This is a genomic window from Micromonospora profundi (genome assembly GCF_011927785.1).
GTDB lineage: Bacteria > Actinomycetota > Actinomycetes > Mycobacteriales > Micromonosporaceae > Micromonospora > Micromonospora profundi.
In genome coordinates this window covers 3,217,227-3,274,897 of record NZ_JAATJK010000001.1, presented here as the reverse complement: position 1 = coordinate 3,274,897, position 57,671 = coordinate 3,217,227, and the positions used below count along the sequence as shown (strand labels likewise).

At 67.6% G+C, this 57,671-nt stretch carries 49 protein-coding genes and 4 pseudogenes (2 of these 53 cut by a window edge); 32 read left to right on the top strand and 21 right to left on the bottom strand.

What is annotated here, in order from left to right:
* From F4558_RS14395 to F4558_RS14380, 4 genes are all read right to left on the bottom strand, one after another.
* Positions 1-565, bottom strand: partial view of a PrgI family protein gene (locus tag F4558_RS14395; protein WP_167944632.1) — the 5' portion only. It extends 323 nt beyond the left edge of the window; 565 of the gene's 888 nt are visible here — the first part of the coding sequence; its start codon is at positions 563-565; its stop codon lies beyond the left edge, outside the window.
* Positions 562-1,479: a TrbL/VirB6 family protein gene (locus tag F4558_RS14390; RefSeq protein ID WP_167944630.1), complete on the bottom strand. Its 918-nt coding sequence runs from the start codon at positions 1,477-1,479 to the stop codon at positions 562-564. Before F4558_RS14390 ends, F4558_RS14395 begins: the two co-directional genes overlap by 4 nt.
* 11 nt (positions 1,480-1,490) lie before the next feature.
* The gene (locus tag F4558_RS14385; RefSeq protein WP_167944628.1) at positions 1,491-1,787 is read right to left on the bottom strand and encodes a pilin; all 297 of its coding nucleotides are present in this window, start codon (positions 1,785-1,787) and stop codon (positions 1,491-1,493) included.
* 478 nt (positions 1,788-2,265) lie between these two features.
* On the bottom strand, positions 2,266-4,017 hold the full coding sequence (locus tag F4558_RS14380; protein WP_167944626.1) for a hypothetical protein: 1,752 nt from the start codon (positions 4,015-4,017) through the stop codon (positions 2,266-2,268).
* 658 nt (positions 4,018-4,675) lie between these two features.
* Between F4558_RS14380 and F4558_RS14375 the strand changes: the two genes are divergently transcribed.
* Positions 4,676-5,872, top strand: coding sequence for a hypothetical protein (locus tag F4558_RS14375; protein ID WP_167944624.1), 1,197 nt, complete (start codon positions 4,676-4,678; stop codon positions 5,870-5,872).
* A 110-nt stretch (positions 5,873-5,982) separates the two neighbouring features.
* Here F4558_RS14375 and F4558_RS14370 read toward each other — a convergent pair whose 3' ends face one another.
* Complete coding sequence (locus F4558_RS14370; protein WP_209273298.1) at positions 5,983-7,029, bottom strand: IS110 family RNA-guided transposase; 1,047 nt, start codon at positions 7,027-7,029, stop codon at positions 5,983-5,985.
* Between the two features lie 343 nt (positions 7,030-7,372).
* Here F4558_RS14370 and F4558_RS14365 point away from each other — a divergent pair, with 343 nt between their 5' ends.
* Positions 7,373-8,824 (top strand): IS110 family RNA-guided transposase, encoded by a 1,452-nt coding sequence (locus F4558_RS14365; RefSeq protein WP_167944622.1) that lies wholly within the window; start codon positions 7,373-7,375, stop codon positions 8,822-8,824.
* 396 nt (positions 8,825-9,220) lie between these two features.
* On the top strand, positions 9,221-9,484 hold the full coding sequence (locus tag F4558_RS14360; RefSeq protein ID WP_167944620.1) for a DUF1883 domain-containing protein: 264 nt from the start codon (positions 9,221-9,223) through the stop codon (positions 9,482-9,484).
* Between the two features lie 322 nt (positions 9,485-9,806).
* Here F4558_RS14360 and F4558_RS14355 read toward each other — a convergent pair whose 3' ends face one another.
* Positions 9,807-11,069 carry an SAVED domain-containing protein gene (locus F4558_RS14355; RefSeq protein WP_167944618.1) on the bottom strand — a complete coding sequence of 421 codons (1,263 nt, stop codon included), beginning with the start codon at positions 11,067-11,069 and terminating at the stop codon, positions 9,807-9,809.
* 33 nt (positions 11,070-11,102) lie between these two features.
* On the opposite strand from F4558_RS14355, the gene F4558_RS14350 reads away from it, so the two are divergent.
* From F4558_RS14350 to F4558_RS14320, 7 genes and pseudogenes are all read left to right on the top strand, one after another.
* Positions 11,103-12,203, top strand: coding sequence for a nucleotidyltransferase domain-containing protein (locus F4558_RS14350; protein ID WP_167944616.1), 1,101 nt, complete (start codon positions 11,103-11,105; stop codon positions 12,201-12,203).
* Complete coding sequence (locus tag F4558_RS14345; RefSeq protein ID WP_167944614.1) at positions 12,200-13,795, top strand: ThiF family adenylyltransferase; 1,596 nt, start codon at positions 12,200-12,202, stop codon at positions 13,793-13,795. Before F4558_RS14350 ends, F4558_RS14345 begins: the two co-directional genes overlap by 4 nt.
* Before the next feature lie 137 nt (positions 13,796-13,932).
* Complete coding sequence (locus F4558_RS14340) at positions 13,933-14,274, top strand: hypothetical protein (RefSeq protein WP_167944612.1); 342 nt, start codon at positions 13,933-13,935, stop codon at positions 14,272-14,274.
* Between the two features lie 622 nt (positions 14,275-14,896).
* A pseudogene (locus F4558_RS14335) lies at positions 14,897-15,611 on the top strand (IS5 family transposase).
* 306 nt (positions 15,612-15,917) lie between these two features.
* On the top strand, positions 15,918-18,206 hold the full coding sequence (locus F4558_RS14330) for an McrB family protein (RefSeq protein WP_167944610.1): 2,289 nt from the start codon (positions 15,918-15,920) through the stop codon (positions 18,204-18,206).
* The gene (locus F4558_RS14325) at positions 18,203-19,408 is read left to right on the top strand and encodes an McrC family protein (protein WP_312877335.1); all 1,206 of its coding nucleotides are present in this window, start codon (positions 18,203-18,205) and stop codon (positions 19,406-19,408) included. The genes F4558_RS14330 and F4558_RS14325 overlap by 4 nt, the downstream gene beginning before the upstream one ends.
* Before the next feature lie 26 nt (positions 19,409-19,434).
* Positions 19,435-19,584: an immunity 21 family protein gene (locus tag F4558_RS14320; RefSeq protein WP_245241879.1), complete on the top strand. Its 150-nt coding sequence runs from the start codon at positions 19,435-19,437 to the stop codon at positions 19,582-19,584.
* A 222-nt stretch (positions 19,585-19,806) separates the two neighbouring features.
* On the opposite strand, the gene F4558_RS14315 is transcribed toward F4558_RS14320, so the two are convergent.
* Complete coding sequence (locus F4558_RS14315; protein ID WP_167944608.1) at positions 19,807-20,583, bottom strand: hypothetical protein; 777 nt, start codon at positions 20,581-20,583, stop codon at positions 19,807-19,809.
* Between the two features lie 396 nt (positions 20,584-20,979).
* Between F4558_RS14315 and F4558_RS14310 the strand changes: the two genes are divergently transcribed.
* Both F4558_RS14310 and F4558_RS14305 read left to right on the top strand, forming a co-directional pair.
* Positions 20,980-21,438: a hypothetical protein gene (locus tag F4558_RS14310; RefSeq protein WP_245241327.1), complete on the top strand. Its 459-nt coding sequence runs from the start codon at positions 20,980-20,982 to the stop codon at positions 21,436-21,438.
* Positions 21,431-22,273: a TRM11 family SAM-dependent methyltransferase gene (locus F4558_RS14305; protein WP_167944607.1), complete on the top strand. Its 843-nt coding sequence runs from the start codon at positions 21,431-21,433 to the stop codon at positions 22,271-22,273. Before F4558_RS14310 ends, F4558_RS14305 begins: the two co-directional genes overlap by 8 nt.
* Positions 22,274-22,734: 461 nt before the next feature.
* Here F4558_RS14305 and F4558_RS14300 read toward each other — a convergent pair whose 3' ends face one another.
* A complete protein-coding gene (locus F4558_RS14300; RefSeq protein WP_167944605.1) occupies positions 22,735-22,923 on the bottom strand; it encodes a hypothetical protein in 189 nt (62 codons plus the stop codon).
* A 41-nt stretch (positions 22,924-22,964) separates the two neighbouring features.
* Between F4558_RS14300 and F4558_RS14295 the strand changes: the two genes are divergently transcribed.
* From F4558_RS14295 to F4558_RS14275, 5 genes are all read left to right on the top strand, one after another.
* On the top strand, positions 22,965-23,999 hold the full coding sequence (locus F4558_RS14295) for a DUF4192 domain-containing protein (RefSeq protein ID WP_167944603.1): 1,035 nt from the start codon (positions 22,965-22,967) through the stop codon (positions 23,997-23,999).
* Between the two features lie 5 nt (positions 24,000-24,004).
* On the top strand, positions 24,005-24,457 hold the full coding sequence (locus F4558_RS14290) for a hypothetical protein (RefSeq protein ID WP_167944601.1): 453 nt from the start codon (positions 24,005-24,007) through the stop codon (positions 24,455-24,457).
* Positions 24,458-24,711: 254 nt separating this feature from the next.
* Positions 24,712-24,990 (top strand): hypothetical protein, encoded by a 279-nt coding sequence (locus tag F4558_RS14285; RefSeq protein ID WP_167944599.1) that lies wholly within the window; start codon positions 24,712-24,714, stop codon positions 24,988-24,990.
* 258 nt (positions 24,991-25,248) lie between these two features.
* Complete coding sequence (locus F4558_RS14280; protein ID WP_167944597.1) at positions 25,249-25,947, top strand: GGDEF domain-containing protein; 699 nt, start codon at positions 25,249-25,251, stop codon at positions 25,945-25,947.
* Positions 25,944-27,233, top strand: coding sequence for a hypothetical protein (locus F4558_RS14275; protein WP_167944595.1), 1,290 nt, complete (start codon positions 25,944-25,946; stop codon positions 27,231-27,233). The genes F4558_RS14280 and F4558_RS14275 overlap by 4 nt, the downstream gene beginning before the upstream one ends.
* A 182-nt stretch (positions 27,234-27,415) precedes the next feature.
* Here the strand turns inward: F4558_RS14275 and F4558_RS14270 are convergent, their stop codons facing one another.
* Both F4558_RS14270 and F4558_RS14265 read right to left on the bottom strand, forming a co-directional pair.
* Positions 27,416-27,946 (bottom strand): GNAT family N-acetyltransferase, encoded by a 531-nt coding sequence (locus tag F4558_RS14270; protein ID WP_167944593.1) that lies wholly within the window; start codon positions 27,944-27,946, stop codon positions 27,416-27,418.
* A 61-nt stretch (positions 27,947-28,007) separates the two neighbouring features.
* Complete coding sequence (locus F4558_RS14265; protein ID WP_167944591.1) at positions 28,008-29,207, bottom strand: helix-turn-helix domain-containing protein; 1,200 nt, start codon at positions 29,205-29,207, stop codon at positions 28,008-28,010.
* 556 nt (positions 29,208-29,763) lie between these two features.
* Here F4558_RS14265 and F4558_RS14260 point away from each other — a divergent pair.
* The 7 genes from F4558_RS14260 to F4558_RS14230 all read left to right on the top strand — a co-directional run bounded on the left by F4558_RS14260 (position 29,764) and on the right by F4558_RS14230 (position 36,975).
* A complete protein-coding gene (locus tag F4558_RS14260; protein ID WP_167944589.1) occupies positions 29,764-30,972 on the top strand; it encodes an FAD-binding oxidoreductase in 1,209 nt (402 codons plus the stop codon).
* Positions 30,969-31,661: an N-acetyltransferase gene (locus F4558_RS14255; protein WP_167944587.1), complete on the top strand. Its 693-nt coding sequence runs from the start codon at positions 30,969-30,971 to the stop codon at positions 31,659-31,661. The genes F4558_RS14260 and F4558_RS14255 overlap by 4 nt, the downstream gene beginning before the upstream one ends.
* A gap of 95 nt (positions 31,662-31,756) precedes the next feature.
* Complete coding sequence (locus tag F4558_RS14250) at positions 31,757-32,131, top strand: hypothetical protein (RefSeq protein ID WP_167944585.1); 375 nt, start codon at positions 31,757-31,759, stop codon at positions 32,129-32,131.
* A gap of 11 nt (positions 32,132-32,142) precedes the next feature.
* On the top strand, positions 32,143-33,588 hold the full coding sequence (locus F4558_RS14245) for an APC family permease (RefSeq protein ID WP_167947464.1): 1,446 nt from the start codon (positions 32,143-32,145) through the stop codon (positions 33,586-33,588).
* A 269-nt stretch (positions 33,589-33,857) separates the two neighbouring features.
* Entirely contained in the window at positions 33,858-34,592 is a 735-nt protein-coding gene (locus F4558_RS14240) for a hypothetical protein (RefSeq protein ID WP_312877334.1), read from the top strand.
* Positions 34,589-35,794 carry a histidine decarboxylase gene (locus F4558_RS14235; protein ID WP_167944583.1) on the top strand — a complete coding sequence of 402 codons (1,206 nt, stop codon included), beginning with the start codon at positions 34,589-34,591 and terminating at the stop codon, positions 35,792-35,794. Before F4558_RS14240 ends, F4558_RS14235 begins: the two co-directional genes overlap by 4 nt.
* 44 nt (positions 35,795-35,838) lie before the next feature.
* Positions 35,839-36,975 carry a histone deacetylase-like amidohydrolase gene (locus tag F4558_RS14230; RefSeq protein WP_167944581.1) on the top strand — a complete coding sequence of 379 codons (1,137 nt, stop codon included), beginning with the start codon at positions 35,839-35,841 and terminating at the stop codon, positions 36,973-36,975.
* A 427-nt stretch (positions 36,976-37,402) separates the two neighbouring features.
* Here the strand turns inward: F4558_RS14230 and F4558_RS14225 are convergent.
* From F4558_RS14225 to F4558_RS14185, 9 genes and pseudogenes are all read right to left on the bottom strand, one after another.
* A pseudogene (locus tag F4558_RS14225) lies at positions 37,403-38,526 on the bottom strand (IS630 family transposase).
* A 409-nt stretch (positions 38,527-38,935) separates the two neighbouring features.
* Positions 38,936-39,442 carry a hypothetical protein gene (locus tag F4558_RS14220; RefSeq protein ID WP_167944579.1) on the bottom strand — a complete coding sequence of 169 codons (507 nt, stop codon included), beginning with the start codon at positions 39,440-39,442 and terminating at the stop codon, positions 38,936-38,938.
* Complete coding sequence (locus F4558_RS14215) at positions 39,439-39,777, bottom strand: PadR family transcriptional regulator (protein WP_167944577.1); 339 nt, start codon at positions 39,775-39,777, stop codon at positions 39,439-39,441. Before F4558_RS14215 ends, F4558_RS14220 begins: the two co-directional genes overlap by 4 nt.
* Positions 39,778-40,041: 264 nt before the next feature.
* A pseudogene (locus F4558_RS32175) lies at positions 40,042-40,319 on the bottom strand (DUF4158 domain-containing protein); the annotation flags it as partial.
* Positions 40,320-40,587: 268 nt separating this feature from the next.
* Positions 40,588-41,397, bottom strand: coding sequence for a hypothetical protein (locus F4558_RS14205; RefSeq protein WP_167944575.1), 810 nt, complete (start codon positions 41,395-41,397; stop codon positions 40,588-40,590).
* Between the two features lie 14 nt (positions 41,398-41,411).
* On the bottom strand, positions 41,412-42,005 hold the full coding sequence (locus F4558_RS14200) for an RNA polymerase sigma factor (RefSeq protein ID WP_167944573.1): 594 nt from the start codon (positions 42,003-42,005) through the stop codon (positions 41,412-41,414).
* On the bottom strand, positions 41,998-42,237 hold the full coding sequence (locus F4558_RS14195) for a hypothetical protein (RefSeq protein WP_167944571.1): 240 nt from the start codon (positions 42,235-42,237) through the stop codon (positions 41,998-42,000). Before F4558_RS14195 ends, F4558_RS14200 begins: the two co-directional genes overlap by 8 nt.
* Positions 42,238-43,053: 816 nt before the next feature.
* Complete coding sequence (locus F4558_RS14190) at positions 43,054-43,764, bottom strand: hypothetical protein (RefSeq protein ID WP_167944569.1); 711 nt, start codon at positions 43,762-43,764, stop codon at positions 43,054-43,056.
* A gap of 86 nt (positions 43,765-43,850) precedes the next feature.
* On the bottom strand, positions 43,851-44,570 hold the full coding sequence (locus F4558_RS14185) for a DUF6308 family protein (protein WP_167944567.1): 720 nt from the start codon (positions 44,568-44,570) through the stop codon (positions 43,851-43,853).
* Positions 44,571-44,823: 253 nt separating this feature from the next.
* Here F4558_RS14185 and F4558_RS32170 point away from each other — a divergent pair, with 253 nt between their 5' ends.
* Positions 44,824-46,176 carry an HNH endonuclease gene (locus F4558_RS32170; protein WP_209273294.1) on the top strand — a complete coding sequence of 451 codons (1,353 nt, stop codon included), beginning with the start codon at positions 44,824-44,826 and terminating at the stop codon, positions 46,174-46,176.
* 308 nt (positions 46,177-46,484) lie between these two features.
* On the opposite strand, the gene F4558_RS14175 is transcribed toward F4558_RS32170, so the two are convergent.
* Positions 46,485-47,653 (bottom strand): IS3 family transposase gene (locus F4558_RS14175; protein WP_167944566.1). Its coding sequence is split into 2 segments (ribosomal slippage): positions 46,485-47,366 and positions 47,369-47,653, totalling 1,167 coding nucleotides; the frame shifts between segments, so codons are not numbered across the junction.
* Between the two features lie 1,172 nt (positions 47,654-48,825).
* Positions 48,826-49,980, bottom strand: a complete 1,155-nt coding sequence (locus F4558_RS14170) for a tyrosine-type recombinase/integrase (protein ID WP_376767519.1) — start codon at positions 49,978-49,980, stop codon at positions 48,826-48,828.
* A 142-nt stretch (positions 49,981-50,122) separates the two neighbouring features.
* Between F4558_RS14170 and F4558_RS14165 the strand changes: the two genes are divergently transcribed.
* From F4558_RS14165 to F4558_RS14140, 7 genes and pseudogenes are all read left to right on the top strand, one after another.
* Positions 50,123-51,157: an HIRAN domain-containing protein gene (locus F4558_RS14165; RefSeq protein WP_167942853.1), complete on the top strand. Its 1,035-nt coding sequence runs from the start codon at positions 50,123-50,125 to the stop codon at positions 51,155-51,157.
* Between the two features lie 132 nt (positions 51,158-51,289).
* A pseudogene (locus tag F4558_RS32165) lies at positions 51,290-51,616 on the top strand (NAD(P)-dependent alcohol dehydrogenase); the annotation flags it as partial.
* 194 nt (positions 51,617-51,810) lie between these two features.
* On the top strand, positions 51,811-52,596 hold the full coding sequence (locus F4558_RS14160) for a hypothetical protein (RefSeq protein WP_167944564.1): 786 nt from the start codon (positions 51,811-51,813) through the stop codon (positions 52,594-52,596).
* A gap of 39 nt (positions 52,597-52,635) precedes the next feature.
* Positions 52,636-53,742, top strand: coding sequence for a hypothetical protein (locus tag F4558_RS14155; protein ID WP_167944562.1), 1,107 nt, complete (start codon positions 52,636-52,638; stop codon positions 53,740-53,742).
* The gene (locus tag F4558_RS14150; protein ID WP_167944560.1) at positions 53,739-55,223 is read left to right on the top strand and encodes a hypothetical protein; all 1,485 of its coding nucleotides are present in this window, start codon (positions 53,739-53,741) and stop codon (positions 55,221-55,223) included. The genes F4558_RS14155 and F4558_RS14150 overlap by 4 nt, the downstream gene beginning before the upstream one ends.
* A complete protein-coding gene (locus tag F4558_RS14145) occupies positions 55,220-56,530 on the top strand; it encodes an AAA domain-containing protein (RefSeq protein WP_209273291.1) in 1,311 nt (436 codons plus the stop codon). Before F4558_RS14150 ends, F4558_RS14145 begins: the two co-directional genes overlap by 4 nt.
* Before the next feature lie 22 nt (positions 56,531-56,552).
* Positions 56,553-57,671, top strand: partial view of an exonuclease SbcCD subunit D gene (locus F4558_RS14140; protein ID WP_167944556.1) — the 5' portion only. Its footprint extends 36 nt past the window's final position; the window shows 1,119 of its 1,155 coding nt (coding positions 1-1,119); it begins with the start codon at positions 56,553-56,555; the stop codon falls past the right edge of the window.

The window sequence follows — 57,671 nt, the reverse complement described above, 5'->3', positions numbered from 1 at the left end:
TCAGGTCGTGCCGCTGCGCAGCCACGACGATCTGCGCCGGCCCGGTCAAGCTGTTGAGGAACCGCCCGAACCCCTCCAACAGCGCCCCCTGCTCACTCCCGGTGCGCAGGTGGATGTTCATCGTGCCGCAGGCGATCAGGACCTTGCCGCCGCCCTCACTGGTCAGCACTCCGGTCGGGCTGATCGCCGTAGCCGGAGAACGCAGCGGCGCCGGAAGGCTCGGCTGGCCGGCCACGACCGCGACCGCGCTGACCCGAGCTGAACCCGGGGCGAGCGTGTGCGGCCTGCTGCTCAGCGCGAACCCGTGCCGCAGCCACACGTCCAGCGGCAGGCCGTCACGGCGGCCGAGCGCCACCACGACCGCCACGGCGAACACGAGCGCCCCGGCAACGATCCACACCGCCTGTGGCAGTAGATGCCCGAACGTGTCGTAGACCCCGAGGCCGACAAGGCCGGCACCGCCGATGATGCCCAGTTGCCGGAACGTCAGCCCGAACGCGATGCGGTCAGGCTCGTTGACGTTGGCCGGGACGACGGCACGCGGGACGTGGTCCTCGATCGTCATCGCCCACCTCGCAAGGCGGTACGCCCGAGCCCGCCGCCCGGGAGACGGCGGGTGATGCCCTGGATGACCACTGCCCGCAGCATGATCCCGCCGACGTTCGGCGACCCCTTGCCCGCCGCGTAGCGGCCCATCATCGCGGGGATCCTGACCGTCATCCACAACACCACCGCGACCAGCAACAGGTTCAACACGTCCGAGCCCGGCAGGCCGATCAGGACCGGAATGCTCGCCTCCGGGTCGGTGAGCAGGTGGATGCCGGTGGAGAACGCGATGGCCTGCAGCACGGCCGTGCCGAGGCAGCCCAGCATGCTGCGCCACCACAGGTCGGCGGTTGGTTGCGTCCAGGGCAGGCAATAGCAGGCCAGCGCGAGCGGGGCGAGCCCGGCCAGGATGACCAGCACGGCAACGCGTACGACCCAACCGGTGACCAGGGCGAACATCAGCCCGACGATCAGCAACCCGATAACCAGCGCGATAAGGGCGTTGGCCGGGTCGGTGAGAGCGGCAGCCACGTGGGTACGGGCCATCGTGACCGCCTGCGTGGTCGGCGCCGCAGTGCCGACCATGGCCACCGTCAACGCGTTGGCGACATCGATGAGAACGGCACAGAGTGGAACCGCAACGTTCGACAGGATGAACCCGACAACGAGGCGTGGCACGAGTTCCTTGACGCCGTACCGCATCTCGACCGAACTACTGGTCATCGTCACGACGCCGGCGGTCACCAGCGCGAGGATGTAGCAGGCGTTGACAACCAGCGCGCTCTTCGCGGCGATGGTCTGCACCTGCGGCAACACGGTGACGTCCGGCGACAAGAACATCGACGACGTCAGATAGGCCAAGAGCCCGCCGAGGAGATCTTGCAACCGCTCGGCGAGCCATTCCACCAGGCCGTTCATCATCCAGTCGACCATGACCGGTGTCCTCAGCCGCCGATGATGCCCTGCAGCACCTGCAGGATCACGGGGGAGAGAACCGCCAACGCGTAGCCGACCAAAGCGGACTTGAAGTTGCCCTTCGCCTGCTCGACCTGGGCCGGGTCACCGCCGGCGGCCATGTAGCGCAGGCCACCGATGACCAGGAACATCGTCGCGGCCAGCGCGATGATGCCCATGATCCACGCGGTGATCGAGGAGATGACCTCGTTGATCGATTTCGGAGCCGCCAGTGGCTGCGGCGCGGCGGCAGCGAGATCGGACAGGACTGACAGAGTTGTGTGCATTGCGACGCTCCACAAGAATCCTGCGGGCCGCCGCGGTGGGGACCAAGGCGAAGCTTCGACTGGGCCGGTGGGGGCGCTCCTCCCTTGCTTCGGCGAGGGTTGCGGTGTCAGTACGCCGCGCCAGCCGTGCCGGACCATTGGCCTCGCCGGATGAGGGTCCCCACCGGGCGGGCATGCCGTGGATGACATGCACCGCCCAGATCTCGGCTGTCAGGCCGATCGAACTCGCCCGGCACCCGTCACGACCTGACAGGACCAGTCAGCGACTCACGGAGTCCCCTGGGACCGCGAACCAGAAAGGCCGGTGCGGACCGAAACGCAAGAGAGTACTCGGAGTGAACTGGGACAGCAGGTAGGACTTCCTTCAGAAGGCAGCTACTTGACGACTGCGGGATTTATCGCTCAGCACGGGTGGAGTGCGACCCTTATGTGCTGCTGGTGATTGATACACCTACGCGACGTTGCGCGAGCCGCTGGCCTACTCCTCGGTGGCAGTCGTGCCGGCTTGCTGAGACGGCGACGACTGGCCGAGGATCAACGCCTTCAGGTCGGGGTCGTCCAACTGGCCGACGACGACCCGTCGCTCGAGTTCCATGAAGTCCTCGTTGCCCGGCGAACACTTCACCGCCCTGTCGATCGCTGCAAGGGCCAACGTGGGTGCGCCGTCACTCAGCAGGCGGTGCGCGACGAGGGCCCAGAGCGCCGAGTCCACTCGTGGCGGCAGCTCGACGTGTTGGCGCCGATTGAGTTCCTCATATCGCTGTTCGGCGAGTTCGCACAGATCGTCGAGTGACCAGGGCGGAGTGTGGCCGAGCAGCGCCCCGACGGTGAACGAGCACATGCTCGGCACTTTAAGCTCCGTGAGCGCCGCCTTCATCACAGCGTCGGGCGCGGGGCGGTGTAGCTCGGTCGCCATCACTCGGTGCCAGAGCAGATAGATGGCCAGCATCGGTTCGCGGATCGCAGGACTACGGTGCGTGGCCAGCATGTCCTCGATTCGTTCGAGCACCGGACGCATATCGACTCGCATGTGCTTGTCCCGTCCGGCTAGGACTTCGGTGACGTAGCCAAAGAATTCGCCGGCTCTGAACGCCGCGGTGGACTTCGTCATCGACTCGGGATTGCCGAGGTAGAACTCCGGTGCCAGCCGGACCTGGATGACGTTGGGCAAATTCTCACGCCACCGAAACGTTCTGTCGAGATCGGTCGGACCGCGGTAGACGAAGGTCCTGATCACGTGCCGGGCCAGCCGGTTGAGGCCTTCATGGGTGAGCATCGGCCCGGCCTTCGGCACGTCGATGGTGTGGGCGCCACCGGCGTGCAGCCAGGCTTCCCTGCGGAGTTCCCGCAGCTCGTGAATGCTCTTGGATCGGGTGGTGTAAGACTGGGTCACGAGTAGTTGCAGGGCAGGCTCGGTCACGGGCCCGACCACTCCGGCTGCTTCCTGGCGGAAGAAGCTAGGACGGACATGGCTGAGCATGAACGCCCTGTACCGGGCGGCAATGCCGGCCTTGTCCGCCGCGAGGATCGCCGACCGCACCTGATCGGCTTGTTCCTCGCTTAACTCCGCGAGGACGGGGTCGAGGATTCGCTTCTTCTCGTGCGGGTAGCGGTCCCAACCCGTATCCGGGACGGGCGTGCCGGCCGACAGCGATTCCAGGGCCGCGACGTAGTCGGTGTAGGCGAGCGTGGGGTCTTCGGCGACTCGCTCACTGGCGGTGACGATGCGGCGCATCGCTTTGATGGCTCGCTCGTATGCCTCGCGGTGCAGGGCGAGCAGGCGCGTCATGAAGGCGCGCAGGTCCTCGATGTCGGCGGGACGCAGCACCAGGTGCGGCGTGAACGTGCGAGGCATGACGTCGGCGGCAACCAACCGTCGGGCCGATGCCGACGGTTCATTGATGAGTCGGTCCGCCTTTTCCCGAGTTAGGGTGAACGTGGCGTTCAGCGCGAAGGACAGCACCACGGCGAGGTCTTCAGCGATCTCGTCCCCGCCGGTGGAGATCATGAAATCCTCGGTGCCGTCGGGAAGGACGGCTTCCAGACACTCGGTGAACTCCAGCAAGACGGTGTTGACCCGCTCACGATCGGTCGCCGGGGCCAGATTGCCCACCGGCATAGCGACTGGCCCGACTACGGAGAAGTCCGCGTTGGTGTAGAGAGTTCGGCGATGCTTGGTCTCATTCAGCGCGACGTCACCGAAGTACATCCCCGTGATGACCTGAAGCACGTCACGATGATCGCACGGCGTTCGTTCCGAGCGTCACCCCGACGAGTGAGGCTGGCGTACCAGGGCTGGCGGCTGGTCCGAATCGGTGCACCGGCCGTGTCATCGGGATTCTGCAGCACGACGCGTGGCTGGCCGAGCCACTCGACGCGCTGGGAGCCTGGCTGCTCGCGGAGGACGCCTACGAGCGCGGCGGCCTACCCAACGAGGCGCTCACGTACCTGCAGGAGAACTCCGACCACCTGGTGGGGTCGCACGCGACCCTGGTGGCAGGCGAGGTCTTGCGCCGGCATGTCGGGGTGGTGACCTCGCCGACCTGGCCCGTGACCGTTGCGCCCTGGCTCGCGCTGATCAAGGGGAAGCGGCGCCGGAATTGCGAGCTGGAGTGGCGCGGATTGCCCCGCACCGTCAACTGAGGAGGCGGCCGATTGAAGTTCGCGCCGCGGGCGACAGGACCGTGCCGGCCCACTACCGCAGGCTGTCGCCCGTGCCGTCGACGGCCGCGACGCCGGACTGATCATGCGCCCGCCTACCTTGCTGAGACCGAAGCGTAAGGACCAGGACGGAGGTCGACCGCGGCTGGCGCGTGGGTGTAGCCGATGAGCGGATACAGCGGCGTGTCGCAACTGTCCGAAGAGCGTCGCCGGGTTGTGATGTCGTGGTGACGATCTTCTCTGCGATCACCCGGACCGACCCGTCCCCGGCGGTGCACGGAGATGGGCGGTTTAAGTTCTTGGACCGAGTCTCGGGGGCGTACTGGGACCAGATTCGTGACGTGATCGAGGATTGGTTCAGCCGCCTGTGCCCGGACGCCCAAGCCGACGTGAGGGGCCGGCTGAGATCGAAGGACGACAGGCAGTTCAACGGGGCGTTCTTCGAGTTGTACCTACACGAGTGCCTGCTTCGGATGGGCTACACCGTGACGTGCCACCCGGTGCCTGAGGGGACGACTCGCCGGCCGGACTTCCTGGCTGAGAAGGACGGACGGTCGATCTACGTCGAAGCGCGTTCGGCATCCGTCAGCGACGTCGCTGTCGGCGCGGCGGCGCGGATCAACGTGGTGTATGAGTCGCTCAATAGATTGGACAGCCCGAACTTTCTCCTCTGGATCGAGGTCGTGAGGCAAGGCCTTGGTCCGCTCCGCGCCAAACCGCTGCGCGGCCGCCTGGAGAGATGGCTCAGCGGCCTGGACCCCGACAAAGTCACGCCGGGCGGGCGCCGCGATGACCTCCCGTACCACCCGTACGTGGAGCCGACCGAGGGTGGCGATGTGGGCTGGATCATCGATTTCTGGGCCATTCCCAAGTCCTCCGAGGCGCGCGGAAGGGAAGGCGTCCGACCTTTGGGGATCTTCGGCGGGAACGCGGCGTGGGTAAACGACGAGGACGGCATCCTCGGGGCGCTGAGCGACAAGGGTGGGGCCTACGGCCCCCTCGGCGCGCCGTTCATCGTGGCGGTCGCTTCGAGCAGCATGTCTTTGGACGACCACGACGTGTACAACGTCCTCTACGGCAACGAGATGTTGCAGATCACGACGGCGCCGGATGGCACCGAATCGCAAGTCGTCGTCCGCGAAGCCAACGGCTACTGGTACGCAGGCGACAAGTGGGACCACCGAGGGGTGTCGGCCGTGCTCGTCGTCAAGCAGCTCCGCCCTGCGTCGGTCGGCAATCAGCAGCACACGATCTGGGAGCACCCGGACCCGGAGCACGCTGTTGAAGCGCTGCCGATGTGGCGCCGGGCTACCCTCTGCGCCGACGGTCGGATGGAGTTCACCGACCCGCCGCGTGCTCAGGCCGATTGGTTCGGCCTCGGCGACCCCTGGCCCATAGGCGATCCTTTCCCTCGTCGGGCCTAAGCAGGCTCCCCTCTGTGTCAAGGCATCGCCGGGAGGAGGGTTCTATCCTGGGTTTCGGCGGGTCCGGGGGAGTGACTCCTCCGAAGAGCCGGCTGGGGGATGAGAGTCGGTCACGCTGGAGCCAGTAGTCGTTCCCTGTGTCCTCCCGGGCCCGCCGCCGTGGCCACCGTGTCGCTGTTCATGCACCGGTAGGCGATGTCGGACAGGCGTCGTTTCAGCGCGCGCATCGCTTCCATTGATGTCTTGCCGTCGGCTTTCTTGCGGTCGAAGTAGGCGCGGCCCTCGGTGGGGTTGCGTAGCTGGACGGTGGCCATGGTGTGCAGTACCCGGTTGATCTGTCGGTTCCCGGCGCGGGAGAGCCGGTGTCGTACCTGCTCGCCGGAGGAGGCGTCGATGGGGGCGGCGCCGTTCCAGGAGGCGAAGTGGGCCCGGTTGGGGAACCGGGTGATGTCGCCGACCTCGACCAGCAGCCGGGCGCCGGATGGGCCGATGCCGTGCAGGTTCATCAGCGTGGTGCCGGTGGAGGCCACCAGTTCCTTCAGTTCCTTGTCGGCCTCCTCGGAGTGTCGGTAGATCCGTTCAAGGTCCGCGGTCAGCTCCGCGGCGACCCGTCGTCGGGCCTTGCCGACCGCATCACGGGGGCGGACGGTGGCCAGCAGCGCTTTGGCTTGGGCGGCGGACAGGCTCTTCTTCGCCCCACCTGGGATCAGTTCCAGCAGCAGTTGGTGCAGCTGGGAGACCATCCGGGTGTGGTCCTCGCCGAGGGAGCGGCGCCGGTCGACCAGGATCCGCAGCAGGGCCAGCTGTTCGTCGTTGACCAGCGGGCGCAGTCCGGCCATGCGGGTGCCGACGAGCGCGATGGAGTGGGCGTCGGTGGCGTCGGTCTTGCGGCCCTGCCCGGTGGCGAACACCCGCGCCCGGGCAGACAGCTTCGGCGGGACGTCGACGACCTGTTCGCCGTCGGCGAGCAGCCGGTTGGCGATGTGCCGGCCGATGCCCTGGCAGCCCTCGATCGCCCACACCCGGTTCGGCCACCGGCTGGCGTACTTCCTCATCGCCGCGTAGCCGTCGCGGTCGGTGTCGAACCGGCCGCCGCCGACGACGGTCTCGTCGCGGGCCATGACCTCGATCGTGGCGGAGCGTTTGTGCGGGTCCATACCGATGACCACACGATCTGAAGTGCCACTCACCGCGTCTTCCCGTTGCTCGATCCACCTGGGTTGTCGAGCCGGGAGGGCAACGCTACTTCGAGCCGAGCAAACCCTTGACTTGTCTAATGGGGACAGGCGCGAGGGTCTGCAGCCCGTAGCGTCAGGGCGCCGGTTGGCATTGGCTCGCAAACCCCTTGCCGCCTTCGGGTTGGCTTATCAAGAGCGTGCCACGGCTGGCCGGCGCCCGGCCGTGGTGTGGCTCGACAGAGGCGTGCACAAGGATTTCTTGAAGTCAGGCTGCCCACCACGGCGCATCTCCTGCCCGCCTGGTGAAGGGACTCTGCCTGCCGTGATCACGATTGGGATCGACCCGCACAAAGCCTCATTGACCGCCGTGGCGCTGGATGCCACCGGCCGGCAGTTGGCGGTCAGACGCGTGGCGGTCAACGCCGGCGCCTACAAGACGTTGATGGGGTGGGCCGCCCGCTGGCCGCAGCGGCGGTTTGCCGTGGAAGGCGCCGCCGGTCTTGGCCGCGGCATCGCCCAACTGCTCGCCGGTGGCGGCGAAGACGTCGTCGACGTGCCGGCCACGCTCGCCGCTCGCGCCCGGCTGCTGGATACCGGCGGTGCCCGCAAGAGCGACCCCGCCGACGCCGCCAGCGTCGCGCACGCCGCCATGCGCCACAAGCGGCTGCGCACCGTCGTGGCCGAAGACCACAGCACCCGGCTGCGCCTGCTCTCCGAGCGCCGTGACGACCTGGCCAGCGAACGAGTACGGGTCCTCAACCGACTGCACGTGCTGTTGCGGGACCTGATCCCCGGCGGCGCGGCGCCGGATCTCACCGCCGAAAAGGCCGCCACGCTGCTCCGCGGCATGCGCCCGATCAGCGCCACCGACACCTGCCGACGCGACCTTGCCCGCGACCTCATCGCCGACCTGCGCCGCCTGGACCGGCAGCTGCACACCAACCAGGCCCAGACCCGCCAAGCCCTCGCCGAGACCCACTCCACCATCACCAACATCCACGGGGTCGCGCACATCCTTGCCGGGAAAATCCTGGGCCACGTCGGTGACGTCACGCGCTTCCCGACCACAGACCACTTCGCCAGCTACACCGGCACCGCACCCCTGGAGGCATCCAGCGGCGAACGCCGCCGGCACCGGCTCAACCCCACCGGCAACCGCCAACTCAACACCGCCATCCACACCATCGCGGTCTGCCAGGCCCGCGACCCCGGCCCGGCCGCGTCTACTACCTCCGCAAAATCAGCGAGGGCAAGACACCCGCCGAGGCCCGACGAGCAGCCGGGCATCGCTGTGAGCCTCACGGGTGCTAGCAGCGGCTCCGTACACGTCTCTGTGGAGGTCCACGACCTGCCGCCGCCGCAACCCGACGCGGCGGCTATGGCCGGCTGGGATGAGGTGGTCGAGCAGTCGATCCTTTCGCCGGGTGGCGACCTGCGGGTCGCGGCGTTATCGGCCGACCCGCCGAAACTGCCCGTACTCTGCGCAAACGGCCCCGGACAGTACCGGATCAGATTGCATGCCAGGGGTCGCGAAATCGCGCCGGACGGGGTTGCCTTCGAACCGGTCGAGGAATACCACTTCGTGGTCTGGCCGCAGGCCACCAGGCCGGAGGTCGCACACCGTTTGACCGACCGGTATGGCGCCAAAGCGCGGACGGCAGCACCCATACCGCCCCCGCCGCCGCAGGACCTGAGCGACTTTGAACGGTCTGTCGAGGAGCGGATACGTCGGGCCAGCGGCGGCGCACCGCAGCCACAGTGGCCGGTGAACTGAGCGCCCTGTCCCACCCGACCTGTGCCTGAGCGGCCGGTGTACTGGCAAACCGTCCACGGCGGACAGTAGTGGACGATGAATGCGCAGAAGATCGCCGAAGATTTGGGCAGCCACCCCAGGCTTTGCGCGGGGCACCACGGGCCGGCGTTGGCGGTATACGGGGTCTTGGGACCACCCCCGGGCCTCCTCTGCCTCGGCGGTCCGGGCCTACGTCACAACTCGTGACTGCCGGCGGCTAGTCGAGAACACGGCCGCCGCTGGCGATCTGTCGTGAGCAATGTTGACCATTGGCATCACATCGGCGGGCACCTCGCGAGCGGCCGTGGGTTGCGGAGCGGAGAAGACCACGCCCGGTAGGGCTTTCTACGGGGCGTCATCATCCACTACACATAGTGTGTGGATCACCTCTACTGGGACCTTGGTGAGTGCGCCACTGGCGCGGTGTTCGAGATCGGGTTGCGCGGCTCGACCGCCAGGGTCTGCCTCATGGACGACGACGAGTACCAGGCGTACGTCGAGGGCGACGAGTACGAGTTCTTCGGCGGCTTCTACGACCTCACCCCCGTAGTCCTGGAAGTGCCCTACGACGACCACTGGTGGCTGATCGTCGACAGCAACCCCGAGCGCATCCGAGTCACGGTCAACCAGGTCTTCGACTGACCACTGCGGGACAGGTACGACGACGGTAGGTCCAGGCCAGGCCAGTGAGGGATGACGTACAGGCCCAGCCCGACTCTTCGGTGGCAGCCGGTGGCGCACAGGTCGTCCACGATCTCCACACGGACCGACGCATGGAGCAACAGCGGATCCACCTCGATACCGCGGACGTCGGCAGTTGCGCTGTGCCGGATCGTCCGCGACTTTCAGGCATGTTGACGACGGGCATCTGAACGCGGGAGTGGGCCTGAACTTTTAGCCAATGGCGAGCCAGCGCTTCCTATCGGTGTCTCTGACCTCGTACGTAGTCGGGCGAAACGTTTGCCTAGCGCCGGACTCGGAGCGCCAGGAAAAACGTTCCGTCATCGCGCCGGTCGTAGACGTTCAGAGCAGGTGAGACGTGTGGCATGAGCACCCTCCCGATGGTGACTGCGGCCGAGATTCCAACTGCTGCGAAAACGTTGATCTCGTCCAACCGTCCATGGTCTGCTTCGACGCTCGCCAGGAACGCGCGCAAGATCCCTTCGAAGGACGCAAGGTCGGCAGGGGAGGAGAGCAGAGTTGGCCCTGATTCGGCAGGAGGAACCGGCGCGATCGAGTAGATGTAATGAGTCGCTGCTGCTTCCGTGGGCAGGTCTTGCTCGTGGATCGTGCCAGAAAGATTCAGGACCAGGGTGACTGACTGAAGTGATTCGCCTATTCGGACTCGTGTAATCTGGAACAGGACAATTTGCTTCTGGTTGCTTGGCCAGGTCCATGCGTTCATAGCGTCAGTGCGATGCCGTTGAAAGACGATTGTGGACACCTTGTCGTCGAGGCATGAACCCAAGGCAATCAGTAGAGGAATACGTGCGAAAGCAAATACGGCAAGGCGGGTGACGGCGTCTCGACGCACCCCGTCGTGCACGCGCTTCGTGAAGTCGGCGATTTCTCGGGCCAAGCGTGCGAAATCAGTCTGGTTCAGGCTGCCCCGATTGCGAAGGTCAAGATCTGCATCGGAGTCCCAGTGGCTGCCGGGGAGAATCCTCGGGTAGAGCCCTGCCGCTGTGGTCGCGGCTAACACAGTCGACCGCGCCAACTCGGCGGGGACGCCGCGAACATCACCCACAATGCGAAGCACGTAGGCGGAGCGGTCGGCTCCGATAGCTGAGAGACTTTCAATTCTGCTCTCGTGCTCCTGCTTGCGGCGCTTTAGTTCTTCTACCGTATAGCGCCCCGCCACGCCACCGTCATCAATCGGCTTGTGGCAGTTCCTGCACGCCAAGATGAGGTTGCTTGCGTCGGCCCGCCACTCGAAGGGTAACGGAGCTTTGCCGCGCGGGGAGCCTTCGGACCAGCCGACGTTATGCGCGAGCTCCCCTATCGGCACCGCCTCGCCCAACTCGGTCGCCTCGACAAGAGACAGGTTGCAGAAGGTGCACCGTCCTGCAGCTCGGGCCCAAACAAGAACCTTATTCTGCTCTGTGACCTTGGGCCGTGACTGCTTGGGCTGCTGTGGCAATACGCTCACCCGCTTCTTGTCGTAGGCGTCCGTTATGGTCTCGCCGTCGCTCCGAAGAGGCTGGTAACCGTTCGGAGCCGCCAGCACAAGACCACATCATCACGCACTGGAGGACCCGCCATGAACATGAGCCATGATGATCAGCTTGCCCGAGTGCTCGGCGCAGGCATCGAATCGTTCGACATCCCCGAAGATCAATTCCTGGTCGCCGAAGCAACATGCAAGGCGGCGTGCGGCTTCCTCCGCGACTACTGGGCCGACAGCGAATCCGGAGGTGCCCTCTACCCGCAAGGATCCATGAGGTTGGGCACCGTCACCGCGCTCATCCACCGACGCGACGAGTATGACCTGGACATGGTGTGCAGACACGACCTCGACAAGTCCGAGATCTCGCGGGCCGACCTCAAGGCAGACGTCGGAGAAGCCCTCAAGCACTTCGCGAAGGAGTACCCGGAGCTGGGCCTCACCCTGGACGACGAGGGTCGCCGCTGCTGGACCTTCCAGCACGACACTCTGCCGTTCCACATGGACATCCTCCCAGCCATCCCCAACCCCAAAGTCGAGCCAAATGGCATCTGGGTGACCGACACCGAAGCTGCCAAGTGGCACCCCTCAGCCCCAATCGAGTATGCGGACTGGTTCCTCGACATCCAGTACGACGAGTGGAAGGCAGGTGCCTTCAAGATCGCCGAAAAGAGACAGATGGACATCGAGGCGCTGCCGAGGCGGTTCTTCAAGACGACGCTTCAGCGGACGGTTCAAGCACTGAAGCGCCACCGCGACATCTTCTTCACTGACGATCTTGGCAACCGGCCCTCATCGATCATCATCACCACCCTCGCCGCCCAGTCGTACGAACCCCGAGGTGGCCTGTTCAACGTGCTCCACCATGTCGTCGAGCAGATGCCAACACACGTCGACTACAAGTTCGGCAAACACGTCATCGCCAACCCGGTCGAGCCCGGCGAGAACTTCGCCGACCGGTGGATCGGACACCCTGCCCGAGCCCGACGCTTCTTCGAGTGGATCGAGGCAGCGCTGCGCGACTTCACTGCGATCGCCAACGCCCAGCACACCGATGACGTGCTCGCCCGAACTGCCCGAGCTCTCGGCCCGAGTCCCGCCGCTGCAGCGCACCACGCCCTGAGCGCAAGCCCCAGTCTGACCCGTCAGTACGCAGTGGCTACAGCCGTGCCGGCCGGGAACGATCGCTTCGCATGACTGGCACCTGGGCACAAGAACTCACCGACGAGCGAGACACCTTTCGTCGAGGGCTCGCTGCCCACGGCTTCAACGGTGACCGCGACACGCTGATCGGCCCACTGAGGTGGCGGTCCTCGAGCACGCAGGGGGCGAAGACAGCCACCATCGAAGTCGCGCTCACCGACGCATTCCCTTTCGGCCCTCCGCAGGTCCGCATCCTCGACGCCGGAATGCCGCTCGAGCTGACCTTCCACCGTGAATTCGACGGCTCGCTGTGCCTTTGGTCGTCCAACGTGCCCGTTGACAACGCACCCTGGCGTAGCCCAAGCCAACTACTGCTCAGGGTCGCCGCCTGGCTGAGACAGACCGACGCCTGCTGGCCCAACGATACCGATTGCGACCTAGAACGGTATCTCCCTAGCGACCCACGTCTGCTGCTCTACGACCGCGACAGGCTTGCCACCGTCAAGGGCTGTGTACGGACCCAAGCCACAGCCAACGGTCTCCGCGTGACGATCAGCGACGAACCGCAGCGGCCGCCAAGCCGCCCTGTCCCCCGCAAGCGACGAAGGGCTCAAGACAGAGGTGGCGGTGGTCCAAAGATCGGCCGCAGGCATCGAGGGCTCGCCTGGATCGCTGACGTTGGCCAGCTGGACCGACCGGTGCAGGACGGATCATCGCTGTGCCAGGCCCTCGGCGCAGACGCTCGGCACCTCATCTGGCTCATCTCAGTCGGCGTCATTGAATTCGTGGTTCTGCGATACCGCCGGCACGGCGCCGACGGGGTCCTGGCGCTAGCTGTTAGACCAGCACCGTCCCAGACGCCGCCCATCGAGGTCCGTTCCTGCGAGGGGGCCGACACGAGCCTGACGACCCGAATGCTGCGAGCCGGCCCGGCCGCGACCAAGCTGGCTGACCGACGCGTCGCGGTCGTCGGCACCGGCGCGATCGGATCGTTCGTCGCCGACTTGCTGTTCCGACACGGCATACGACAACTAACGATGCTTGATCCACAACTGCTACTACCAGGAAACCTGGTACGCCACCTGGCCGGGGAAAGCCTGGTCGGATTCCCGAAAGTCCATGCCGTGAAGGCCCGCTTGGCCGCCCTAGGCTTCGACACCACCAGTGTTGACGGCACCGTCGACAGGCTAGCCACACCTCAACAGGCGATGAAGCTACTCCGCGACCATCATCTGGTCGTAGACGCCACGGCAGACGCGCGGGCCACGGCACTATTCACCAGGGCAAGTAGCTGCATCGCAACGCCCGTTCTGTCCGTTTGCCTCCAGCGAGAGGGCGCCATCGCTCGGGTCGACCGCTTCCCCCTGCGCGGCGCGGAGCGCCATCTCGAAGCGGTTCTGGCCAACCCCCAACCAGGCGAGACTCACGAGCACGGCTGTGACGCGCCCGTCTCCCCGACGCCTCCAAGCGCAGTGGTGGCCGCATCCGAACTGGTCTGCAGGGCAGCCATAGACGAACTGACCTACGACTGCAAGATGCCCGCAACGCTGATCGAGGTATACGAACCCCAAGAAGCGCCCTTCGACGTTCGTGGATTGATGACCTCCGAGCCGCAAGAGAGAGATGGTGGAGGCTTGCCGACATAGGACCTGGGTCTCGAGATCGGTCCCGTCGCGATCCATCTGACCTCGGCCACGGCGCTTGGGTTAGCCAGTATCACACCGGGTAACGCCAGGCATTTCCTAGCGAAGGTGTCGAGGCTGGGCTGCTGCCGAACCGGCAGGTGGAGAACGTCAACGACCGCCGGCAGATGCTATCGGCGCCCGCCGGCCCGGATCATCGCCGGGTCTTGTCGCGTTGGTTGAGGCGCAGTATGAGGCGCATCGTCTGGGTACGTCGCGGGGCTTCGGTTACCGGTGTGTTGTTCATCGTGGGGCAGGCCGCCGCGATGGCGGTGCTGTACTTCGGTCCGGGCGTCCACGTTCCGTTGCACTGGGCGGCGGTCCGCCTCGGAGACGTCGCGGCGCCGCTCATCGGTGTTGCGAAGCTGTCGATGTGCGTGCTGGCGGTCACGTTGCCGATCCTGCGCCGTCCGCGGTGCAAGCCCTGCTTGCAGCGGCGATAGCCACCCGGGCTGCAGGGCCGGCGGACTCCCCAGACCCAGCAGTGGTCGCACGGTTAGCTCGGGCGCTGGGCGTGAGCGGACCGTGCGCCGAGGGCACTGCCAGGGCGTCCAGCAGGCCCGCAGAGGACGGACTTGCGGGCGTGCCCGGCACCCGGCTGGCGGACCTGACGGCGCTCACAGTTCGTCGGGCAGTGCCAGGCGGGCGTGTCCGGGTAGGGCTCAGTGGATGGAGTTGAGCGGTTGCAGGCCGTTCGGTACCGCCACCGATGAGGAACCTCCACTCCTCCTTGCCGGCCCGGGCCCGCACCCGCGGTGTCACCTCATCGTCCCGTACGTGGTCGGCGGTGGTGCTGACCCTCCACTGGGCAGTCTCCCCGATCGTGATTCCCGCCCGAGCGCCGTCGGGGTAGCTGCTGTGGGTCCACGCGGCCCGGCGGCCCGGTCGGCCGCCGGCCGCCTCACGGCCGGCCGGGATGGGTTCCTTGTCGATACCGAACTGGTCGGTGTTGAAGACGATCGTCGTCCAGGCTCTTAGAGCTCCTAACGAAATGATGTTGGGCGGGTCCTCGGGATGTGAGGATCGTTCTGTCTGAACGTGAGGAGGGGTGAGCAGCCGCCGTGGATCGTGTCGGACGACCTGTGGGCCGAGATCGTGCCGCTGCTGCCACCCCGTCCGCCCCGGCGGCATCGCTACCCGGGCCGCAAACCCCTCGACGATCGCAAGGTGTTGTGCGGGATCCTGTTCGTGCTCTACACCGCGATCCCCTGGGAGTACCTGCCCCAACAGCTAGGCTTCGGTGCGGGCATGACCTGCTGGCGCAGGCTGCGGGACTGGAACGACGCCGGCGTCTGGCAGGAACCGCACGAAGTCCTGCTGGGCAAACTCCGAGCCGCCGGGCAACTCGATCTGTCGCGGGCGGTGATCGACGGCTCCCACGTCCGGACGCTCAAAGGCGGCCCAAAACCGGTCGACCGCCGCAAACCAGGCTTGAAACACCACGTCATCACCGACGCAGGCGGCATCCCCCTCGCCACAGCGCTGACCGGCGGCAACCGCCACGACGTCACCCAACTACTGCCCCTGGTCGACAAGGTCCCCCGGATCAGAGGCATCCGCGGCAGGCCCCGGCATCACCCCGGTCATCGCCCGACGCGGCACCGGCCACGGATCCGGGCTCGGCATCCGACGCTGGGTCGTTGAGCAAACCATCGCCCTACTGCACTGGTTCCGCCGCCTACGCATCCGCTGTGAGATCCGAGACGACATCCACGAAGCCTTCCTCACCCTCGCCTGCGCCAGAGTCTGCTGGCGCCGACTCCAACACTCAAGAAGCTAGGACCTCTAAGCAATGTCGGCAATCCGACCTCGAGCGGCGTTCCTGTGCCCCGTGCTCGATGCTCCTTCAGTGGCTCGATTGAGCGCTGGAGGAAGGGACCTACGGCTGCCGGTTGGACGATCGCGCCGGCGCGTCGGCCTCGGCCTGTTCACCTGTGACGGCTCGACCTGTGAGAGTCGACCCTGTGAGAGGGGAGGGCCTTTCGCCCGATTGGGCGTTGCTGGGCGGTACCAACGTCATTAGGTTGCGTGGGGTGGCGTCACCGCTGGCCTCTGTATTGAAAGCCGCACGTGATTGGGGTGGGTCGTGGCGGACGGGGCGATCATTCCCTCTCGAGACGACGACATGGTGCGATCGGTCGGCCGCAGGCTCATCGATCTAGGGCTTGGCCAGGGCGGCTCGCTGCTTGTCCCTGGCAGACGGGCGTGGGCCCAGGAGACTGCGCGGGAGTTGTTCCGTGCCTACAACGAGCGCCCGGACGAGGGCTCCGATGCGTTCCTGGTCAAGTTGCAACGGCAGCTCGACGACGCCTCCGATGAGGTCAAGCTGCTGGTTGCGGAGTTGTTGACCCTGCAGGCGCTTCCGCTGAGCAACCTCACCCCGGTAACCAAGCGCAGACGTGTTGAGGCCGTACTGGCCTGGATGCGTAAGCCTGTGACCATCCCGGAGCCGGTCCTGGCCGCTTTCCAGCAGAGGACCTGGAACGGGGGGACCGGCGCCCACACGATGTTGTGGAAGTGGCTGGCCGACGCGGTCCAGTTTCTCCTGGCCTGGTGGGCGCTACCTGAGCAACGGCGCGCTCTCGCTCTGGGTGACCCCTGGGTGTGGCAGGAGGTTGTGTACGAGAAGAAGCTGATGCCCTCGTTGCGAGAGGCGCTGCTCTACCTCGCGTTCCCCACGCACTTCTTGCCCATCGTCAACGTGGCCCATAAGCGGGCGATCCGCGACGCGTTCGCTCCGGGCGCTGCAGTGGCGCCGACGCAAGACCTCAACAGAGACCTCTTCCACATCACCACGCAGGTGCAGAAGCAGGTCGGTGAGCAGCGAGTCGACTTCTATCGGCCGCCGTTTGCGAGTCAGTGGAAGCCGCCACCACAGGGCCGGCGTGCCTGGCTCGTCCGGTCCCGGGCAGGTGAAGACGTGCTCGACCAGTGGAAGAGCGACCAGGTCGTCTCGCTGGCGGCCACCCGCATCGGCCAGGTGCCCGCGGGATCAGAGCGATCCGCTGTGCGGTCAGCCGTGGATGCCGGGTTCGGGCATTTGGACTACGCCGGGCGGCTCGTGCTCGCCACGGAGTACCACGCGTTCCTGTCGCTGATGAACGTCGAGGACGTCGTGGCGACAGTGGTCAACGACGAGCTGCACCTCGGCGTGATCGATGGAGCGCCGGACTACGTTCTCGACGGAGACGACCTGCTGCTGGTCAGACCGGTGCAGTGGGTGGCGATTGACCCGGTTCCGGTGGACGCCCTCCCCGCGCCCCTTCCGGCTGAGCTGGATCAACAGGGTGTCGTCGTTGACCTGACCGGTGCGTTGGAGGCGCTCACGGGTCTGATCGAGGAGGTGGTTGAGCCTGCCGGCGTCGAGGCGGATGGCAACAGTCGTGGCAGGCAGGCCGCGCACACTGTTCCTGCGTTGCCGTCGGCTACCGGCGATCTCGCCGATCGCCTGAACCTTCCTCAGAACTGGTTGCAGAAGCTGCTCGATCTGTGGCAAGAGCGGTCCCAAGTCGTCCTCTTCGGCCCACCTGGGACGGGCAAGACGTTCATTGCCCAGGCGGTGGCCAGACACATCGCAGAACGGGACGCGATCCGTCTGGTCCAGTTCCACCCCTCGTACGCCTACGAGGACTTCTTCGAAGGCTTCCGGCCCGTTGAGGGCGCAGACGGCGCGGCGGTGGGCTTCGCCAAGGTTCCCGGACCGCTGCGGGAGATCGCCGCAGCAGCCAAGGAGAATCCAAGCAAGCCGCACGTCTTGGTCATCGACGAGATCAACCGCGCCAATCTCGCGAAGGTCTTCGGAGAGCTGTACTTCCTTCTGGAGTATCGGCAGGCCACCGTTCGCCTGCAGTACTCGCCGGCGGAGGCGTTCAACCTGCCGCCAAACGTCTTGCTCATCGGCACGATGAACACCGCCGACCGGTCGATTGCGCTGGTCGATGCTGCCATCCGTCGCCGCTTCGCATTTGTCGAGTTGCACCCGGACGAGGAACCGGTCTCGTCGGTGCTGCACGCGTGGCTGAAGAAGCAGGGCAAGGCCGATGACGAACGTCCCGCCCTGCTGGCTGCCCTAAACGCGGCGATCGGGACCGCCGACCACGACTTCAAGATCGGCCCTTCCTACTTTATGCGCCCCGCCGCCCAACGCGTCGAGGGCCTGACGCGGATTTGGGACCATGACCTCCTGCCGCTACTCGAGGAGCACTATGCGGGACGCCTATCACGCGCAGCGGTCCGTAGCCGGTTCGGGCTGGCTGCGATCCGCACGGCTATCGCCACACAAGGCGCCCCTAATGGCCGGGTAGGCGACGACACCGACGCTGCGCGCGTCACTGTGCCAGTCCAGAATGCCGACTTCGACGGAAGGCTGGCGTGAACACCAGCACCACGCCGGGTTCCATCGTTCTCACCGAGGTCGGATCCAAGGCGGTCGTGCTGACACTGGACGACCACCAGGTCGCTGCCCTGCGCGCCGCGGACCTCGTTACCGTGAGCCCTGCCGTCGGCGGCCAATGGAAGATCAAGGCCGGCCGAAAGGTCGGAGCAATCCGTGTCGGTAATCTCGAAGTCGAAGTGACGCCGAAGGTCGGCCTTGCCAACATGCTCTTTTTCCTCGGCTACGCGACCAACCCCGGATTCCGCCCGGAAGACGTCGCCGGCGTTCCCACCGCCGGACTATGGCCCGCCCTGGCCACATCACTGATCCGCTACACCCGTCGCGCACTCGCCTCCGGTCCGCTGCACGGGTACGCCACCATCGACGACACGCTGCCGCTAGTACGCGGACGAATCCGGTTCGGCGACCACGCGGCCGCACGCCCCGGCCTGCCGCTACCGGTCGAGGTGCGGTACGACGACTTCAGCAAGGACATCCCGGAGAACCGTCTCCTGCGCACCGCCATACAACGCATGCTGACCGTGCCGCGACTGCGCGACGCCGATCAGGCTGATCTGACGGAGCTGGATGCCCGACTGGCCGGGGTGCGCGTGCTGCCGCAAGGAGCTCCACTGCCCGTGTGGCGCCCGAGCCGGCTCAACGCCCGATACGCCCCGGCGCTGCGCCTCAGCGAGCTGATCGTGCAGCACTGCTCTGCCGACCCCGGCGATGGCCGCTATGCCATCGCGGCCTTCGTCGTGAACATGGAGAAGGTCTTCGAAGCGTTCATCGGCGTGGCCCTACGTGAGGCGCTGTCTACTTACGGTGGCCACACCGAGGCGCCTGGCAGATGGACGCTCGACATAGGGCAGAGCATCCGGATCGAACCCGATGTCCTGCACATTATCGACGGACGACCGGTAGCCGTCTTCGATGCCAAGTGCAAGATCGAGCCAGGGGCAGGGAAGCCGACCAACCCCGACGTCTACCAGATGCTCGCGTACTGCACTGCGCTGAACCTGCGTTGCGGTTGGATTCTTTACGCTCAAGGCACAGAATCGGCCACCACATGGCGTGCCCGTAACACCAACACCAACATCGGCTACCGACCACTCGACCTGCGTCAACCGCCAGAGCAACTCCTGAAAGACGTTCGCCATCTCGCCGACCGCGCCATGCGCGAGGCTGCTGTCCCCGAATAATCTGGGTGGTGGACGGGCCAGTCGTGATGTTCGATTCGGCATGGCCCGGAGCGGAGTTGGAGCCTGACAACCACCTCGTGATCGATCTACGCCCGAGCGAATACCGGGTCCGGGCGACGTACCGCGCCGATGGTGACAACTGGATGATCCTCGTTCAGCTTCAACCCGTGCCATGAACTCGCAGCCGGAGGCAGACCAGGCTTGATCACCACACCCGGACCTAGCCGCGATCCGGGCGCTCGCCACGGTGCTACGGGGATCAGGTCCAGCCGGCCGGATTAGTCGGCTTGGTCGCGAGAGCGGCCTCCGGAGCATCTGCATTGATTGCGCCGAAAGTAGATTCTTATCCGTCGCGCTGCTACCTATGTACGCGGCCTGTTGCCGACCGGTTGGTGCTCTCAGGCGGCTATGGCGCCTTCGCAGCGGCTGGCCGAAGAGCTCGGACCGGACAGGTCCCCCCGCATGACCGCGGCGGCTACGACCCGTTCGGCGCGGCGGCGGCGCATCCGCAGCGATGGTCCGGTCACGCCCTTCTCGGCAGCCAGCTGCTCGATCAGCGCGTCGCCGAACCGGGTGGCGCTGATCAGTTCAGCGGCTTCGGCCGTGATCAGGCCGGCGGCGGCTGCCCGGCCGAGCAGCAGGTCCGGATGTCCGTACGGCATCCGTGGTGAGCGCGACCCGGTGGGCAGGTCCAGCGGCAGTTCCTCGCCGTCGTCGGTCTTGACGACCGCGGTGCCGGCGCGCCAGGCCGCCCAGCACAGCCGCAGCCACAGTCGGGGCGGGGCGAGATCCGCACTGCGCAACGATTGCAAGAATCCGGCCAGGACTTCGGAGTCCACGTCGTCGGCGTGCCGCGCGTAGCCGCGGCTGATTTTCACCGCGAGGTGCGTCAACGCGGGCAACGCCACGCCGATCGCGCCGACGACCCAGGCCGGTCCCCATTCGCGGGCGTGGTGGGCCAGCTGCCGCCACAACTCGTCGGTGGTGTCGCTGCCGTAGCGCTCGAACATGAGCAGCTTGCGCAGCTCGTCCAGCGGCATCGTGGTGTCTGGCAGGCCCGGCACCGGCCGGGCGTCGAACACCAGCGGTGCGGGTTCGCAGGTCAGCAGTCCGAAAGCCTTCTCGGCGATGGTCAGAGCCGTGTTGGCCATCCTCGTGCGCGTGGTCGTTGCCATGGTGATGTCCCCCTTGCCGGGAGCGCTTCGCCTCGTGCGAAGGCTCCGAGGCCTCCGATTGGGACAGCCCGGCCTGACAGCACGAGCGTTTGTCAGACCCGGATAGGTCGTGACCGGCCATGTCAGGTTCGCCACTGCGCTCACCGCCGCCGATTCGTTGACGTGGCTGTCAGACCGGCCCGAATGACTGGTGCTGTCAGGTCATGGGCGGGTTCGATCGGCCTGTCAGCGGCGCACTGGGAATCGTCAGTACGCCCGCCGGTCCCGGGGGCCACCGTGCCCATGACCGACAGAAACCATCACCGAGCACCGGTTCCCGTGGGGGACGTGGTGCCCGGCGACCCGCCCGTGCCGATCACTGTCTGGCCAGTCCCCGCCCCACACGAAGGCGAGGCCATGTCCAACGCGATGGGCATGCGATTGGTCCACAACCTCACCCACCCGTCCGACCTCATCATCGACCTGGCCAAAGGACCACAGTTGGCACGCGCGATCATCGCGGCACACCGCCGTAGTCATCTGCACGCGGCGCGCCCAGTCGGGTGGGGCCGCGAGTCGGCGACGCTGATCGTCACTGGCTGGCCGCTTGCCGACACCTCTCCGGTCGACTTCTTCCTCCGCTGCCGCGCCCATCTCGTGCCGGGCGGCTGCGTGGCGGTGGTGCTGGCGCACGGCGACGTCGCCCTGCCGGTCGACGTCGTCATCGCCGCGAAGCGGGCCGGGCTGGCGTACCTGCAGCACATCGTGGCGGCCGACCGGCTGCCCCGACGCGGCGAGCAGGCGCAGCTGGCGATCCACACCGACGTGCTTATCCTGACCCGCAGCGCGATACAGGGCGGGGCCACCGATGGGTGAGATCCTGCCGATCACCTCGGTGTGGCTGACCTGCCAGATACCCGCCCGTGACCAGCGGCGAGGCCGCTACGTCCGGCAGACCTCCAGCCATCCGGCCAAAATGCTGCCTCACCTGGCCGCGCACGCGATCAGCGCATACACCGCGCCGGGCGAGGTGGTGTTCGACCCGATGTGCGGGTCCGGCACCACGTTGGTGGAAGCCATGCACCTCGACCGGCACGGCATCGGGATCGACATCGAGCCCCGCTACACCGCACTCGCCGAGGCCAACGTCGCCCTCGCCGCGTCGCAAGGCGCCGCCAGCACGGCCACGGTGTTCACCGGGGACGCCACCGGTCTGCTCGACCTGGTGCCCGCGTCGGCGGTCGGCCGGGTGAGCCTCGTGCTTACCTCGCCGCCGTACGGGCGCGGGACGCATGGCCTCGTGCAGACAACCAGAGGCGGGGTACGCAAGCGGGACCACCTGTATGAGGACCGGGAGCGTGGCAACCTCGCCTACGCCGGGTGGTCCCGCCTGCTCGACGGGTTCGCCTCCATCCTGTCCGCCAGCTACCAGCTGCTACGTCCCGGCGGAACAGTGGTGATCACCTCCCGGCCGGTACGCCGCCAACGCGATGACCTGATCGACCTGCCCGGCGAACTGCTCGCCGCCGCACAGTCAGCCGGGCTGGTCCCGGTGGAACGGACGGCGGCGATGCTCGCCGCCGTCCGCGACGGGCAGGTCGTGCACCGGGCCAGCATGTTCGGAATGATGGCGGTCCGCCGCAGCCGCGACGACGGCATCCCCGTGCACCTGGTGGCGCACGAAGACGTGCTGGTCCTCCGCCGCCCTTGAAAGCCTTGCCGGGGTTCAGGAGTATCGGCCAGGTAAGGCCGACGCCGAGGGCTTGACCAAGCCGCGGACGAGATCAGCCAGGCGGGCGGCAGTCCCGGCGAGTCCCACTATGGCCAGTGTGGATTGCCGGGCTGTCAGGTTCTGCCAGGAGGCCGAACCTGACAGCCCCGCCGACGGCACTCCCGGACAGGCTAGCTTGAGGGCTCTCCCTACCTTCTGTGCCTCTGATCTGACGCCTCGCGCGACGGCATCGCGCCCACCAACCATGGTCGGCCGCCGCCGCCAGCCTCGGATCCGGCACGTACCAACCCACACTCTTCGCCCAAACGCGACCAGGGCGCGGCTTCACCATCCGTTCAGGCGGCCACCAACCGGTGGCCGCCTTCTCGCTGTCCTACGGAGGACAACATGCGTCGTCCCACCCGGCACCCGACACACGGCGAGGTCCCAGACGACCTCCGTCAACCCGCCCCGCCCGACCTTCTGCGCAGCACGTTCGCGGCCAACACACCGAAGTACACCCGGCCCACCACACGGCCGTCGTTCGGGTGGCTGCGTGCGCCGGTCTGGTCACGGACGTGCCCTCGGCTGCTGCCGGCGGCGCAGCGATGACCGGCGGAAGCCCGGCCGATCAGGCCCGTGCTCTGCATGCCGAAACGACGGCTGCGCCCCACTCTGACGGGAGATCAACGTGTCGTTCCCCGAAAACAAACTGACGGTCCGATCAACGGCCGACCTGGCTGCCGCGGTGCCGTACCTCATCGGCTTCCATCCCAGCGACGGCAGCATCGTCGTGATCGCCTGCCGAGACCGGCGGATCGTGTTCGCCGCCCGAGGTGACCTGCCGGCCCCCGGATCCCCCGCACATCACCTGCGCGACCTCACCGCTCACCTGGTCCCGGTCGTGCAGCGCCAGCAGCCGATCACCGACCTCGTGATCGTCGGCTACGGCACCCAGAGACACATCGACCCGGCACTGCATGTCGTCGGCGATGCGTTCACCGCCACCGGCCTGGCCGTGCGGGAACTGCTGCGGGTCACCGAAAGCCGCATCTTCAGCCTCACCTGCGACGATCCCGGCTGCTGCCCACCACAGGGAACCCCCGTCGACCCCACCACCTCACTCGTCGCCGTGCACGCGACCGTCGCCGGGCTCGTCGCAATGCCGGACCGGGCGGCAGTGGCCAGCCGCTTCACCACCGTCGACAGCACCGGTGACGGCATACGACACGCCACGACCGAGGCGACCGCCCGCATGGCGGCCTTGAAGGCCAGCGGCAGCGCCGCCGTGTACGAGGCCGGCGTCCACACGGTCCGCGGCGCGCTCCGACAGCACGACGACGGCACACGTCTCACCGACCACATGGTGGCCTGGCTGACCGTGCTCCTGACACACAAGCCCGTGCGGGACCTCGCCGTCGACCTCACTCAACCGCACGACCAGCACGTCACCTTCTGGGCCGAGATCACCCGCCGCGCCGACGAGCCGCTCGTGCCGGCGCCCGCGACCGTCCTCGCGCTCACCGCATGGCGCTGCGGTGACGGCGTCCTGGCCGTCATGGCCGCCGAGCGGGCCCTGCAGATCGACCCCGACTACCAACTCGCCGACCTGCTCCTGCAGGCCCTGCACGCCGGTCTGCCGCCCTCCGCTCTCGAGCAGGCGACCACCAGCACCCACCCCAACCCATCCACCCCGAACCCGAACACCGCCTCAGATCAGGAGTAACCACGATGGATCCCATCCGCAGCATCCTGCTGTCCCTCGCCCGCACCGCCGAAGAAGCCCGACTGCGCTGGCACGCCGAACGCGCCGCACTGCGCGCCCGCGGGGAAACGCCCACCCGCACCGAGGCGTTCTCCTACGACGTCCAAGCCGACCTGTGCCTGATCACCGCGATCACCGCAGCCGACCTTCCGACGACCTTCCGCCTCTACGACAACACCCTGTCCCGAGACCCGCTCACGGCAGCCGCACAACTTCGCCAGGTCACCTCCGCCTACGACCACAGCGGCCCGATCGAGGCCGCACACGAGGCAGCGCGCCTGGCCTACAAGGCGGCGTTCGCCGAACCGCTCACCGCGCAGGAACAGCACTACGCCGACCTGCTCGCCGACCTGCCCGCCGCACGACGCGACAAGATCATCGAAGTGGCAGAGGAACGCGCCCGCCACCTGCCGGCATGAGCATCGGCCCACCTGCCGGCGCGGCACCCCCGCTCGCCGTCTGACCCGGGGCGGCAACAGCACGCCGTGCTCCCGCTCCGGCTGTGGCGGAGCAGACCCGGTCGGGGCCTAGCAGCGCGGCTCACGACGGGGGAGTGGGCCCGCGACGAAGGAACCTCTCACCCGGCAGAACCCATCCAGGTCGGCTGCTGCTGCACGACCTGCTACGGGCGCCGGACGCGCCGGGCATAGGCAGCAACCCAGGAAAGGAACCCATGAGCCTGTACACCCTCACACCCAAACCCGGGTTCGAGCGGTACACCATCCAGGTCGGCTGGAACCCCCACCGCACGTACGTCGCCACCGTCGTCGACTTCACCTGGGACCCGGTCACCGAACCTCACCACCAACCCGACACCATCCAGCTCGGCCGGATCGAGACGCTTCTCGACCCGGCCGAGGTGCTGATAGCCGTCGCACCCTACGCCGAGATACCAGCCGACCTACCCGCCAAACTCCGCGCCGACCAGGCCGCGCACCCGGTGCGCCGCTGACACCAACTTCCGGTCGGCTGACGTCACATCGCACACCGATGCTCCAACCCACTCGCAGGCACACCACCACGAGCAGTGCTGACTGAACCGCCCCGATGACGCCTCCTCGGGAGGTTCGTCGTCACCGATGCCGTGAGCCAGAGCGGCACGAACCCGCAACCCGGCCCGCCCCAGAGGCGGGCCGTCGTCGTATCAGGACCCGGGACGCGCCGCCTCGAAACGATCGCGTCCCGGGTTCTCCTGCAAAGGAGGAACCCAGTGTCCCTACCACTGATCATGATCGCCACCGCGATGGTGGCGCTCGCCCTGGGCAGGCTCACCGCCTGGCCGACAATTCACCGCCTCCGCACCCAACTCGCCGACGCCACCCGATCGATGCTCCACGACCCGCTCACCGGCATGCTCAACCGCGCCGGCCTGCAAGCCGCACACGCGACCCTCGCCGAAACCGCCCCCGCGCAGCCCCTGATCGTCGCCCTGATCGACCTCGACGACTTCAAACGCGTCAACGACACCCACGGCCACCGCCGGGGAGACGGCCTCCTCATCGACATCGGCGACCGCATCACCGACATCGCCGCCCTTCACGGAGGCACCGCCGCCCGGCTCGCCGGCGACGAATACGCCGCACTGCTGCCGGCCCGCACCGACGACCTGAACCGCATCGCCGACACCATCACCACGATCATCGCCCAACCCGTCGCGTCTCCCGCAGGCGGCAGCCCCGCCACGGTCACCATCACCGCCAGCGTCGGCCTGGCCCTCGTCGACACCAGCGACCCCTTCACTGACGTGGCCCTGCACCGCGCCGACATCGCCATGTACCACGCCAAGCGAAACGGCCGGAACCGCCACGCTACCTACCAGCCGGGCATGACCATGCCGCCCGCACAGCACCACCGTCGCGGGCCTCGCCTCCGTGACCGGCGCCAGCCGACCGGCGAGGCCACGGCATGACCGCCCCGCCCGAAGAGATGGCCTGCCAGACCTGCCTCTCCCCGCTGAACACCCTCGGCATGCCACCCACCCACGTACACCCAACCCACCTCGCCACCGACGGACATCAACCAGCGCCCGTCCCGGTCAGCCAGCTCGACACCGTGCGCCGAAGCTGCGACTTCTGCGGCGACCCCTACCCGATCTGGACACTGCGCGGCGGCGAGGTAACCGCCATCGCCATCGGCCCCACCGCAGGGCTCGTCCAGGACTTCGGCCACTCCTGGGCAGCATGCGCGGCCTGCCACACCCACATCGACGACGGCCGCAACGACAAGGTCATCGACCGCGCCGTACAGGCACTCGGCCTCGCCAACCACCCACAGGCACGACAACGAATCGAGGAACTACACCAGACGTTCCTCAACGCCCGACTCCCCGGCCGAACACTCATCACGACGACCGCCTGGCCGGCCACCACCATCACCGCCGCGGAGCTGCCCAAGGTCCGTGACCGCCTCACCCGCTTCTACCGAGGCACCGACAACCTGCCCGCCACGCTCGCAATCACCGACGCACGTCAGCAGATAACCGCCGGTCTCGAACGCTCACACCTGTACTGGATCGACACCGACTTCACCGACCTGGCCGAGCACGCCGCAGCCCAGCTCCCCGACGTACACCTCAGCCGCGACCTCACCCCCGCGACCGACGGAATGCTCATCTGGCCCCGACCAGTCACACCTCGGCAGCTCACCGCCGCGTCCTGGACCAACACCATCCACGGATGGCACGTCGTCCTCTACCGCACCGTCGGCGCCGGACTGCACGGCAAGCCACTGCAGCGGCTACGCGAACAGGTCGGCTGGCTCGCCCCGACGAGCGCAGCCCACCTCCCCGAACAGCACCTGATACCCGGTGACCATCCGGCGGCAGCGCTGGTCGCGACCTGGCTGCTGATCGCCCAGCAAACCGCAGACGTCACCACGGCACGAGTCGACAAAGCCGTCGCCAAGACCTACGCCCGCACCAACCGACCCGTACCCGAGCTGCGCATCGTGCGCATCCGCGGTCGCCGCAGCACCCCAGGCCCGGACGGACCGGCGCCAGGCAGCCACGAGCGTTCTCAGACGATACGGTTCTGGGTCTCCGGCCACTGGCGCAACCAAGCCCACGGCCCGGGCCGATCGCTGCGCCGCCCCGTCTACATCCACCCCTTCCTCAGAGGCCCCGACGACGCGCCGATCAAGCTGAGCACCACCGTACGCATGCTCAGCAGCCGCCGTCCGAGCCCGGAAGAGCGGTAGCAGCAGCGATACCGGTGGTGGCATCGGCCACCGAGCTGCGCCACCACCGGCATCGTGCAAACGTCGCAGATAGCTGAACGGCCGCCGCCTCGCGCGTCCCTTCGCCTGAGGTCGCAATTACTCCTTCAGGAACGTGGGGAAGCGGGGGACCCTCGCACCCTCGGCGCGGTTCCAACGGAGCGTCAGACGTCGACGACCGGCAGGGGCAGGACCAGAAGGTCCATGGGCGGCCCCCACGGGAGCACCGACGTCGCAACCTGTCTCCATCCGGCTCGTTCGTACATGGCTCGGGCGGGCGACCGGGGATCCGAAGCGAGGGTCGCCCAACGTTCGAGCCGGCCTGCGAGCAATCGCCGCATCAACTCCGAACCGACGCCCTCGCCCCGCCGCTCGGGATGCACGACCCACTCCATCACTGCGAACTTGTCCGCGCCGAGCACCTCGCGCGAGGGTTCCTGCTCGGCTCGGGACCACCAGGTGCCAGCGGGCATCGTCCAGCCGTACGCCGCTCCGATCAGATGCCCACCTTCACCCGCAGCAATCAACGTGAACCCGGGCCGGGCGGCTTCCCCGGGCAGGCCCTCGCGAAATCTGGCGACCTGCTCCGGCCCCTCGTTGTAGGGGGGCTCCGCATACACGAGGGCGTACAGGCTTTCGAGAGGACCGAAGAGATGGCTGGCGGTCGGGCCAGTGTGAGCGGTGTAGCTGAGCATGACCGGATGTTACGGGCCGATCCCTTTGCGGCAGCGCCGGCGAGTTGTGCTCGTGTGGCAGTCAGGACCGTACCCGGCTGAGCAGATCGTCGTATAGTGGCCGGCCTCGCTCGGGCTCGGGCACGGCTGCAGCGACTTGGCGGGCGACGCTACGAACTATTTCGTTGTGCTGTTCGGCCGGCAGCCCGTCCATCAGGTCGGCCGCAAGACGCAGCCCGTCCGGCACATGCCCATTGCGGATGAGCGCCGCCGCTTGGTGTAGCTGCACCTGAGTGCGTAGCCGCGTCTGCGACGCTGGATACAGCGTGAGCGCGCGGCCCTGCGCTTGCTCTGCCCTCCGGTAGTTGCCCGCGTGTGTGTACACCCACGACTCGGTGTGTCGAAGCCGGTGCTCTGGCCAGCCCCACAAGCTCTCTACGTCATCGACTACCGCCGCCGGGAGCCGCTCAACCATGCTCCCGAGCTGTTCCACCGTGCTGATCGCCTCCGCGTGCCTGCCGGCCAGAGAGAGTGACTGGGCCCGTCCGGCGAGCAGGCCACACGTCGCAGCGGTGGCTTGCCCGTGCAGCAGCGGCAGCACCTCGCTCGACAGCGACACCACTTGGTCAGCAGGCCGTCCGTCGTAACAGCCGTTCACTACGTCCCAGGCTCGCACGAGCACCTGGGTGTCCGGATCACCGGACTCGTCGGCGACCCGCTGCGCAGTTTGCCACCACCGGCGAGCCACCATCACCTGGCCGGACGCGACCAGCCCGAGAGCAATGATGACCGATAGTCGGCCGGCAGCCTGTAGCAGCAGAGGCCGGCGGTCGCCGCGATCGACGGCAATCTGATGCTGTAACACGGCCATATCGCGGCCCAGCTGGTCCATCACCCGGCTCTGCGGCTGCTGATAGTAGCTTCGGCCGTACGCGTCGACGATGTCAGTCCACTCGTCGTGCTCCACGTCGACGGCGGCGCCGAGGCCGTGCCGTAACGCTTCCAAACCGACGACCCGGTCCACAGTAGGCGCTGCGGCGAGCGCACTCATGGCTTGGAGAACGATGCGTCTGCGCATGTCGGTATCACCTGACTGCTCACGTCGGTATGCCTCTACCAGTACGCCCCCGGCCGCCAAGGCCCGCTCGCACGCGTCTGCCATTGCCTGAGTAGGCCGACGTTCCCCGCGCTCTACCTGCGAGATGTGGCTGTACTGGAACCTCACGAGGACTGCGAGATCTCGTAGCGACAAGCCGGCTGCCGTGCGGTGCTGCCTGAGCATGTGCCCGAAAGTTTCCACGTCGCCCCCAAGCGTTGTGTGCAGCTGCGTGTGCACACGGCGCACGCCTGCTGTCGGCCCAGTTTATCGACGACGCTACGTCCATCGGCAGACCCGACACGACGGAAATAGGCGCGGTAAGCGGTGGCCAGTACGACGAAGCGCATCGAACCCGATGTTCGTGTGGTGTCGGCATTTGCCTTGGCCAAGGACGGGTCAGAAACCCCGCTGAGAGGCACCGATCGCGGAGAAGGGTGGCGTGGAATGCGGAGGAGAAAATGGTTCCTTCCGGCCGACGATCGGTCGTTCGACCCGATCGGCGATGTTCCGCCCGAGCACGGAATTGCCAGGCCGTTGAGCCCGGTGATCGATGCCGGTTCGAAGGCAAAGCGGCCGACAGGCAGCTCCCGCAATCCCCACTCCGTCGGCGATCAGACTGCCCGTGAGCATGTCGGCTTTGGTTCTTGGGCATCGGCGAAGGGGCGTCGTGATTCGTTCATAGGCTCCTCGCGGTTGGCGCAGCCTCAGGGTGACCGTCGTCTGAGGAACGGTTGCCACGATGGCTAACCCGGAGGCATCGCTGGCGATGGCACTTGCTGTGCACAACCTGGCCGCAGATCACTTCTGGTCGTACATGGAGGACCGCAGCGTGCGGTTCCTTCCGCAACAACTTGCGCCGATGTTCTTCTCGACGCTCGGGCGTGTGGTGACGGGCCGGGGCGACCCGGCTGGTCGGCGGGCCGCTTTGGCGGTGTTGGGTCGGATGCACCGGCGTTTCGGGCTGTATCCGTACCACGGGACCGTTGTCGCGGCGGCGATGACGGACACGCTGCGGCGATTCTCGGGCACGAGCTGGGAGCCGGAGCTGGCGACCTACTGGGAGCGCGGTTGCCGACGAGCGATCCGTCTGGCGGAGAGGGCGGCAGAGGCCATGGGCGATGGTCCCCACGTGACGGTCGGCGAAGTTGTGGCATGCGACGCGGCGGCCGTTGACGTCGCAGTCTTGACCGTCCGGCCGATGCGGCGCCTTCGCTACCTACCTGGTCAGGCGATGCCGGTCTGCACACCTCGGCTGCCGGGTCAGTGGCGATGGTATTCGCCCGCCAACGCTCCTCGCTCAGACGGGACGGTGGACTTTCACATCCGGGCGCTCGCGGACGGCGCGGTTTCGCCCGTGCTGGTCGAGCGAGTGGCACCGGGGGAGCTGCTGTGGTTGGGACCGCCGTTCGATGTCGGGCTGTCGCTGGAGGCCGCCGGTGAGGCCGACCTGCTGCTGGCGGCGGGGGGCACCGGTCTTGCGCCGATGCGTGCGCTGGTGGAGCAGGTGGCTGCGGCGCCGATCAACCGGCGGGTGACCTTGGTCGTGGGCTCACGCACCCTCCTCGATCTTTACGACGCGGTGGCATTGAACGAGCTTCAGCAGGCGCATGCTGACTGGCTGACGGTGGTGTTGGCGTTCTCCGACGACCGTGACGTCGAACCGGCCGCGCAGGGCGACCTGCTCAGTGTGGCCCTGTACCACCATCGCCCAGGGCAGGCGTTCTACGTCTGCGGCTCACCGCGGTTGATCGAGGTCGCCCGGGAGCGCCTGCCCGTGGCAGGGGTCGCCCCCGACAGCCTGCACCTCGCCGCCACCTTCGAGCGCGCGCTCGATTCGGCGCTGTGGGTGTCCCGCCACCGGTCAGCACGCGCCGTGGAGTCCACGTTCGGGCTGCACACGGTGGCCGAAGGCACCGGCCCCGACCGCACACCGAGGGACGCGCCATGAAGCTGGTGGAAGCGGCGGTACGCCCCGCAGTCGAAGAGGACTTCCCGGCGCTGTCGACGGTCATCGCGGACGCGTTTGTCGCCTGGCCCATAGGAGCCTGGCTGGTTCCGGACGTGGCCCAGCGGCCGGCCCTCTTGCACCGCTATGCGCATCTCGTGCTGACACACGGGTTCGAGCACGGCCAGGTCGACACCACCGACGACCTGGCCGCTGTGACGGTCTGGTACAGGCGGCTGGAACCAGCCCCGCCGGCTGCGACGTGGATGTACGACCTGGATCGGCTCCTCGGGCCACACGCTCCCCGGTTCGCCCTGCTGCACGCCTACGTCGACGCGGTGCTGCCCCACACACCACACCACCACCTCGCGCATGTCGCGGCCCGCCCCGGGCGGGGCGGTGCCGCGAGAGCGTTGCTGGTCAGCCACCACCTGAGGCTGGATGCGGAGGGGTTGCCGGCGTACACGGAGATCAGCAGCACCCGTCCTCGGGAGGACCTGTTCGCCTGGCTCGGTTACGAGCCACGCTCACCGATCCTGCTGGAGCCGGGCGGCCCGGCGCTGTGGCGGATGTGGCGGCCTCAGCCAGGCGAGCGGCTAACCGGCGGACTACCGCGCCGGGTGCGCCTGCATCGCTCCGCGACGCCATTTCGAGGTCGGGCCGCAGCAGCGGCAGCACCTCGTTCTCCCTGACCGTCCGGTCTGTCGAGCACCACTTGTTGATCACCTGCCAGTGCTGACCTCACAGCAGTCCACCCTTGCACCCCTGATCGATGGAGGCACCCCTCATGCTGTCTGCTCTCACCCGATCCCTCTCCATCTCCCCACCAAGGCGGCTGAACGCCGGGCGGTGGTCGGCCCGGTTGCCCACCGCGCCTAGCGCCGCCGCAGGCGTGGGAGATGTGGCGTCGACGGAGTACGCGTGGGGGTACGCGGTTCGGCGGCAGTGGCCGGACGGCGCTCACGACCTGTTCGGGTTCACACCTCGGGCCGACCTTGCGCAGCGGCGGCTCGACCGGGACCGGGACTACTGGCGTAGCGGGCCGGTCAGGCCGACAGCGGTGTACCTCGTGGCCGCCAACGCCGCCGACGTGAACCGTCATCCGGTGAACGGCTGCCGCCGCTCTGGCTGCCCGGACTCCACGCAGCGGGGGCAGCGGTGAAGTCGAGGCACATGCAGGTGGCCCTCGCGCGGCGGACGCTGACTCCGTTCGGGTTGTGGGTGTTCGGGGCGGCGGCGTCGGCGCCCATGGTGGTGCTCGCCGGAGGCATCGTGGCCACCTATGCGACCAGGAAGGCGACGGCCCTGCCCCTGGTCTTCGTGCTGGTGGCGGGCACGGTCGCGGTGCTTGCGGTCGGGTACACCGCGATGGCCCGCCAGCTCGGCCATCCGGCGGCCTACTACGGCATCCTCGCCAACGGGCTCGGCCGTGGCTGGGGTGTCGCCGCCGGGCTGGTCGCCCTCGTGGCGTACAACGCCATCCAGACCAGCCTGTTCGGGCTGTTCGGGGCGACGATGGCCGCGCAGTTGGGCGGCGCGTGGTGGGTGTGGGCGGGCATCGCCCTGGCCGTGGTCGGGGTGTTGGGGGTGCGGGCCATCGTGCTGTCCACCCGGGTGCTGGCCGCCGTTCTGACGGTGTCGCTGCTGATCGTCGCGGCCTTCGTGCTGGCCGGTGTCGGACAGCCTGCGGCCGGTGGGCTGTCCTGGGAGGGCTTCGATGCCTCGGGACTGGCGGTCAGTGGCATCGGAGGTGCGGTCGCGTTCTGCGTGGCCGCGTTCATGGGAGTTGACGCCCCGGGCTCGTTCGTCGAAGAGGCCATCGACCGCCGGTCGGTCGGCCGGGCCACCATCGGGGGAGTGGTCGTCCTGGGCGGGGTCTATGCGCTCGCCGCGTGGGCGATGGGCGTGGCGGTCGGCCCCGGCTCCGTTGCCGAGGCGGCCGCCGACCCTGCAGCCGGGCTGCCGTTCGCGGTGTTGGAGCGTCTCGGCGGCTGGTGGATTCCCCTCGCGGAGCTGGTCCTGATCTTCGCGATCGTCACCTCGATGCTGGCCTTCCACAGCGTTGTCGCCCGGTACGTGTTCGCGATGGCCCGCGAAGGTGTCCTGCCCGCCGGCCTGGCGCAAACCGGCAGCGCGATGAGGGTCAGCGCGCCGCGCGGCGGGTCGCTGACGCAGACCGGCACTGCAACCGTGGTGGTGGGCGCGTTCGCGCTGGCCGGCGCTGACCCGATCGCGGTGATGTTCACCTGGCTGTCGACGCTGGGAGCGATGGGCCTGCTGTGCCTGCTGCTGGCCGCCTCGGTGGCCGCGATGACGGCCCCGGCCAGCGTGCGCGGCCCGCAGGCCGGTGCGTGGGAGTGGCGGCTCGCCCCCGCCTTGGGCGTGCTCGGCGGCTCGGTGGTGCTGGCCCTGATGGTGGGCAACGTCGGTTCCCTGCTCGGTGCCACCCCCGGGTCGATGTATCCGTTCTTCCTGCCCGCGATCCTCGCCGCCACTGCCGTCGTGGGCGGGGTGTGGGCCGGACACCTACGGCAGGCCCGGCCGGAGGTCTACGCCGGCATCGGCCGCGGCAGCCCGAAGACACACGCCGTCCCCGACGCCATCAACATCTCGATCTGAAGGGCGCGACGATGATGACCCACGCTGCGGTACCGCCTCCGGGCAGGCATTACGACGTCGACGCTGTCAACTCGGGCTGGCGGCCGGATCTCTCATCGGCAGCACCGCCCGCCGGCCCGCCGGGATCTGCGGCCCAGGTGCCGCCGCCGGGTTACCGGGAGGCTCGTGTGCCACCCGTCTACCCGCGACCGCCTGAAGCCAAGGTCCCACCGCCACCGCTTCTGCCCGCGCCCTCGTCGGCGTTCGAGCATGTGCCGGTCGGTGATGGGGTGCCGCCGGAGGTCCGCCGCTGGGCTGACCTTCGCAAGCAGGTCGCCTACCGGTGCAAGCGGATCAACACCGGCCACATGGTGGAGGCGGATCAGCGTTTCGGGCAACGCCACGCGATCGGCCCGCACGGGGTGGTGTTGTTCTTCGTCTCTGACGCTCCGACCGAGCCGTACGGCTACCAGCTGCATACCGCCTACCGGCTGTGGCTGGCCTCCCCAGAAGCCGACGACCTTCCCCGGCTGCTCGCCGACCTCGCCGAGGTGGCCAGCGAGAACATCGCGCGCGCGGCCTCCACACGGCGCCGCTGGCATCCCCTTGGGCCGGACGGCTCGATGGTCAACGGCGGCGACATGAGCCTGCCCAACGGGTCCACCTACGTCGGCGTGGGCGTCAGCACCCTCGACTCCGACCAGGGCCGCTGGTACCAGCTCGCCCACACACTGCGAGACCTGCCAGCCACCAGCCGCCGCCTGTCCGTCTTCGACCTCAAAGGCCAGTGCTACGTGCTGCTGACCGACGGCACTGCGATGCACATCGACCGCGACCCGCACGCACGTCTCGGCGTGGACGGCATCCGCTGCAACCGGACCCTCGACCCGGACCGGGTCACCTACTTCAACCGGCACGAGAACCTGACCAAGGACTGCGACGATGCCACCCGGCACGTATGGCGGCAGCTGGGCGCGCTAAACCACACCCTCACCACCCACCTGCACTCCGGGCGGCCGGTGTGACCCACACCCTGAACCTTGCCGACGCCGTGGACCTCGGCCGTGCCCCGATCGACGTCGCAGCTGCCCTCGACCACCTCGTCCGCGAGGCCGACGCCGCCGCGGCCACGAGCATCGGGTTTCCCGGCGCAGTGGACCTCGACCACAGCGAAGTCCTGGCGCGCCTCGGCAACCGCCTGTGGAACAACATCGGCGACCCGGCCGACACGGGTGGAACCGCACACACACGAGTGCTGGAGCGGGCCGTCATCACCTGGCTCGCCGACATCCTCGCCATGCCAACCGACGACCGTTGGGGCTACGTGACCACCGGCGGCACGGAGGGCAACCTGTCCGCCCTCCACGCCGCCTACCGACGCCACCCCACAGCCCGGATCTACCACTCGAGCGCCGCGCACTACTCGATTCCCAAAACCGTCGGACTGCTCGGCGCGCGGGGAGTCCTCGTCGACGCCCGCACCGACGGGGAGATGGACTACGCGCATCTAGCCGCGCAGCTCCGCACCCGGCGCCGCTGGCCCGCCATCGTCGTGGCCACCGCCGGCACCACCATGACCGAGGCGGTCGACGACACCGCCCTCATCCGCGCCGTCCTGGACGAGCACACCGATGGCGGACACCTGCACGTCGACGCAGCCCTGTCCGGCATCCCCCTCGCCCTCGACGGGCGGCTGCGCCTCGACGACGCCGGCGGCATCGACAGCATCGCCATCAGCGGCCACAAATTCCTCGGCGTGCCGACACCGTGCGGAGTCGTCCTCATCCGCGACCACCTGCGCACCCACCACCGCCACGTCCCCTACACCGCCACCGTCGACACCACGATCACCGGCTCGCGGTGCGGCCTGGCCGCCGCGCTGCTATGGCACGCCATCGCCACCCACGGCCGGGAAGGACACCGCTGGCGGACCACCCACGCCCGCCGACTCGCGGCCTACACCGTCGAGCAGCTCACCGCCGTCGGCTGGCCCGCCTGGCGACACCCGCACGCCTTCACCGTCGTCCTGCCCACCCCACCCGAGCAGGTACGCAAGAAGTGGCTGCTCGCCACCGACGGCGACACCAGCCACCTCATCTGTATGCCCGGCATCACCCACGGCCAGATCGACGCCTTCGTCGCCGACCTCACCGCCGCCGCACCGCCACGGTCGATCCCACGGCCCCGGCCCGGGACCGCAGCACCGGTCAGCACCTCAGCGCGCTGACGATCCTGCCTGAGCTCCCCTACCGACCAACGGAGGCAATCACCATGAGCACCGGCTACGTCTTCCACCCCGAATACCTCTGGCACGACACCGGCACCAGCGCCGGCCTGCTGCCCGCCCACCCGACCGCCGGCATCCAACCCGCCGTGCACATCGAGAACCCCGAAGCCAAACGACGCGCCCACGAACTCATCCACGCCTCCGGGCTCCTCGCTGAGCTGGTGGTCATCGAGCCCCGGCGTGCCACCGTGACGGAACTCCTGCGCGTGCACACCGGCGAGCATCTCCAGCACATCAAGGCCCAGAGCGAGCTGCGCGGGGGAGGGGACGCCGGGGACGGCTTCTCCCCGGTCGGTCACGGCAGCTACGACATCGCCCGCCTCGCGGCCGGCGGCCTGATCGAACTCGTCACCGCCGTCGCCCAGGGCGACATCACCAACGGGTACGCGCTGACCCGCCCGCCCGGACACCACGCCACCGCCGACTCCGGGATCGGCTTCTGCCTGTTCAACGCCATCGCCATCGCTGCACGCCACGCACAGGCCGAACTCGGCCTTGCGCGGATCGCGGTCGTGGATTGGGACGCCCACCACGGCAACGGCACTCAGTCGATCTTCTACACCGACCCGACCGTGCTCACCATCTCCCTGCACCAAGCCGGCTGCTTCCCACCCGACTCCGGCTGGACCCACGAGAACGGCGCTGGCGACGGACTTGGCTACGCCCTCAACCTCCCACTACCGCCCGGCAGCGGCCACGCCGCCTACCTCCACGCCATGACCGAGGTCGTCCTGCCCGCCCTGGACCGCTTCGCGCCGGACCTGATCCTGCTCGCGAACGGCTTTGACGCGGGCGTGTTCGACCCCATGGCGAGACAGATGCTCACCTCCGCCTCGTACCGCGAGATGACCCGGCTGCTCACCGACGCGGCCGGCCGGCTCTGCCACGGGCGGCTCGTCGCCGCTCACGAAGGCGGATACAGCCCCTTCTACACCCCCTACTGCGTCCTGGCGTTCCTCGAAGAACTCGCCGGCACCACCACCCACGTCACCGACCCGCTGGCCGCCGTCGTCGCCAGCTACGCCGCCGAGCCGCTCACGCCCCAGCAGCAGGCCGTGATCAACGAGGCTACCCAACTTGTGGCTGGGATCCGCACCGCTGCCTCTCCGGCCACTCGCTGACCGCAACGCCTTGTCTAACCGGCGTTGCTGCCCTAGCCGTATCCACATCGACATCAGAGGACTGAGGTGGTGCGGAGTGATTACCGCCCACCTGGCCCACCTTGTCGGTAACCCTATGGCGCGGTCAGCGGTCCCGCTCACTGTGTCCGAACCTTGAGCGGCCCAGGTGATGACCTGCTTCTGCAGCGGATCCTTGCATGCCTCGGAGGGAAGTGGGTGACCTACTCGACCGGATGCCGTGCTCGACCTGATCGCCCATTGCGTTTGGTAGTGCGGGCACGTTCGGTCGGCGGTGCACGGCGTCGCGTTCACGGACCAGCAAGCCGGACTATCGTCCGGCGGCTCGCCGTGCCGCAGTGGCGCAGTTTGGCGGTGTCGCCGAACTGTCCCGCTAGTGCCGTGACCACGAACGTTGACGGTGTTGGGGTCAGGCTGCTCGGGTGGTGGGTTGGCCCCAGTGTCGTAGTCGTTCGCTGCGGATGCGGGCGCGTTCTCGGCGTTGGGCGGCCAGGACGTCGGGGTGGCGGGCGTTGGTGTTGCGCCAGCGTAGGTAGGTCTGCAGCCGCCGGGTTAGGACGGTGTGGTTGGGGTGGTTCGAGCCGGCGATGACGAAGGTGCGTAGCGGTCCGAACTGGGCCTCGATCGGGTTGGCCCAGGAGGCGTAGGTCGGGGTGAAGCAGAGCTCGACTTTCTTGCGGGCCGCCCCCACCTGCGGATCTTCGAGCCTTTGTGGGCCGAGAGGTTGTCCAGGATCACGTAGATCGGTGCACCGTCCGGGCGGGCGGCGCGGATCGACTTGAGCGCGGCGAGGGTGTTCGCGGTGCTCTTGCGCCGCCGGACGACGCCCCAGAGTTGGTCGTCGCCGACGGAGTAGCAGCCGTGGAACTGCCGGACCCCGTGCAGCTTGTGATAGTTCGCGGGCAGCCGGCGGGGATGGCCTGCCGGCGCCCAACCGGCACCTGCCTGCGGCCGGATCACCAGGGGTCCGAACTCGTCGAAGGCGAACACTCGCTGCGGGAAGTGGCTGCTGACGTACTCGATTCGGGCGAGTTTGGCGTTCCGGTCAGGGTTGGTGGACTCCTTCCACGTCTTGGCCCGCTGGAAGGTGATCTTGTTTGGTGCAGAATCTGCCGCAGCCGTTCCCGACCGATACGGATCCGGCGGTCGGCATCCGAGCTCAGGTGGTCGGCGAGCTTGCGTACGCTCGCTCCAGCGGGTGAACGGCCGCCCCAGCTTCTCGGGGCGGGTGCTGGCCGTCTCGACGATGAACTGTTCCTCGTCAGGACTGATCTAGCGGGGACGGCCACCCGCCCACCGAGGGTCCAAGCAGGCCATCCCCATCTCGTTGAATCGGTGGATGACCTGCCGAATCGTGTCTTCATCGGCTTGGACGAGGCGGGCGATCGCCGGCACAGTGTTGCCGCCAGCCGAGGCGAGCACGACCATCGCCAGACGTAGGCGGATCGGGGAACCGGTTCCCCGGCGGGTGATTCTGAGCAGCTGCTGACCTTCCTGATCACTGAGCCGCCGCACGCGTACAGGTTCTGCCACCGCTACAGCCTGGCCGCCCCGACGCCGCCCAGCCGACAGGCCCCACGGCGTGTCATCCAACACCGCGAACGTTCGTGGTCAGAGCACTAGGCGGCAGACGACGAAGGGCCCCCACTCGCACACAACATCAGGGGGCATGCACGCGTGACGCGCCTCTGCCGCGCGTGCCTAGCCCTGCTTCCTCAGTCACCTCGTCAAGGCAATATGGTGCCTGCGAAAGAGACTGTCGAAGAAGGCAGGTGGTGCGTGGGGAGCGGCCTGGTCAAGGTGGGCGGAGCCGAAGTGGGTGGCGTACGCGGTCTAGCAGGGCATGGCCCGGGAGGCGGCCGAGGAGTGGACCATCCCGCAGCTCGCCGCCTGCGACTACGACACCCCGTTCGGGGCCGAGCGGCAGGCGTGAGCGCTGGATCTACTTCAACCCGTGCCTGCGGCGGCGTCGCCGGAGAACCACGAGGCCGGCGATGACCGCAGGGCCAGCAACAAAAAGGCCCAGGACCCAGAGGTTGAAGCCCACGGGGTCGAACATGTAGGTGAGGGCGATGAAGGTCGCGCTGCTGGACACGGCAAGCATGAGTAAAACCCTGCCCAGCGGGACAGCGCTGCGGGCCTCTTGTATTTCCACCGAGGCCAGTTCCCGCCGGACGGCGAACTTGATCGCAGTAGCCGTCCGGGGTGCGGCCCTCCCCGCAGCGCCAATCGCGAACTGGACGGCAGTGGCCAGCTTGAACAGCTTGCCGGGGCGTTCCTCGACGATGGCGGTCCACTCCTCGGCGTACCCGGCCGCGATCTCCGGATCGGTGGTCCAGTGGTAGGCCGCCCACCGGACCAGGCGGCGAGCCGCCCACGGCGACAGGTCGGTCATCTCGTTGACCGCCAGCCCGAAAACGAAGCTGGCGATGATCTCCCAGTGGTTCACGCCTCGCACCAGCCGAAGGCGAGACGGGTGCGCGCCGTCGACACGGGTTTGGGCTGCCGGGCGGCGATCAGCGCGCGGGCGCTGGTCGCGCCGTGTGGGGTGAGCTTGTAGTACCGGCGGCGGGGCTTGCCCGGCTCGGTGTTGGCGTCGTCCTCCCACCGGGAGGTCACCCACTTCGACTCGGCGAGCCGTTCGAGGATCTTGTAGACGGTGGGACCGCCCTTCCCGGTCGCCTTCATGATCGCCCAACCGTGCAGCTCGTGGTCGTCTGCGTCGAGGAGGGCGTTGAGGACGGCCAGGAGTGGCCCGGTGATGCGCACAGGTCCATCCGACATGGACTTAACGATACTAGGTGAAATAAGATCCGTGTACCTGTCGACCAGGGGGGTGAGTCCATGGCCCGGGTCATGTGGAACCCCAGCGAAGAAGAGCGGCTACTGCACTCCGAGACCGGGCCGCTCGGCCGGGGCATGGCCCGCAACGGCGAACGCGTCGCCGCCGAACAGCGCCGCACCGCCCCGTCTCCCCAGGCGGCTCTTACGGCCGCGAACCCGGGTACATGCGCGAGCGCCGGCTTGGGTGTGCTGCACTGGGGCACTGCGCCGCTGCGCTGCCCGAAGGGAAGCCAGCATCCCGCCGAGCTCCGCCCGCTGCATACCGTCCACCACGGCGTCCGGAGCAAACGCCACCTCGCCGGGTACGAACCCGAGCCACGGCGGCGAGCACAGCTGGACCGCCACACCCAGCACGTTGCGGCCCTACGGAAATTGCACACGGACACCTTGTCCGCACCTGGCAACGTGAAGTACCGGATCAGCTCCGCCCTGTTGATCTCCGGGAAGTCCCGAAGCCGAGCCAGTTCCTCCGCCGAGAACACGTCCTGAGTCGCCGCCGCGAACTCACCGCCTGAGCATCGACGATCACCAAACGGACGGCGCGCTAGGCCTCTATACAGAGCTTGATGAACCCTCAGTTCTTACCGTTGTTTTGGGGGCTGGAACTACGGGCGGGCCCGTTGGCCGGGCCGCGCCTGGCCCGCGGGCCAGCCGGTACGTACGGCTCGACTGGTGAGCGGAACACCCACGAGGTTGTCGAGGCCGAATGACCGGGGCAGGCCGGGCGGGGACATGCCCCCGCCCGGCCGGTCATTGCAGCATGTCGACCAGATCATCCGACGGGTCGAACAATCTTGCAACGGCCACGCGTAGGTCGGCGGCCTCGCGGGTCAATGAAGATAGGCGATCCACGGAGATTTCTACCGTTGGTAGAGGTAGGTCACGCTCACCCGGCTCGCTGAGTTCCCGTTGAATCCATAGGCACGCAGATCGAGCACCGTCCACTACGCGAACCGCGTGGTCGCGGGTAACCATTCGGTCCTCAATGCGACGCGCAAGCCTCTGCAGGTTCTTGACCGAGATGTGCCCAGACGAAATGGCCTGGACGTACCTGAAGATCGATCCACGGTCGCACTGCTCCTCCAACTCGAGCAAGGCATCCTCCATGGTGTCGGCCAGAAGCTCAATCCGGTGGACAGTGCTCGCCGAGTTGAAGGACTGCGTCACGAGGTGCAGCTGGTAGGCCGCGTCGACGGGTTCGGTAAAGACCTTCGCCTGGCCAATCCCGCCGTCGGCCACAACGATGTCTACGTCGTCCGCCGCCCCGTAGTCGGCCCTGCGCACCCAACCGTCCCAACGATCGGCAGGTGGACCGACGATATCCGCCAGACCCTTCTCGACGTCGAATGTTCCCGGCTGGACCTTGATGGTCCTGCCGTAGCGGTCAGCGAGCAGAATCTCCTGGAGCCCTGCCTCGACGTCCCACGTCTGGTCAAGGCGTCGCTCGATCTCGCTGAGGGCCTCGTGGCCAGCCGCATCATCGTCCCAGCGCGTCATCGGCGACTTGGGCTCGGGCGCACCGGGGCGGCTGTTCGGCGCTCCCGCGTCCCGGTCGTTCATGTCCACCCCCTTGCTCACTGGTCCGAGTCCTGACCGTGCATGATCTTGGCAATCTTGCGTCTCGCCTTCCAGAGGCTGCTCCGCACGGCCTCCGGCGTCATCTTGAGTTCGGCGGCGATTTCGGCGGGCTCATACTCCTCATAAGCCCACAGGAGCACCTGGCGCTGGCGCGGCGGGAGCGTCTGCAGGGCAGCCATGAAGTCCTGCAGGGTGTCCGACACAGCGGTAGCGCAGGTATCACCCTTGCGTGGGATCCGATCCTCGATGTCCTCCACCGGGAGCATCTCGCCCCGGGATAAGCGCTCAACGCACAGCCGGGAGGCGGTCCGCCGGGCCCAGGCCCGCGGGTGCTCGATGGTGGGCCACCTCTCGTACGCGAGGCGCATCGTGTCCTGCGCGACGTCGTAGGCGTCGGCGTCGGACACCCAACCGTGGAGGATCAGCCAGGACGCCAGGTGGGTCAAGAACCCCCTGTAGAAGGCGCTGAACTCGTCGCGGATCTGGTCCTGCTCGCACGGGACGAGATCGCGCAGCGGTGCATTCGGGGTCGAACGGACCATCCAATAGGAGGGTTCGGGTTCGGCCCGCTCGGTTGTCTTGTCATCCACGACGGTTCCCGCTGCCCGCAGCGGTGGGCACCGTCAGGGTGATGCACGACCCGTCGGCGCGTTGGTCGCGTAGCCGGCCGCCGCCGGGCAGGGCCTCGGCGATCGCGATGAGCGAGTCACCCCGCGCCTTCTCGTGGTGTACGCGCCACCGGGCGCGGATCCACAGTGCCAGCAGCCCGGTGAGGCTGGTGAGCACGGCGGCCGTGAGTCCGCCCCAGCTGAATACGTCCACTGATGTCTCGCTCTTCTCGTCGGGCCGCGCTGTTGCGTGGTCGCTGGTAGGTAGAGGGCAAAGCCGGGGTCAGCGTGAACCGCCGGTTTCATGATTTTCTTGAGGAGGCCGCTGGCCGTGGGGGTGTCTGTGGTCTCCACAACAACTCAACCAGGCCCGCGCCGACCTCGCTCGCACTGATCGCGCCAGTGGCAAGCGGTGGGCGCCGACCTGGCCGAGGAGTTGTGATCGTCGAGGCATGCGGTCCGGAACACATCTGCGCGCGCCGCGTTCAGCCAGGCTGTTGCGCGCGGACCACCCGCCGCTAAAACCACGGCGCGCAGGCCCTCGACCGGGCGCCGGCCTACACCCTCGCCGCCTAGACTTCTAGGCTCCGCGCGGGCGGATGCTGGCCCGCTGGACTGATCCGCGTATCACGAGTGTCGCCCGATACGCCTCACATGACCTGACAGGCTCCGATCCGGGGGGTCGCCCGTCGGACAGCCATGCCAGGCTGGTCACGCCGTCGCGGTGGACGCCGATCACCTTGCCCTGCTCGTCGTCCACTCCCCAGACCCGCACAGTCGGTCGTCGGAGCAGGAAGCGAGCCGCAGGCGTCCGGAGGCCGAGGCCAACCCGCGGACCCGCCTTTCGTGGCCGTTCAGCAACCGTGGCCGGTTGGTGCCGATGAGGTCCAGACGCGGACGGTCCAATCGGCGGAGCAGGTCACATCATCCTTGATCTTCTCGATCGTTCCCGTGACAACAACCGGCCAGGACGTCCGAGCCGAGGGGCAAGATCGATGCTGGGCTGGGCTGGCTATCGTACGGCTTGTGGCTATCGAGCGACAGCGGTAGCTGGTGGATCGATGATCCGATCTTGACGCCGGACGACGAAGGTCTGGGCGGGCAGGGACTGCCAGTTCTGCGGCGAGCCCTTGGTCGACGTCGTCCACCCGAGCTTGCGGTCATGTACCGCCTCCAGGAACCTCGTCCAGAACTCCTGGTAGGCCAATGCTCGTTCGCTTGCCGTGGTGTCGCCCTTGGCGATCGCCTTGACCTTTTTGCCCCAGTCGTTCGGCTGCACGACCAGGCGCATGAGGGGCGCCGGCACCGACTCGCCGATGCGTACCGCACTGATCTCAATACCGAAGAACCGCGTGTTCTCGTCCGTATGGGTGTTGAGCCAGTCCAACGCGGCCCGATGCTCCTCGCGAAACTCGGTCGCGATCCACACCACGTTAACCGGATCCGTCCCACCGGCGTAGGTCAGCAACTGACCCAGGTGTCCGTGATCTGTCCTCGTCAGCTGGTTCTCGATGATCACCGCCTCGTTCGTCGCCTCATCGACGCCGATCAGGTCCAACGAGAACCCGCCCACCGGGTGTTCCGCTGACGACAGCGCCAAGTCCATGCCGAGCAGCTCGCCGAGCACGTCCGCGTTCGCCAGCAACCACGGCGTGAAGGTGTGCGCCTCGTGCTTCCAGACTTGCCGCACGTCGAGTAGTTCGAGCCTGCCGAGCGTGGGCAGTCCCTCGCCGGCATCCACAAGGTCATATCGCCGACCGTATCGGCCTGAGGCCGGTCCTGACGCCTCATGACCACCTTATTGGTGTGGCGTCGCAGGGTCGACCGTCACGAAGCCGCTGAAGCCCCTCGGTCCGGCATCCAGGCGAGGATGTCCAGCAGGCGTACGTCCGACAGGCGATCCGCCGCCTCGGCGACCAGTGGATCGTCGTGGTCGCGTGCGGCGCCCCGCAACAACGCGAGGCCTTCGGCGGCCCGCAGCAGATCCGTGCGGTATGCCGCCCAGTAGGCCCGCCGCGGTGGTGCGTGCCGGCTGCCTGCCTGCTGCAGTTCACGTGCCGCGACCTCGGCGGCTCGGCGGTACTGCCGCAGCATTGCGCTGTCGAGGATGAGGAACAGGCCAGGCCGCACCAGGTGTAAGGCCTTGCTCACCTTCGCGTGCCCGAGCCCTCGCGGACGATCCTGGAAAAAGTGCTGGTACAACCGGAGCGCACAGTCGTAGTGGCCGTCGTCGAGCATCGGGTCGGCATCGCGGAGGTGGGCGTTGAGCGGGACGTCGTCCCAGGGCGCGGTCTCGCTCAACCGGAGCAGGTGGCGTTCCTGCTCCCGACTAATTCTGCTGCCCATGTACGGTGCGCGAGTTACCTTGATGAGCTTCGGCGTCAGCACGGGGCGCGTGCCGGCTAGCCAGTCGTAGGCGCGGACCGTGCGGGCATGCCGTTTGCAGTAGTCGACGAAGACGCCGAGCGGGTCGTTCACCGGTCGACCGGCGACCTCGATCGCGGCCACTGTGGCACCTGCTTCCTGATCACTCGGCGGAGTCTCCATCAGTTCCCAGCCTGCTTCCGTCCAACAAGCCGTGACAACCTCCCGGGCGGCCACCGAGAGGAGCGCTCGGGTGACGACAGCCACCCGAGCGGGTCGTTCCGCGTCGGCTGTTGGTCCCGTTCTGATCCCCGGCTTTCGCCGGTGGCAGCGTGTTCGTCAGCGCATTTACTAGCATCACCATTCCTTCATCGCCCACTTGGGGCGCTCGGGTCGTTGGCCTCAGGGCCGGGACGAGGAGTCGGCGAAGCATATGGTGGCCAGCAGCAAAGACCAGTTCGAGCGGCTGAGCGAGAGCGGGTACTACTCCGCCGTGGTCGAGGCGAATCGGGCGTACCTGGACGTCGCGGTGCCCAACCCGGTCGGCACGGAGCGGGAGTACTGGACCCTTTCCTGCCTGCCGAACACCAAGAGCAGCCCGCGTCGGCTGTCCGCGGTGTGCATGCGAACGATGGAGACGTTCGTTCTGCACCAACCGCTCGATCCGGAGAACCATGACGTAGCCGAGGGGTTCGTCGTCGTCCGGCGGTCCGTGCTCCGCCGGCACTGGCCGACCGGCCGGGCCCTGGCCCGGGAGTTCCCGGGCCTCACCGAGGTGCGGTCGGACTACCGGGACGCGGGACCGGACCAGGCTCGGGTGTGCGGTCCGTACGACCAGTTGGTAGCGGCGCTCGCCGACGAGCGCTTCGCTGTCGCAGTCCGGCACCTGACCTCCGCCCTCCTCACCGCGCGGACCATGCAGGGCGCCGGGCACAGCAACCGGCTCGTCGACGAGGTGCTGGGCCGCGCGCGCCCGGACGCCGATTGGATCTATCCGGTAAACGACCGGACCGAGATGTGGGGCTACGACCAAGACGTACCGGAGATGTTTGGGAGCCTGCCAGCCGACGGCGCATACGACGACTGGCACCTCTCCTCCTGCTTCCATCAGATCCGGGCCGGGGACCGCATCTGGGTCTACGCCAGCACCCCGCACCGGCGGATCGTGGCCGCTGGGACCGCCTGGGCTGACCCGTACCTCCGCGCCGACGGCGACGGTTCGGAATGGCGGCTGGAGATCCGCTGGGAGGTGCCCCTGACCCGTTTCCTGCTCAGACGCGGCGTGGCGGGGACAGACGTCTTGGAGAAGGTCGTGCAGGGCGTTCGCGCCATGCAGCCGGTGGAGGCGGACCGCCTGGCCAAGATCCTGGACAACGCGAGGGCGCCCGAACCCGAGGGACTACCAGAGGGCCGCCGTCGGCGGCTGGCGCAGGTGACCGCCCGACAGGGACAGGCCGACTTCCGTCGCCGGCTCATCGAGGCGTACCAGGGCCGCTGTGCGATCAGCGGGTGCGGCGTGGAGGCAGCGCTGCAGGCCGCGCACATCGAGCCGTACGACGGGCCGGCCACCAACCGGGTTTCCAACGGCCTTTTACTCCGAGCTGACCTACACAACCTCTTCGACCAAGGGCTGCTCTGGATCGACGACTCGTACCGCGTCCAGATTGCGGAAGGACTCGACCACTACGGCGAGTTCGCCGGGGTCGAACTGCCGCCGACGGCGGATCCCGCGCACCGGCCGGACCAGCGGGCGTTGGCGGCGCACCGCCGCGACCACGGCGGTGAGTGACGATTTCCGCAGCCGACCGACGCCGAAGGGTGCGGTCGATCGCGGGGCGGTACTTACGAGGGGCACACACAAGGAGCCTCCTGTTCAGGGCCTGTCAAGCCATGATCAGGCTCCGGGCTACCGGAGGAACCTCAAAGGGGCCCGTGCATGTATCGCCGGGATAGCCGTCCGCACTCGTACATCTAACCCACACTGGAGGCGCGCGTGAGCTACGAAATGCCACCGAGACCGGAGTATGAGTTCTACGAGACGGTACAGCCTCCGGAAATATCGTGGGGGTCTGCTGCGCCGATAGGTGACAGTTTCAGTCACGCGGCCTGACTGGCCGGTGGGGTCATGATGGTCTCGTAGTCGATAGGGGTCAACCGGGACAGAGAGTGTTGTCGTCGGCGGCGGTGGTAGGTCCGTTCGATCCAGGTCACGATCGCGGTTCTCAACTGCTGCCGGGTGGCCCAGTGGCGCCGGTCGAGGACGTTGTTCTGCAGCAGGCCGAAGAACGATTCCATGGCGGCGTTGTCGCCGGCGGCGCCGACTCTGCCCATCGACCCGATCATGTGATGCTGGTGCAGGGCGCGGACGAGCTTCCGGCTGCGAAACTGCGACCCGCGGTCGGTGTGTAGCACGCAGCCGGCCACTCGGCTGCGTCGGGCTACGGCGTTGTGCAACGCGGTGACGGCCAGCCGGGACTTCATCCGTGAGTCGATGCAGTAGCCGACGATCCGGTTCGACCACACGTCCTTGATCGCGCACAGGTAGAGCTTGCCCTCGCCGGTGCGATGTTCGGTGATGTCGGCCAGCCACAACCGGTTCGGGCCGTCGGCGGTGAAGTCTCGTTTCACGAGGTCGTCGTGAACCGGCGGGCCGACCTTGCGGCCCTTGCCGCGCCTCTTGCGCTTGCCGAAGGCGCTCCACCAGCCGTTGTCCGAGCAGATCTTCCACGCGGTGCGCTCCGCCATCGCCTGTCCGGCGGTGCGGGCCTCATCGACCAGGAACCGGTACCCGAACTCCGAGTCATCGCGGTGGGCGTCCACCAGGGCGTTCGCGCGGTAAGCGGCAACGAGTTCGGCGTCGCCGACGGGCCGGGCGAGCCACCGGTAGTAGGGCTGACGAGCGATCTTCAATACCCGGCACGTCACCGCCACGGGGACCCCGTCGGCGGCCAGCTCGCTCACGAGCGGGTAGAGCCTTTTCCCGGCAGGTTCGCCTGCGACAGGTAGGCCGCAGCCCGGCGCAGGACCTCGTTCTCCTGCTCCAGCAGCTTGATCCGCTTGCGGGCCTCCCGCAGCTCGGCAGACTCGCTGCCACTGACACCGGGCTTGGTTCCAGCGTCAACGTCAGCCTGACGCAACCACTTGAACAAGGTCATCGGGTGCACCCCGAAGTCCTTCGCGATCTGCTCGACCGTCACGCCCGGATCACGGTCACGGGCCACCCGCACGACATCGTCGCGGAACTCACGAGGGTAGGGCTTGGGCACAGCAACATCCTTCCAGCCCGCCACCAAGGCAAGCCATCTCAGATGTCACCTATCGGTGCAGCAGACCCTGGCGCCGCGCCCAGCGCGCGCTTGCCGCAGCAACAAGCACACAGCACTTCCTGACGATTCCGGGATGGCGGGCGCACTTCACAGAGCATGCGGGAGGATGGGAGGAGCCCGAGATCGAAGCGCGGCCCCTTATGGGGGAGCACCAGAACGAGCGACGTGTGCGGAGATTGCGTTCGACGCGCCCGCATGGAGTGGACGGCGAGGGCGCGCCCTGGTACGTCGGAGTGCTGTATCCCGCTCCGAGGGATCCCATCTACGAGTACGACGACCTCGTGGGCATTGTGACTTGGGTGGGTCATGTCGCCTGTCTACTGCCCGGTGGCGGGCGACTGATGCGTCCCGTCGTTGAGCGGCTCGCTCAACACTCTCGCCATTATCTCGTACCCGTGTTGGCCGACAATCCGGACGAGCTTTATGTCTTCCTACCCATCCGAAGGAGCATCCGGAAGCAGCGAAGCGAACTCGGTGTACCGGAGCCGGAGCCCAGCCCTCGCGTCCTCGATGAATATCCAAACGGTGACCGCCTCATCGGTGTACCGATCCCTCGCGCGGCAGACCTTTATGATGCCGGCACACCACCAGTGCATGGCTTGGCAGCTAAGCCGGCTCCCTCCGCTCGCATCGCCCACGTCGAACTCGGCAGTCAGTTGCGCGTTGAAAGGGTCGGCAACCGCTGGACGGTCAATGACGGTCAAGGGTCACTCGGCTATCTCCGCTGGAGAGGAGGAAATATGCCGGCCGAGGGCACTCTTCACGTCCGAAAAGTCGTCGTTGATAGGCGCGGCAGGGTGAAGGATATCCGCGGCTTTGTAGAGCCCGTCGAAGGCGGACCAAGCCTGGCGCAAGGCTAATCATCGCGTGTACACAAGATCGTAAGGCGAGAACGAGGCTCCCGTGAGCCGATCACCGGCCCGAATGAGCACGATGACCGCCACAATCGCGCGGCTTCGCCTGGCGAGGAGACATGCCGTCCCCGACACCCGCGACAGCGCACTCATCTATCGCCTCGATCTCTACAGTGTGGTTGCGGGTGTACGGCAGGGGAGGGACAGCCGTGGGCATCTGCGTTGTGTGCCGGGAGGATCAGCGCACGATTGTGATCATCAGCTTCTGGGGCGTCCCGCACGGTGCCGGCTTTCTCTCGTGCGGCCTGCTGTTGTTGGTGACGATGCCGCAGTGCGGCGACGCAGATCGCCGGCAGCGGTAGGGGAGCGTCGGACTCTTCGGTCTTGGTGTTTCGGTGTAGCAGTTGGCCGCGTACCCGTTGGAGCTGCTTGTCGATGACGAGGCTTTTGTCGTGGTTGTCGCGGCAGTGCTCGCGAACTTTCGCCGTGGGTGGTGCACGGCTTCTGCCAGCCGTCCCAGTTGATGTGCTCCCAGGTGAGGCCGCGAACTTCGCCCTTGCGTAAGCCGAGCACGAGGACTAGGACGTAGGCGGCGTAGCGGTAATCGTCGTCGTCGCGGGAGGCTTCCAGGAATGCCCGAGCTTCCTCACTGCTCCACGATTTGCCCTTGCGGTTGCGGATCGGTGGGAGCTTCACCAGGGCTGCGACGTTCTTTGCGACCAGTTCCTCCACTTCGGCTTGGGAGAGCGCCGAGCGGAGGACAGCGCGGATTCCCTTGACGGTGCGAGCCGCTGGGAGGTCCTGGCAGCACCGGCCGACCGCGCAGCACTTGCGGTTCTTCGGTGGCCGGCGTTCGTCTTTCCCCTGGGCGCAGCACTGGCAGGTCTTTGCGGCCTTGTTGAGCCAGGTCTGAACGTCTCGTACCGACAGCCGCCCGTCGAGTCGCTTAGTGCCGATGCCGGGAACGATGTAGAGGCGGCTCAGCGTCTCGTACGTGGCGTAGGTCAGCGGAGCGAGGTTCGGCTCTACGACCTCCGCGAGCCAGTAGGTCATGTAGCTCGCCACCGTGGGGACGTTGGTGGCGACTGGGCCGGCCTTGGCTTGCTGGTGCAGCTTCACCCACTTTGACGTCAGCGTCATCACGCTGCTGGCCTGGTCCGGGGGAACCTGGCTCGCCGACAGGCCTTTCGGCGGGCCGTCGCCCGCAGTCGCGCAGTTGCTGTCCCCGCTGCTGCGCGGCCCCACCCTCGCCGGTGCCGACGAAACCTCGAATGCAGCACACCAGTGCCAAGGCAGGTCTGGCGACCCGGCCCTGTTCTTCTCACAGCCCTTGTCATCGCCGCGGGACTCGTAGATATGCGAGCACGGCGGTGACGTCACTGCCCACGGCACGGTTGCTAGCTTGTCGCGCACCTCGGCAACGTGTCTCGGCGAGGGTCTACATAACGTCAGCCTCGATACAGGGTCCGATCGGCCCGGAGGTCTGTGCTGCTGGCGTTGCCTTCAAGCCATACGGGTAGTCACTTAGGTTGCCCGGAATGGCTACCTTGTCTGCATGTCGATCCCGCTTGATCTTTGGGGCCAGCGCGGTTGGGCCAGCGTCGACGTGGCTGGCGAGTCGCACTACCGACGCACGATTCGTGGACTGTTTGGCAAGGATTTTAAGGCGAGCGGCACCGAGGTCGTACTGACGGCCCACCTGATACCCGAGCCGCGCAACAAGCACGATCGCAACGCAGTCGGCGTCTGGGTGGGCGGTGCCCAGGTTGGCTACCTACCGCGCGAGGATGCGGTCCGGTACGCGCCAGTTCTCTCGGGACTCACGGCCCAAGGCTGGCTACCGCAGGTCTCTGCGACGGTATGGGGCTCGGAGTGGTCCGACTATGACGGCAAACCGGGCACGTTCCAAGGGTCCGTCCGGTTGGACCTCGCCGAACCACACATGCTTGTCCCAGCCAACATGCCGCCGAGTGGCGATTGCCGGATGTTGCCGACCGGCAACGCGATCCAGGTGACGGGCGAGGAGAAGTACCTGGGTAGCCTGGCGCCCTTCCTGCGGCCCGAGGGCGAATGCTGGGTGCACGTCAGCCTTCACGAGATCGTCGAGCAGTTGGCACGTAGTACCCGGACGGTAGTGGAGGTCCGTATCGACGGTGCTTGCGTCGGGCAGCTCACTCCGAAGATGAGCAGTGAGCTTTTGCCGGCAATGCGGCACCTCGAGCAGCAAGGCGCCACCGCGGCGGCCCGGGCCGTCGTACAGGGCAACAGAATCAAGACCGAGGTAGTCCTCTACGTCGCGCGAGCACATGAACTCCCCGAGAGCTGGCTCGGCGACACCGCTTCGTCTCGACCCACCGCCGCCCCGTTGGTTCCCGTGGCCGATCCAGGCGATCAGTCGGCTCCGGTCATCCCGGCAGCGCCGCGAGCACACGGCCCGATCCCTCCACCACCGAGCGGAATCAAGTTCGAGGTTCCCCCTGGTTGGCCGTCACCGCCCGAAGGCTGGATCCCGCCAGCCGGCTGGCAACCGGACCCGAGCTGGCCAGTCGCGCCGGATGGGTGGCGATGGTGGATCCCGGTCTGGAAGTGAAGGCGGGCGGATGGTGGCGTCGCTTTGCAGGCTCCGAGCGAGGGCCGATATACAGCAGCGAAGTCCAGCAAACGCCAGCCGCCGAGCCGTACTGCAGCAGCTCAACAATCTTGACAGGTTCCGTGCCGCCACGTACGGCACCACTCACTCACCGCGCTCCGGCGGGCAGTGGTTCCGACCGATACCCTGGTGCTTCCCGGGGGCGGCGTCACAGCGGCGGGAGCCTCATCGGACCGATCTGGCTACTCGCGCGGCGGCTGCTGGCACCTTCGTTCGACACCGCAGCGTCACTTCTCACCACGGCACCCAGCCGGCAACACCTCGACACGCTCCGCACCCACGCCGAGACCGACAGCCTCACCCCGATAATCGACCGGATCTGTCGGTCCCACGACGTTGCCCGAATCCATCCGGTACCTCGAAACCGAACAGCCGCGGGCCAAAGTGGTCATCATCTGACGCAGAGGCTGGGACCGCAGGACGTCGGCCGATAGCGGCCGTCAGCCTTTGGCGAGCACGGCTCGCGTCTGAGGTAGCGCTTGATGCCTGGTCATCTGCCCTTCCGGGGGCCGAAGGTGATGGGTGTCCTCGTCACCATCGGCGCCACAAAGCTGGGAATTGCTGGAACGTGCTGGAATATGTATGGTGATCCCGTGACCTCCTCCGCCGAAGCCCTTGAACGCCGCATAGACGAGATGCGCGCCGCCGTCCGCAAGGCAGTAGTCGCCGGGGAACGGGGGCGCGCCAAGGTGCTGCGCGGTGAGCTGCGCAAGGCCGAGCGGCAGTGGGAGGAGGCGCTCGACGAGCTCGCCGAGCAGCCCGTTGCGGTCCGCCGGCAGACCGGCCCGCTGCTGCCGCTGCGTGAGCAGGTCCACCAGGCGCTGACCCTGCTGGGTGCGCCCGCCGCACCGAAGCTGATCATCGCCGTGCACGAAGCGTTCCACGTCGGCGAGATGATCCCGGCGCGGCTCACCAGCCTGCGCCGCGACGAGGAAAGGTCCTTCCGGTCGGCGCCGCATGCCCGGCCGTACTATCTTTGCGCTGCCCTGACAGCCGACCTGCTCGCCCCGGCCCGCGGCCTGCTGGCCGTCTCTACCTGGCCGATGGCCACCCGCGTGATCGGGCCGCTGAGCCCACGCGTTGATTTCCTCACCTCAGCCATCCGCCTAGCCGAACATCTGGACCGGATCCCCGATCCCGGTCCGCAAGCCCGGCGGCTGCTGTGGCGGTTCGCCGCCAACATCCCCGGTGCCGCCGCCAGCGCCGACGCGATGACCGCCGCGGCCCTCGCTGAGGCGGCTGCGGCCGAGCTCGAGATCCACCGGGACGCCGACCGGTCGCACCGCGAAGCGGCCGCGAAGCGGGCCGGCGAGCAGCTCGACGACGTGGAGCAGCTCTTCGGCAGCCGGCTGCGGAGTGTCTCCGCGACCAGCTCCTGACCCCTTGGTAGCACTTCGTCTTCCGCGAAGGACGACTCGATGAACAACGACACCCAGGACCGGCTGCGCCGTATCCGCGGCGCCGGTACTGCGAAACGCCACAATGCCCGTACGGTCGCCGCGCTGACCGGTAACCCCGGATGCGCACGCCGCGCCGTCCTCGACGCCGCCGGCGTCGACAAGGACGCCTTGGCGCGCCACGTCGGATACCCGGCGAAGTTCGGCCAGTCCCAGTTCGCGATCACCCGCGGCAACGCCTTCGAGGCTCAAATTAAGGCGAACGGATACGCCGAACTGCTCCGCCTGCTGCGCGAGACCTTAGGCCTCGAGATCCGGGAAGTCGGAAGCACCGACCTGGGGGACGTCGGTGGCAACACCGGGCAGGAGGTCCGGCACGCCCGGTCGCGACAGAAGCTCACCAGCGCCGCGGCCGACCCGAATGCTGCCGCCACATTTTACGACCACCCACTCCTGCGCCTTGACGTCGGCGGGAACGACGTCTACCTCGAACCTGACCTGGTCGCCTTCCACCACCAAGGTGTTTTTCACGTGGTCGAGATCAAGTCCTTCGCGGTGATCGACGATCAGGCCGATGCCCGGAAGGTCGCCGCTGCGGCCACGCAGTCCGCCGTCTACGTGCTTGCCCTTCGGCGGCTGCTCGGCGACGACAAGGTCGCCGACGAGGTCGTGCTGATTTGCCCGAAGGACTTCTCGAACCAGCCGGTGGCCACCAAGGTCGACGTCCGAAAGCAGCTCATTGTGCTAAACCATCAGCTGTCTCGGCTCACTCGCATCGAGAGCCTGGTCGCGGCGTTGCCGCCGACCCTGACGCTCGACCTCGCGCCGGACGACGACGGCAAACCGAGCCGCCCGGCTGCCGACGTGATATCCGCACTCGGCGAGATCGAGGCGCGTTATGCACCCGACTGCCTCGCCAAGTGCGAAATGGCCTTTTTCTGCCGGCACGAGGCTACTGGCTGCACCGCAGCCCTGGGACTTAGCGTGCGCGAGGAACTCGGCGGTGTGGAGACCGTCGCCGAGGCACTCGGCCTGGCCGACGCCACCCTGGTGGCAAGCGACGACCAGGCCGAGGCGGCGGCGATGCTCCGCACAACCGCCAAGATCTTCGGCTCGGTGGCGGCATGAGCGCCATCTCCTCGTACGCCAAAGCGCTGGCCGTGGCCGCTGGCAGGGCCGTCCCGATCGCAACACGCCGCCATGTCCACCTGTCCGACCGGCCGTTGGTGTTAGTCCCGCTGGCGCTCGCGGGCGAGGCAAATGCGCCGCTGGCCGCGATGATCGGCACTGACCAGCACGACCCGACCCTGTTGGTAGTGCCCCAGCCGCGGAACCGCGACCTCCGCTTCAACTTCGCCGCCTCGTTGGCCGATGTCGTACTAGCCTATGTGCGCTCCTGCACTGCGAAGTTCGAGGTGGTCGGCTCGAACAATGTGTTCCTAGATGCTCCCCAATTGCTGGTTCCGAACGCGACCGGCCTCGGTTTCGTCAAGCTGCTCGGCCGATCCACCCGCTTCCGTCGCACCAACGGGCCGTCCCCGGTGGCGCACGGGGTGCCGCTGTTGGGCCGGTGGCTGACCTACCTCGGTGAGCGATCCGAGCACGCCGGCTCCTCGGCCATGCTCGCGATGACTCAGACCCTGAGCCTGCATTGGGCCAGCGGGCAGAGCGCTGTGGAGGACGCGAACCTGGCCGCACTGCTCGGCTGGATCGACCCGCCCGAGGGAGTCTCCGGGCCGGAGGCCGCGCATGCGGCCGAGGATCCACTCGTCTGGCCGCCAGCCGGCCCGTCAACCGACCCCGCCTTCGACAACGAGGTGCTGGCGCCCGCCATCCGGGCGTATGAGAGCGCCGCGCCCGACAGCCCGAAACGGCTGCGCGCGGTGGAAATCCTCGAGCGTGAGCTTCGTGGCCAGTTGGAGCCAACCTGGCGGTTGATGTGGCGCGCGATCGAGGTTCTTCGGAAGCTGCCGGCCGCAGAAACGGTCGAGACCCGCTGGACGGCGGACCGCCGGGATTTCAGCCGCTACCACGACTACCTCACCACCGATGGCCGTCCGCAGGCCCGTCGGGACGGTGCGGTGGCCGCGGCTCGTCGACTCCAGTCCCTCGAGCGGGAGCAGACGACCTACGACGCCAGCCGGGCCTTGGACGATCCGTTCGTCATGGCGGGCTACCGGGTCAACGGCGAGGCGTTCCAGGGGACCGTCGTGTCAGTCGACCGCGATCGGCGCATCTTAAGTGAGAAGGGCCGCCGGGTCACCCGACCGCTGATCGTGGTCAGCACCGACGACCCTGTACATCTGCCGGTCGGCAAGGCGTTGCGGGCGCCGGAGCGCATGAAACAGAACGCCCGCATCACCGAAATCGCGCGATCGGCCGACGGTGTGCTGGTCAGCCTCGAGCTCGACGGAGGCATGGGCCGGGCGGCGACGCCGGCGTCAGGCAGCGTGCCCGATGTCGGCGACGAGATCACCTACACCAGCGTCTACCCGGACGCGATCCGCACACCCGACCTGCCGCCGACCGACCAAACACCGTGGACCCACGGCGGACCACCGCGACCGTACGTACCGACCGATGACGACGCCCAGGAGCCATGGGAATGACCATCGACCCAGCAGCCGAAGCCGAACGCGTCATCGCCGCGATCCTCGCCGACTTCCGATCCCGTCAGCACCGCGGCGTGGTCGTCGATTCCCCACCCGGGGCGGGAAAGTCAACCCTCGTGGTCCGGACCGCGGCCGCGCTCGCCTCGGCCGGCGAGCGGCTGATAATTGTCGCCCAAACCAATGAGCAGGTCGACGACCTGACCACCAACCTCTCCGCCGCCCTGCCGACCGGTCTCATGATCGGACGGCTGGCAAGTTCCACATACGGGCGGCCAGCGCGCCTCGCGGCCCTGACCAACGTGCTGGTCGACAAAGATCTCGGCAACCTGCTGAGCTGTGAGATCGTCATCGCGACGGCCGCCCGCTGGGCCTACGTGAAGGACCGCTCCTGGCCGTGGGCGATTGTCGACGAGGCCTACCAGATGCGTTCGGACTCCCTGCTCGCCATTGCCCCGCGGTTCGAGCGGGCCCTGTTCGTCGGCGACCCGGGCCAACTGGATCCATTCTCCGTGGTCGAGAACGACCGCTGGCGCGGGCTCAGCTGGGACCCGATGCAGAGCGCGGTGGCCGGGCTGCTGCGCACTAACCCCGACCTGCCGGTTCATCGGCTGCCCGTCTCGTGGCGCCTGCCCGCGAGCGCCGAAGGGGTCGTGGCTAGCGCCTTCTACCCGTACACGGGGTTTCGGACCGGTGCCGAACCAGGAGACCGTGAACTCACCTTCGGCACCCGCGCCTTCGGGCGCTCTCCCCTGGACGCCCTGCTGGCCGAGGCGGCGACCACCGGCTGGGGCTTCTACGAACTGCCCGCGCGACACACCCCCAGGACAGACGCCGAAGCGATTTCCACGGTCGCCGACGTAGTTCGGAGATTTCTCGAACGCGGAGCGAACGCGCGGTCGGGGAACGACTCTAGGCCGATCACCTCGCAGCGAATCGCGGTCGGCACCGCGCATCGCGACCAAGCGGCCGCCCTTCGCGAAGCGCTGTCCGACCTGCCGGACGTCACGGTCGACACGGCGAATCGCCTGCAGGGCCGAGAGTATGACCTGACCGTGGTACTGCATCCGTTGTCGGGACGACGCGACGCCACAGCGTTCCATCTCGAGGCCGGACGCCTGTGCGTACTCGCCTCCCGCCATCGACAGGCCTGCGTCGTCGTCGGGCGGGCCGGCATCCGGGAACTGCTCGACGCGCACCCATCCAGCGAGCCAGTTCACCTACACGAACCGGTGAAATTCCCAGACGGATGGGCGGCCAACCAGACCGTCATGAATCACCTGTACGCGCACCGCGTCGCGGCCTGACATCTCTTGAAAGGAGCCGGACATGAGGTTCCTGCATACCTCCGACTGGCACATCGGCAAGACCCTGAAGGGCCACAACCGCCTCGCCGAGCAGCGCGCGGTAATGGAGGAGATCATCGGCGTCGTCCGGCAGTACGAGGTGGACGCCGTCCTCATCGCGGGCGACATCTACGACTCGGCGGCACCGTCGGCCGAGGCCCAGCAACTCCTCGTCCGGACCTTGCTCGAGATCCGCAACTCCGGAGCGCCGGTGATCGCCATCGCCGGCAACCATGACCACGCTCCGACCTTCGACGCCTACCGACCGCTGATGAACGAGGTCGGCATCCACCTCGTCGGCACCCCCGCGGCCGGCTCGGACGGAGCGATTGAGATAACCGCCCGCTCGACCGGCGAGTCCGCGATAATCGCGACGTTGCCCTTCGTCTCCCAACGCACCGTCATCCGCGCAGCCGAGCTCATCGCCAACACGCCCGTAATGAACTCCATTAGCTACGCCCAGCGCGTCGAAGACATGCTGACGGTCTTAGCCCGGGACTTCCGGCCGGATGCCGTCAACATCCTGATGGCACACCTCACCGTGACCGGAGGCAAGTTCGGCGGCGGCGAGCGCGACGCACAATCGATCTTCGAATATCACGTGCCGGCTATCGCGTTCCCGGCCCAGACGCAGTACGTGGCGCTTGGGCATCTGCATCGCCGGCAGGCGATCGGCGCGCCGTGCCCGGTCCACTACAGCGGCTCGCCGATCTCGATCGACTTCGGAGAGCAAGACAATGAGAGCGTCGTGTGCCTGGTGGAGGCGACACCGTCGACGCCGGCGGCCGTCACCGACATCCCGATCAAAAGCGGCCGCCGGTTGATGACGCTCCGTGGCACACTCGCCGAGATTGAGAGCCAGGCGCGTTGCGCCGGCAATGCGTTCCTCCGCGTTCAGCTCAAGGAGCCGGCGCGTGCCGGCCTGCTCGAGGAGGTTCGCGACCTCCTGCCCAACGCCCTCGACATCCGCATCGATCCGGCCTTCGCCGCCCCGAACGCCACCACCCGGCCGGCGAGCAGCGGCATCGAGCGCACCCCGACGGAACTGTTCGCCGAATACTGCGGCACCAAGAACATCGACGACCCACGGCTGGCGGCACTC

Excerpts from the sequence above, each read along its gene's own strand:
- F4558_RS14390 (WP_167944630.1), bottom strand. The coding sequence starts at position 1,479 with ATGGTCGACTGGATGATGAACGGCCTGGTGGAATGGCTCGCCGAGCGG.
- F4558_RS14385 (WP_167944628.1), bottom strand. The coding sequence starts at position 1,787 with ATGCACACAACTCTGTCAGTCCTGTCCGATCTCGCTGCCGCCGCGCCG.
- F4558_RS14370 (WP_209273298.1), bottom strand. The coding sequence starts at position 7,029 with ATGGACCCGCACAAACGCTCCGCCACGATCGAGGTCATGGCCCGCGAC.
- F4558_RS14350 (WP_167944616.1), top strand. The coding sequence starts at position 11,103 with ATGAACATGAGCCATGATGATCAGCTTGCCCGAGTGCTCGGCGCAGGC.
- F4558_RS14345 (WP_167944614.1), top strand. The coding sequence starts at position 12,200 with ATGACTGGCACCTGGGCACAAGAACTCACCGACGAGCGAGACACCTTT.
- F4558_RS14320 (WP_245241879.1), top strand. The coding sequence starts at position 19,435 with ATGTTCGATTCGGCATGGCCCGGAGCGGAGTTGGAGCCTGACAACCAC.
- F4558_RS14315 (WP_167944608.1), bottom strand. The coding sequence starts at position 20,583 with ATGGCAACGACCACGCGCACGAGGATGGCCAACACGGCTCTGACCATC.
- F4558_RS14310 (WP_245241327.1), top strand. The coding sequence starts at position 20,980 with ATGTCCAACGCGATGGGCATGCGATTGGTCCACAACCTCACCCACCCG.
- F4558_RS14305 (WP_167944607.1), top strand. The coding sequence starts at position 21,431 with ATGGGTGAGATCCTGCCGATCACCTCGGTGTGGCTGACCTGCCAGATA.
- F4558_RS14300 (WP_167944605.1), bottom strand. The coding sequence starts at position 22,923 with ATGCAGAGCACGGGCCTGATCGGCCGGGCTTCCGCCGGTCATCGCTGC.
- F4558_RS14290 (WP_167944601.1), top strand. The coding sequence starts at position 24,005 with ATGGATCCCATCCGCAGCATCCTGCTGTCCCTCGCCCGCACCGCCGAA.
- F4558_RS14285 (WP_167944599.1), top strand. The coding sequence starts at position 24,712 with ATGAGCCTGTACACCCTCACACCCAAACCCGGGTTCGAGCGGTACACC.
- F4558_RS14275 (WP_167944595.1), top strand. The coding sequence starts at position 25,944 with ATGACCGCCCCGCCCGAAGAGATGGCCTGCCAGACCTGCCTCTCCCCG.
- F4558_RS14270 (WP_167944593.1), bottom strand. The coding sequence starts at position 27,946 with ATGCTCAGCTACACCGCTCACACTGGCCCGACCGCCAGCCATCTCTTC.
- F4558_RS14265 (WP_167944591.1), bottom strand. The coding sequence starts at position 29,207 with ATGCTCAGGCAGCACCGCACGGCAGCCGGCTTGTCGCTACGAGATCTC.
- F4558_RS14260 (WP_167944589.1), top strand. The coding sequence starts at position 29,764 with ATGGCTAACCCGGAGGCATCGCTGGCGATGGCACTTGCTGTGCACAAC.
- F4558_RS14255 (WP_167944587.1), top strand. The coding sequence starts at position 30,969 with ATGAAGCTGGTGGAAGCGGCGGTACGCCCCGCAGTCGAAGAGGACTTC.
- F4558_RS14250 (WP_167944585.1), top strand. The coding sequence starts at position 31,757 with ATGCTGTCTGCTCTCACCCGATCCCTCTCCATCTCCCCACCAAGGCGG.
- F4558_RS14245 (WP_167947464.1), top strand. The coding sequence starts at position 32,143 with ATGCAGGTGGCCCTCGCGCGGCGGACGCTGACTCCGTTCGGGTTGTGG.
- F4558_RS14230 (WP_167944581.1), top strand. The coding sequence starts at position 35,839 with ATGAGCACCGGCTACGTCTTCCACCCCGAATACCTCTGGCACGACACC.
- F4558_RS14215 (WP_167944577.1), bottom strand. The coding sequence starts at position 39,777 with ATGTCGGATGGACCTGTGCGCATCACCGGGCCACTCCTGGCCGTCCTC.
- F4558_RS14205 (WP_167944575.1), bottom strand. The coding sequence starts at position 41,397 with ATGAACGACCGGGACGCGGGAGCGCCGAACAGCCGCCCCGGTGCGCCC.
- F4558_RS14185 (WP_167944567.1), bottom strand. The coding sequence starts at position 44,570 with ATGGAGACTCCGCCGAGTGATCAGGAAGCAGGTGCCACAGTGGCCGCG.
- F4558_RS14165 (WP_167942853.1), top strand. The coding sequence starts at position 50,123 with ATGTCGATCCCGCTTGATCTTTGGGGCCAGCGCGGTTGGGCCAGCGTC.
- F4558_RS14155 (WP_167944562.1), top strand. The coding sequence starts at position 52,636 with ATGAACAACGACACCCAGGACCGGCTGCGCCGTATCCGCGGCGCCGGT.
- F4558_RS14150 (WP_167944560.1), top strand. The coding sequence starts at position 53,739 with ATGAGCGCCATCTCCTCGTACGCCAAAGCGCTGGCCGTGGCCGCTGGC.
- F4558_RS14145 (WP_209273291.1), top strand. The coding sequence starts at position 55,220 with ATGACCATCGACCCAGCAGCCGAAGCCGAACGCGTCATCGCCGCGATC.